The sequence below is a fragment of the Faunimonas sp. B44 genome (assembly GCF_052655945.1).
Genome location: NZ_JBQYEX010000001.1, coordinates 447,750 through 502,164, shown reverse-complemented (window position 1 = coordinate 502,164; position 54,415 = coordinate 447,750). Strand labels below are relative to the sequence as shown.

General features: G+C 68.7%; 56 protein-coding genes and 1 tRNA gene (2 of these 57 only partly in view). 23 read left to right on the top strand and 34 right to left on the bottom strand.

The features are described 5' to 3' along the window. The 7 genes from ACUN0C_RS02385 to ACUN0C_RS02355 all read right to left on the bottom strand — a co-directional run. Positions 1–352, bottom strand: partial view of an imelysin family protein gene (locus ACUN0C_RS02385; RefSeq protein ID WP_445464706.1) — the 5' end (the start) only. The gene continues 935 nt to the left of window position 1, outside the view; 352 of the gene's 1,287 nt are visible here — the first part of the coding sequence; it begins with the start codon at positions 350–352; the stop codon falls past the left edge of the window. 311 nt (positions 353–663) lie between these two features. After that, on the bottom strand, positions 664–2,787 hold the full coding sequence (locus ACUN0C_RS02380; RefSeq protein ID WP_445464705.1) for a molybdopterin cofactor-binding domain-containing protein: 2,124 nt from the start codon (positions 2,785–2,787) through the stop codon (positions 664–666). Then, positions 2,784–3,266, bottom strand: coding sequence for a (2Fe-2S)-binding protein (locus ACUN0C_RS02375; RefSeq protein WP_445464704.1), 483 nt, complete (start codon positions 3,264–3,266; stop codon positions 2,784–2,786). The genes ACUN0C_RS02380 and ACUN0C_RS02375 overlap by 4 nt, the downstream gene beginning before the upstream one ends. A 325-nt stretch (positions 3,267–3,591) precedes the next feature. Beyond that, positions 3,592–4,473: a non-homologous end-joining DNA ligase gene (gene ligD, locus ACUN0C_RS02370; RefSeq protein WP_445464703.1), complete on the bottom strand. Its 882-nt coding sequence runs from the start codon at positions 4,471–4,473 to the stop codon at positions 3,592–3,594. After that, positions 4,460–5,365 carry an alpha/beta fold hydrolase gene (locus ACUN0C_RS02365; RefSeq protein ID WP_445464702.1) on the bottom strand — a complete coding sequence of 302 codons (906 nt, stop codon included), beginning with the start codon at positions 5,363–5,365 and terminating at the stop codon, positions 4,460–4,462. Before ACUN0C_RS02365 ends, ligD begins: the two co-directional genes overlap by 14 nt. After that, positions 5,365–6,444: an ATP-dependent DNA ligase gene (locus tag ACUN0C_RS02360; RefSeq protein WP_445464701.1), complete on the bottom strand. Its 1,080-nt coding sequence runs from the start codon at positions 6,442–6,444 to the stop codon at positions 5,365–5,367. The genes ACUN0C_RS02365 and ACUN0C_RS02360 overlap by 1 nt, the downstream gene beginning before the upstream one ends. Positions 6,445–6,544: 100 nt before the next feature. Then, positions 6,545–7,045 (bottom strand): MarR family winged helix-turn-helix transcriptional regulator, encoded by a 501-nt coding sequence (locus tag ACUN0C_RS02355; protein WP_445464700.1) that lies wholly within the window; start codon positions 7,043–7,045, stop codon positions 6,545–6,547. A gap of 163 nt (positions 7,046–7,208) precedes the next feature. Between ACUN0C_RS02355 and ACUN0C_RS02350 the strand changes: the two genes are divergently transcribed. Continuing rightward, on the top strand, positions 7,209–8,798 hold the full coding sequence (locus ACUN0C_RS02350) for a gamma-glutamyltransferase family protein (protein ID WP_445464699.1): 1,590 nt from the start codon (positions 7,209–7,211) through the stop codon (positions 8,796–8,798). A gap of 59 nt (positions 8,799–8,857) precedes the next feature. On the opposite strand, the gene ACUN0C_RS02345 is transcribed toward ACUN0C_RS02350, so the two are convergent. From ACUN0C_RS02345 to ACUN0C_RS02330, 4 genes are all read right to left on the bottom strand, one after another. Further along, positions 8,858–10,447, bottom strand: a complete 1,590-nt coding sequence (locus ACUN0C_RS02345; protein ID WP_445464698.1) for an ABC transporter substrate-binding protein — start codon at positions 10,445–10,447, stop codon at positions 8,858–8,860. Next, positions 10,444–12,813 (bottom strand): sensor histidine kinase, encoded by a 2,370-nt coding sequence (locus ACUN0C_RS02340; protein WP_445464697.1) that lies wholly within the window; start codon positions 12,811–12,813, stop codon positions 10,444–10,446. Before ACUN0C_RS02340 ends, ACUN0C_RS02345 begins: the two co-directional genes overlap by 4 nt. Positions 12,814–12,959: 146 nt before the next feature. Further along, a complete protein-coding gene (locus ACUN0C_RS02335) occupies positions 12,960–13,535 on the bottom strand; it encodes a hypothetical protein (protein WP_445464696.1) in 576 nt (191 codons plus the stop codon). A gap of 59 nt (positions 13,536–13,594) precedes the next feature. Then, the gene (locus tag ACUN0C_RS02330) at positions 13,595–13,954 is read right to left on the bottom strand and encodes a hypothetical protein (protein ID WP_445464695.1); all 360 of its coding nucleotides are present in this window, start codon (positions 13,952–13,954) and stop codon (positions 13,595–13,597) included. Between the two features lie 249 nt (positions 13,955–14,203). Here ACUN0C_RS02330 and dmeF point away from each other — a divergent pair, with 249 nt between their 5' ends. From dmeF to ACUN0C_RS02300, 6 genes are all read left to right on the top strand, one after another. Continuing rightward, positions 14,204–15,226: a CDF family Co(II)/Ni(II) efflux transporter DmeF gene (gene dmeF / locus ACUN0C_RS02325; RefSeq protein ID WP_445464694.1), complete on the top strand. Its 1,023-nt coding sequence runs from the start codon at positions 14,204–14,206 to the stop codon at positions 15,224–15,226. Positions 15,227–15,317: 91 nt separating this feature from the next. Next, entirely contained in the window at positions 15,318–15,689 is a 372-nt protein-coding gene (locus ACUN0C_RS02320; protein ID WP_445464693.1) for a winged helix-turn-helix domain-containing protein, read from the top strand. 41 nt (positions 15,690–15,730) lie between these two features. Next, entirely contained in the window at positions 15,731–16,555 is an 825-nt protein-coding gene (gene modA / locus ACUN0C_RS02315; RefSeq protein ID WP_445464692.1) for a molybdate ABC transporter substrate-binding protein, read from the top strand. Positions 16,556–16,571: 16 nt separating this feature from the next. After that, a complete protein-coding gene (gene modB / locus ACUN0C_RS02310) occupies positions 16,572–17,237 on the top strand; it encodes a molybdate ABC transporter permease subunit (RefSeq protein ID WP_445464691.1) in 666 nt (221 codons plus the stop codon). Further along, the gene (locus ACUN0C_RS02305) at positions 17,237–18,400 is read left to right on the top strand and encodes an ABC transporter ATP-binding protein (protein WP_445464690.1); all 1,164 of its coding nucleotides are present in this window, start codon (positions 17,237–17,239) and stop codon (positions 18,398–18,400) included. Before modB ends, ACUN0C_RS02305 begins: the two co-directional genes overlap by 1 nt. Before the next feature lie 51 nt (positions 18,401–18,451). Then, positions 18,452–18,703: a hypothetical protein gene (locus ACUN0C_RS02300; RefSeq protein WP_445464689.1), complete on the top strand. Its 252-nt coding sequence runs from the start codon at positions 18,452–18,454 to the stop codon at positions 18,701–18,703. Between the two features lie 26 nt (positions 18,704–18,729). Here the strand turns inward: ACUN0C_RS02300 and ACUN0C_RS02295 are convergent, their stop codons facing one another. After that, positions 18,730–18,921 carry a hypothetical protein gene (locus ACUN0C_RS02295; RefSeq protein ID WP_445464688.1) on the bottom strand — a complete coding sequence of 64 codons (192 nt, stop codon included), beginning with the start codon at positions 18,919–18,921 and terminating at the stop codon, positions 18,730–18,732. Positions 18,922–19,061: 140 nt separating this feature from the next. Between ACUN0C_RS02295 and ACUN0C_RS02290 the strand changes: the two genes are divergently transcribed. From ACUN0C_RS02290 to ACUN0C_RS02265, 6 genes are all read left to right on the top strand, one after another. After that, on the top strand, positions 19,062–19,454 hold the full coding sequence (locus tag ACUN0C_RS02290) for an excalibur calcium-binding domain-containing protein (protein WP_445464687.1): 393 nt from the start codon (positions 19,062–19,064) through the stop codon (positions 19,452–19,454). A 114-nt stretch (positions 19,455–19,568) separates the two neighbouring features. Beyond that, positions 19,569–20,534, top strand: a complete 966-nt coding sequence (gene phnD, locus ACUN0C_RS02285; protein ID WP_445464686.1) for a phosphate/phosphite/phosphonate ABC transporter substrate-binding protein — start codon at positions 19,569–19,571, stop codon at positions 20,532–20,534. 62 nt (positions 20,535–20,596) lie between these two features. Further along, on the top strand, positions 20,597–21,448 hold the full coding sequence (gene phnC / locus ACUN0C_RS02280) for a phosphonate ABC transporter ATP-binding protein (protein ID WP_445464685.1): 852 nt from the start codon (positions 20,597–20,599) through the stop codon (positions 21,446–21,448). After that, positions 21,445–22,260: a phosphonate ABC transporter, permease protein PhnE gene (gene phnE, locus ACUN0C_RS02275; protein WP_445464684.1), complete on the top strand. Its 816-nt coding sequence runs from the start codon at positions 21,445–21,447 to the stop codon at positions 22,258–22,260. Before phnC ends, phnE (ACUN0C_RS02275) begins: the two co-directional genes overlap by 4 nt. Next, positions 22,260–23,075, top strand: coding sequence for a phosphonate ABC transporter, permease protein PhnE (phnE, locus tag ACUN0C_RS02270; RefSeq protein WP_445464864.1), 816 nt, complete (start codon positions 22,260–22,262; stop codon positions 23,073–23,075). Before phnE (ACUN0C_RS02275) ends, phnE (ACUN0C_RS02270) begins: the two co-directional genes overlap by 1 nt. 195 nt (positions 23,076–23,270) lie before the next feature. After that, a tRNA-Arg gene (locus ACUN0C_RS02265) sits at positions 23,271–23,347 on the top strand. Positions 23,348–23,441: 94 nt separating this feature from the next. Here the strand turns inward: ACUN0C_RS02265 and ACUN0C_RS02260 are convergent. From ACUN0C_RS02260 to ACUN0C_RS02245, 4 genes are all read right to left on the bottom strand, one after another. Continuing rightward, positions 23,442–23,795: a type II toxin-antitoxin system PemK/MazF family toxin gene (locus ACUN0C_RS02260; protein ID WP_445464683.1), complete on the bottom strand. Its 354-nt coding sequence runs from the start codon at positions 23,793–23,795 to the stop codon at positions 23,442–23,444. Further along, the gene (locus ACUN0C_RS02255; RefSeq protein ID WP_445464682.1) at positions 23,792–24,028 is read right to left on the bottom strand and encodes an antitoxin MazE family protein; all 237 of its coding nucleotides are present in this window, start codon (positions 24,026–24,028) and stop codon (positions 23,792–23,794) included. The genes ACUN0C_RS02260 and ACUN0C_RS02255 overlap by 4 nt, the downstream gene beginning before the upstream one ends. 693 nt (positions 24,029–24,721) lie before the next feature. Then, positions 24,722–25,516 (bottom strand): hydroxypyruvate isomerase family protein, encoded by a 795-nt coding sequence (locus ACUN0C_RS02250; protein ID WP_445464681.1) that lies wholly within the window; start codon positions 25,514–25,516, stop codon positions 24,722–24,724. Positions 25,517–25,611: 95 nt separating this feature from the next. After that, positions 25,612–26,523, bottom strand: a complete 912-nt coding sequence (locus ACUN0C_RS02245; RefSeq protein ID WP_445464680.1) for a LysR family transcriptional regulator — start codon at positions 26,521–26,523, stop codon at positions 25,612–25,614. A gap of 129 nt (positions 26,524–26,652) precedes the next feature. Between ACUN0C_RS02245 and ACUN0C_RS02240 the strand changes: the two genes are divergently transcribed. From ACUN0C_RS02240 to ACUN0C_RS02230, 3 genes are read left to right on the top strand one after another with little or no spacing between them, the layout of a single operon-like run. Continuing rightward, complete coding sequence (locus ACUN0C_RS02240; RefSeq protein WP_445464679.1) at positions 26,653–27,333, top strand: RraA family protein; 681 nt, start codon at positions 26,653–26,655, stop codon at positions 27,331–27,333. Between the two features lie 14 nt (positions 27,334–27,347). Further along, positions 27,348–28,031: a molybdate ABC transporter substrate-binding protein gene (locus ACUN0C_RS02235; protein WP_445464678.1), complete on the top strand. Its 684-nt coding sequence runs from the start codon at positions 27,348–27,350 to the stop codon at positions 28,029–28,031. Positions 28,032–28,089: 58 nt separating this feature from the next. Beyond that, the gene (locus tag ACUN0C_RS02230) at positions 28,090–28,752 is read left to right on the top strand and encodes an aspartate/glutamate racemase family protein (protein WP_445464677.1); all 663 of its coding nucleotides are present in this window, start codon (positions 28,090–28,092) and stop codon (positions 28,750–28,752) included. 362 nt (positions 28,753–29,114) lie between these two features. On the opposite strand, the gene ACUN0C_RS02225 is transcribed toward ACUN0C_RS02230, so the two are convergent. The 8 genes from ACUN0C_RS02225 to ACUN0C_RS02190 all read right to left on the bottom strand — a co-directional run bounded on the left by ACUN0C_RS02225 (position 29,115) and on the right by ACUN0C_RS02190 (position 38,248). After that, entirely contained in the window at positions 29,115–29,972 is an 858-nt protein-coding gene (locus ACUN0C_RS02225; RefSeq protein ID WP_445464676.1) for an ABC transporter permease, read from the bottom strand. 18 nt (positions 29,973–29,990) lie between these two features. Beyond that, positions 29,991–30,914 (bottom strand): ABC transporter permease, encoded by a 924-nt coding sequence (locus ACUN0C_RS02220; protein ID WP_445464675.1) that lies wholly within the window; start codon positions 30,912–30,914, stop codon positions 29,991–29,993. 4 nt (positions 30,915–30,918) lie between these two features. Next, a complete protein-coding gene (locus tag ACUN0C_RS02215; protein WP_445464674.1) occupies positions 30,919–32,583 on the bottom strand; it encodes an ABC transporter ATP-binding protein in 1,665 nt (554 codons plus the stop codon). Positions 32,584–32,618: 35 nt separating this feature from the next. Then, positions 32,619–34,148 (bottom strand): ABC transporter substrate-binding protein, encoded by a 1,530-nt coding sequence (locus ACUN0C_RS02210; protein ID WP_445464673.1) that lies wholly within the window; start codon positions 34,146–34,148, stop codon positions 32,619–32,621. Positions 34,149–34,497: 349 nt separating this feature from the next. After that, complete coding sequence (locus ACUN0C_RS02205) at positions 34,498–34,941, bottom strand: hypothetical protein (protein WP_445464672.1); 444 nt, start codon at positions 34,939–34,941, stop codon at positions 34,498–34,500. A gap of 16 nt (positions 34,942–34,957) precedes the next feature. Further along, positions 34,958–35,683: an SDR family NAD(P)-dependent oxidoreductase gene (locus ACUN0C_RS02200; protein WP_445464671.1), complete on the bottom strand. Its 726-nt coding sequence runs from the start codon at positions 35,681–35,683 to the stop codon at positions 34,958–34,960. Beyond that, complete coding sequence (locus ACUN0C_RS02195; protein WP_445464863.1) at positions 35,680–36,912, bottom strand: NAD(P)/FAD-dependent oxidoreductase; 1,233 nt, start codon at positions 36,910–36,912, stop codon at positions 35,680–35,682. The genes ACUN0C_RS02200 and ACUN0C_RS02195 overlap by 4 nt, the downstream gene beginning before the upstream one ends. Positions 36,913–36,964: 52 nt before the next feature. After that, a complete protein-coding gene (locus tag ACUN0C_RS02190) occupies positions 36,965–38,248 on the bottom strand; it encodes a Rieske 2Fe-2S domain-containing protein (RefSeq protein ID WP_445464670.1) in 1,284 nt (427 codons plus the stop codon). Positions 38,249–38,382: 134 nt separating this feature from the next. Between ACUN0C_RS02190 and ACUN0C_RS02185 the strand changes: the two genes are divergently transcribed. Further along, positions 38,383–39,282: a LysR substrate-binding domain-containing protein gene (locus ACUN0C_RS02185; RefSeq protein WP_445464669.1), complete on the top strand. Its 900-nt coding sequence runs from the start codon at positions 38,383–38,385 to the stop codon at positions 39,280–39,282. 39 nt (positions 39,283–39,321) lie between these two features. Here ACUN0C_RS02185 and ACUN0C_RS02180 read toward each other — a convergent pair whose 3' ends face one another. Continuing rightward, a complete protein-coding gene (locus ACUN0C_RS02180) occupies positions 39,322–39,681 on the bottom strand; it encodes a non-heme iron oxygenase ferredoxin subunit (RefSeq protein WP_445464668.1) in 360 nt (119 codons plus the stop codon). A 67-nt stretch (positions 39,682–39,748) separates the two neighbouring features. Next, positions 39,749–41,227: an MmgE/PrpD family protein gene (locus tag ACUN0C_RS02175; RefSeq protein ID WP_445464667.1), complete on the bottom strand. Its 1,479-nt coding sequence runs from the start codon at positions 41,225–41,227 to the stop codon at positions 39,749–39,751. 260 nt (positions 41,228–41,487) lie between these two features. Between ACUN0C_RS02175 and ACUN0C_RS02170 the strand changes: the two genes are divergently transcribed. From ACUN0C_RS02170 to ACUN0C_RS02155, 4 genes are read left to right on the top strand one after another with little or no spacing between them, the layout of a single operon-like run. After that, positions 41,488–42,459, top strand: a complete 972-nt coding sequence (locus ACUN0C_RS02170) for a 2-hydroxyacid dehydrogenase (RefSeq protein WP_445464862.1) — start codon at positions 41,488–41,490, stop codon at positions 42,457–42,459. Continuing rightward, positions 42,459–43,721 (top strand): 3-oxo-tetronate kinase, encoded by a 1,263-nt coding sequence (gene otnK, locus ACUN0C_RS02165; protein WP_445464666.1) that lies wholly within the window; start codon positions 42,459–42,461, stop codon positions 43,719–43,721. Before ACUN0C_RS02170 ends, otnK begins: the two co-directional genes overlap by 1 nt. Beyond that, a complete protein-coding gene (gene otnC / locus ACUN0C_RS02160; RefSeq protein WP_445464665.1) occupies positions 43,718–44,368 on the top strand; it encodes a 3-oxo-tetronate 4-phosphate decarboxylase in 651 nt (216 codons plus the stop codon). The genes otnK and otnC overlap by 4 nt, the downstream gene beginning before the upstream one ends. After that, complete coding sequence (locus tag ACUN0C_RS02155) at positions 44,365–45,648, top strand: MFS transporter (protein WP_445464664.1); 1,284 nt, start codon at positions 44,365–44,367, stop codon at positions 45,646–45,648. Before otnC ends, ACUN0C_RS02155 begins: the two co-directional genes overlap by 4 nt. Before the next feature lie 118 nt (positions 45,649–45,766). On the opposite strand, the gene ACUN0C_RS02150 is transcribed toward ACUN0C_RS02155, so the two are convergent. From ACUN0C_RS02150 to ACUN0C_RS02130, 5 genes are all read right to left on the bottom strand, one after another. Then, positions 45,767–46,042 (bottom strand): universal stress protein, encoded by a 276-nt coding sequence (locus ACUN0C_RS02150; protein WP_445464861.1) that lies wholly within the window; start codon positions 46,040–46,042, stop codon positions 45,767–45,769. Beyond that, positions 45,978–46,292, bottom strand: coding sequence for a universal stress protein (locus tag ACUN0C_RS02145; protein WP_445464663.1), 315 nt, complete (start codon positions 46,290–46,292; stop codon positions 45,978–45,980). Before ACUN0C_RS02145 ends, ACUN0C_RS02150 begins: the two co-directional genes overlap by 65 nt. Before the next feature lie 217 nt (positions 46,293–46,509). After that, a complete protein-coding gene (locus ACUN0C_RS02140) occupies positions 46,510–47,694 on the bottom strand; it encodes an Acg family FMN-binding oxidoreductase (protein WP_445464662.1) in 1,185 nt (394 codons plus the stop codon). Between the two features lie 174 nt (positions 47,695–47,868). Then, positions 47,869–49,398, bottom strand: coding sequence for a phytoene desaturase family protein (locus ACUN0C_RS02135; protein WP_445464661.1), 1,530 nt, complete (start codon positions 49,396–49,398; stop codon positions 47,869–47,871). Between the two features lie 379 nt (positions 49,399–49,777). After that, entirely contained in the window at positions 49,778–50,743 is a 966-nt protein-coding gene (locus ACUN0C_RS02130) for a homocysteine S-methyltransferase family protein (protein WP_445464660.1), read from the bottom strand. 204 nt (positions 50,744–50,947) lie between these two features. Here ACUN0C_RS02130 and ACUN0C_RS02125 point away from each other — a divergent pair, with 204 nt between their 5' ends. Next, on the top strand, positions 50,948–51,631 hold the full coding sequence (locus tag ACUN0C_RS02125; RefSeq protein ID WP_445464659.1) for a TetR/AcrR family transcriptional regulator: 684 nt from the start codon (positions 50,948–50,950) through the stop codon (positions 51,629–51,631). A gap of 8 nt (positions 51,632–51,639) precedes the next feature. Here ACUN0C_RS02125 and ACUN0C_RS02120 read toward each other — a convergent pair whose 3' ends face one another. Beyond that, the gene (locus ACUN0C_RS02120) at positions 51,640–51,870 is read right to left on the bottom strand and encodes a hypothetical protein (protein ID WP_445464658.1); all 231 of its coding nucleotides are present in this window, start codon (positions 51,868–51,870) and stop codon (positions 51,640–51,642) included. A 138-nt stretch (positions 51,871–52,008) separates the two neighbouring features. Here ACUN0C_RS02120 and ACUN0C_RS02115 point away from each other — a divergent pair, with 138 nt between their 5' ends. Beyond that, positions 52,009–52,512 (top strand): MmcB family DNA repair protein, encoded by a 504-nt coding sequence (locus tag ACUN0C_RS02115; RefSeq protein WP_445464657.1) that lies wholly within the window; start codon positions 52,009–52,011, stop codon positions 52,510–52,512. Positions 52,513–52,519: 7 nt separating this feature from the next. Here ACUN0C_RS02115 and ACUN0C_RS02110 read toward each other — a convergent pair whose 3' ends face one another. Together ACUN0C_RS02110 and ACUN0C_RS02105 are read right to left on the bottom strand one after the other, a co-directional pair. Further along, complete coding sequence (locus tag ACUN0C_RS02110) at positions 52,520–53,080, bottom strand: ActR/PrrA/RegA family redox response regulator transcription factor (RefSeq protein ID WP_445464656.1); 561 nt, start codon at positions 53,078–53,080, stop codon at positions 52,520–52,522. A 43-nt stretch (positions 53,081–53,123) separates the two neighbouring features. Next, positions 53,124–54,415, bottom strand: partial view of an ActS/PrrB/RegB family redox-sensitive histidine kinase gene (locus tag ACUN0C_RS02105; protein WP_445464655.1) — the 3' portion only. The gene runs 58 nt beyond the window's last position; only the last 1,292 of its 1,350 coding nucleotides appear in the window; its start codon lies off the right edge, out of view; its stop codon occupies positions 53,124–53,126.

Genomic DNA, 54,415 nt, shown 5'->3' with positions numbered 1-54,415 from the left:
CGATCAGGCCCTCGTCGAGCGGCCAGGCGTTCACGCGCCCCTCCCAGTCGTCGACGACGGCGTTCCCGAAGCGGTAGCCCTCGGTCTGCTGGTAGGCCGGGCGGGCATCGATCCAGGCCCGGCGGGCGGCCAGCAGATTGTCCTCGGTGGGCTCGTCGAGCAGCCTGTCGACCGCGCCCTGCAAGGCCTTTGCGCCGGACAGCGCATCCTCGTACATGGCGAGCGCGATCTCGCCGTAGGTCTGGACGACGGCCGCCGGATCGGGCGCGTCGGCGCGCGCGAGCGAGACGACGCCGGCAAGGCTCAGGCCCAATGCCGTCGCATAGGGCAGCAGGCGTGCTGGATTGATCATGAGAGTCCTCTTGGCCACGGGCTTCGGTGGATGCGGAGTGGATGCGGCGGCGGCCGGAGCGCTTCGTCCGGAACGGCGCGCGGCGCGGCTTCCCGCATCGGTCTGCCCGGACGCGCCGTGCAGGCGCGGCCGACGTTCCGGTGCAACGGCCCGTTCGGCGGCACGGGCGCCGCCGCGATGAAGCTCGACATGACGCCATCCAATCGAAGGGGTTCAAGGCCCCGACATCAAAGGCTGCCTGGTCGCTGGACGAGGCGGCGCGATAATGCGCGCCGGCACTCTATTGTCAACTTTGATAATCTGGAATGATTCTAGGCGAGGAGCGCCGCCATGATCCTCTCGCGCGTCATGGGCAGGTCGCGGATGCGCGCGCCGAGGGCATGGGCGACGGCATTGGCGAGCGCGGCGGCGGTCGGCCCGGCGGCGACCTCGCCGAGCCCGAGCGGCGGCTCGTGCGCCTCGCCGACGAAGCGGATGTCGATCTCCGGCACCTCCGAGAAGCGCAGGATGGGATAGTCGTCCCACTCGCGCGTCGCCGGCATGCCGTTCGCGAAGCGGACCTCTTCCTTCAGCGCCCAGCTCGCGGCCTGCACGATGCCGCCCTCGACCTGGTTCGATGCGCCGTCGACGTTCACCACGAGGCCGGCATCGACGGCGGCCCAGGCGCGGCGGAACCGGACCGCCTCCCCCACCTCCACCTCCGCCACAACCGCCATGTAGCCGGCTGTGTTCTTGTAGCGGGAGAAGGCGATGCCGCGGCCCGTGCCCTCGCCGCCGGGGGCGCCGGGGTCCCACTTGGCCATCGCGGCCGCCGTCTCGATGACGCGGCGCGCGCGCCGATCCGACATCATGCCGAGACGATAGGCGACCGGATCCGCACCGGCCTCCGCCGCGAGCTCGTCCACGAAGGACTCGATGGCGAAGACGTTCAGGAACGCGCCGAGGCCGCGCAGCGACGAGGTGCGGACCGGGTTCGGGTCGAGCAGGTGATGCACCAACGTCTGGTGCGGCAGGTCGTAGAGCGCGAGCCAGTTCCGGCTCGCCCCGCCCCCCATCGCGTCGGGCGTATCGTTCAGCTGGTTGGGCGGCGGCTCCGGGTTCGGCAGCGCCTCCGCGCCGAGGAAGTTGGACACGCCGTTGGAACCCGGACGCTGGGAGTGGACGGGGCTCCAGACCTCGAAGGTCCAGTCCGCCGGCGGACGGTTGCCCTCGCGCATTGCCCGGATGCTGACCGACCCCGCCGTGCCGTAGGCCTCCGCGCCGAGTTCGTCCTGCCGGGGCCATTGCGCGCGCACAGGCCGCCCCGGCATTCGGGTCGCGACGAAGGCAGCATCGAAGGCGACGTCGTCGGCCGGGTTGTGGCCGTAGCAGCCTGCACCCTGGCGATGGTGCACGATTACCTGGTCGGCGCGCAGCCCGAGCGCGCGCGCGAGCCAGGTCCGAAGCCCGAACACGTTCTGCGAGTGGCTCCAGACCCTGAGCGTGCCGTCCCGGTATTCGGCCAGCGCCGTCGACGGGCCGATCGACGCATGCGCAATATAGGGCCGCGAGTAGGAGGCCTCCAGGACGTCTCCGTCCGTAGCGGCCGGAGCCGCCCCTTCCTCCACGACCCTGTCGCGGGACGGGAGCGCGCGCAGGAAGTCCGGCGCGCCGGCGTCGTCCGGGATCTCGGTTCCGCCGTCCCAGATCGCATGGTCCCAGGCCGCCTCGAGCGCACGACGGACCGCCGTCTCGTCCTCGCTCGTGAAGGCGACGAGATCGCCCTCGCGCAGGATACCGACCGGCGCACCGGCCCGGCGCCGGATCACCTCCTCGTCGAGCCCGACGAGCCGTGCGCCCCGGCGCGGCCGCCGCAGGATGCGGGCATGCACCAGCCCGTCCGGGGCAATGTCATGGATGAAGGCGGCGCCCACCACCTTCTCGGCAAGGTCGCGGCGGGGCAGGCTGGTACCCACGACCCTGAACTCGGCAGGCCGTTTCGTCGGCGCGCCGCCGGTCGCCTCCCGCCGGAGATCGACGGAGGCGGCGAGCGACCAATAGTCGTGCCCCGTCTCGGCCCCGTTCCTGAGAATGCGGCCGTCCTCCACCGCAAGCTCTTCCCGCCGGGCGCCGAGCGCATCGGCGGCTGCATCGAGGAACAGGGCGCGCACCTCGGCGCAGGCGAGCCTGAGGGCCGCACCGCCGCCGCTCACCGAGGTGCTGCCGGCCGTGGTCCCCTCCTGGGGGCTGCCGTCGGTCTCCCCCGCAACCAGGCGTATGCTATCGGGCGCGACGTCGAGCTCTTCGGCGGCGATCTGAGCGAGCGCGGTGAGGATGCCCTGGCCGAACTCGACCTTTCCGGTGGCGACCCGGACGACGCCGCCCGCCTCGAACCCGATCCACTGCGCCAGCAGCGGGTTGTCGCTCAGCCCCTTCGGCAGCGTGTTGGGGATCACGCCGGCACCCCCTCCGTCATCATGCGGCCCGCCTTCTGAACGGCGCGGATGATGCGGTTGTGGGAGCCGCAGCGGCAGAGATGCCTGTCGAGCGCCTCCGCGACTTCCTGACGGGACGGCGCCTTGTTGGCAGCGAGCAGAGCAGCGGCCGAGATCATGATGCCGGAAAGGCAATAGCCGCACTGGCCGGCCTGCTCCTCGATCATGGCCTGCTGGAGGGGATGAAGCTCTCCGCCCTTCGAAAAGCTCTCGATGGTCTCGACCGTGTGGCCGACGACCGTCTCGACAGGCCGCGCGCAGGAGTAGGCGGGCTCGCCATCGATCAGGACCATGCAGGCGCCGCATTGCTCGAGCCCGCAGCCGAACCGGCTGCCGCGCAGCCCGAGCTCGTTCCTGAGCACGTCCAGCAGCGGCTTGGAACCATAGGTTTCGACCCGCACCGCTTCGCCGTTCACCGTCAGCTCATAGGCCTCGGCCATGCCTGTCCCCCATCCGTCCGCGGGCGGAAATTGCTGCATGCAGCCGTGTCCTGCAACCGGATTCCGCAGCGCAAGCCGGAAGCCGCGCGAGAGAGGCGCTGCGCCCGAACCTGCGTTGAGCGGAACGCCGGCTCGCGGTACTCTGTGTGGTCGCGCGCAGAAGAGGGCAGCAATGAACGAGCTGCTTCGCTTCATCGATCAGGTGCCCAACAATATGTGGATCGCGCTGGCCGTCGCGGTCGCAGCCATCTTCATCGTCATGAAATCGGTCTAGCGTCTGCCGGAGGTCCAAGCTTGCGCCGGACGCCTGCCGGCGCCGCCGGTCCTATTTCGGCAACCTTTGCCGGACGGCAGCGATGTCGCGCCAGGGATCGGCACCCAGCCGATCCATGCGCGCCGGCACGGTGCGGATCGTGAAGGCCGCGGGATCGAGGTCTTCATCGAGTTCGGCCCAGGCAAGCGGCGTGGCGACCGGCGCCCCGGCACGGGACCGGGTGGAATAGGGCGCGACGGCCGTCGACGTGGGATCGTTGCGCAGATAGTCGATGAAGATCCGCCCCTGCCGTTCGGCCTTGGAGATGCGCATCAGGTACTTGCCCGGAGCACCCTCGGCCAGGTCCGTCGCCACGCGCCTGGCGAACGCCTTGGCCTCGGGCCACGCATGCCGTCGCTCGATCGGCACGAGGACGTGGAGGCCCTTGCCTCCGGTGGTCTTCACGAAGCTTTCCAGGCCAAGGCCTGCGAGGTGCGCCCGCACCTCCCGCGCCGCCGCAACGACATCGCGGAAGGCGAGCCCCTCGCCGGGATCGAGATCGAAGATCAGCCGGTCCGGCCGGTCCGTCCGGTCGATGCGCGCGCCCCAGGGATGAATCTCCAGCACGCCCATCTGCACGAGCGCGATCAGGCCGCGGCGGTCGGTGAGGTAGAGGTAGGCGCCCGAGTCCTCGAAACCCGGCACGGCGACCTGCTTCAGCTCCCGCGGCACGCCGGAGCCGGCATGGCGCTGGTAGAAGCACTTCTTCTGCCGACCGGTCGGGCAGCGCACCAGGGTGATCGGCCGGCGCGCCACATGGGGCAGGATGAAATCGGCGACAGCAAGATAATACTCGGCAAGGTCGCGCTTGGTGATGCCCTGCTCGGGATAGAGCACCTTCTCCGGGCTCGTCAGCCGGACTCCCGCGATCTCGATCGCCTCATCCGCCGCCATGGGCCGCCTCCCCAGAGCTTCGCCGGCCGCCGTCCAGGAATTGCAGGATGGCCGCGTTCACCGGCCCGGGGCGCTCGTGCTGAACCCAATGGCCGGCATCGTCGTAGCGCAACACGGTCGCGCGGTCGCAGAGCGCCGCACTGGCCTCCGCAAGGCCCGCTTCCAGAAAGGGATCCCTGGCGCCCCAGAGAATCAGGGCCGGCGACCTGATCCTTGCCCGAGCGTCCTTCGCGCGAAAGCCGCGAATGGAGCGGTACCAATTGACCATCCCCGTGAGGGCGCCCGGGCTGCTCCAGGCGGCACGGTAGGCGGCGAGCTCTGCCGGGCCGAACAGGTCGGGCGGAGCGGAGGCCGTGAGCGCGCGCTGCAGCAGCCGATACCCTCCCCGCGCGAGTAGCCATTCCGGGACGGCGGGAAGCTGAAAGAAAGCGACGTACCAGCTCCGCCTGAGTTGCGTCCGGTGCTTGCGGGCATAGCGGATGGCGGCGACCGGGTGGGGCGCGTTGACGACGACCAGCCGCCGGACGCGAAGCGGGTGACGCGCGGCGACCCACCACGCGACGACCCCGCCCCAGTCGTGGCCGACCAGGTCGATCGTCTCGGCACCGAAACGATCGGCGATCGCCACGACGTCGGCGGCAAGCCTGTCGAGGCGATACGCTTCAACCCCGGCCGGCTTGTCGCTGAGGCCGTAGCCACGCTGGTCGGGCACGATCACCCGGAACCCGGCCTGCGCAAGCGGGCCGATCTGCTTGCGCCACCCGTACCAGAACTCCGGAAACCCATGGAGAAGGACGACGACGGGACCGCCGGGCGGTCCCGCGACCACCGCATGGAGGGCGACGCCCGGCTCGACCGGCACCCGGATCGTCTCGTGCGGGTCCGGCGGCATCAGGCGCCCGCGATCGCCCGGACGAGTTCGGACGGCCGGGCCTCGCGCTCCAGCTGCTCGAAGGTGCATTGCCGCGGCGCCTTGTCGGGCCGGCGCCGGACGAGCCTGGTGCCGTGACGGAAACGGTCGCCGGTGACGTGGTCGTAGCGGACCTCCACCACAAGCTCCGGCCGGAGCGGCTCCCAAGCGCCCGAGCGTTCCGTGCTCCAGCGGCTCGGACCGCCGGGAGCGCGGCCGGTGAAGCCCGGCCCTTCCCGCAGGCTCTCCAGCTCCTTCGTGAGCGCGGCGCGGTCGAGCTCGGCGAAGCCGGACGTGAAGCCGACGTGATGGAGCAGCCCGTCCGCGTCGTAGAGCCCGAGCAGCAGCGATCCCACGTCGCGGCCGCGGCTCGCATAGCGGAAGCCGCCCACGACGCAGTCGGCCGTGCGCAGGCGCTTCACCTTCACCATCGCCCGCTCGCCCGGCTCGTATGCGCCGTCGGCGCGCTTGCCGACCACACCGTCGAGCGCGCCGCCGGCGCGCTTCAGCCATTCCTCGGCAACCGCACGGTCAAGCGTTGCGGGAGAGATTCGGAGGCTCGGGTGCGGGTTGTCCTCGACGAAGCGTTCCAGCGCCGCACGCCGTCGGGACAGCGGCTCCGCGATCAGGCTTCCGCCGCCCGGCGCCATCAGGCAGTCGAACAGGATGAAGCGCGCGGGCGTCTCCCGCGCCAGCCTCCGGATCCGGCTTTCCGCCGGGTGAAGGCGCATCTGGAGCGCGTCGAAGGACAGGCTTTCGCCGACGGGGATCGCGAGTTCGCCGTCCACGACGAACCGGTCGGCTTCCAGGCCGAGCAGGACCTCCGCAATCTCGGGGAAGTATCGTGCGAGCGGCTTGCCGGACTTCGCCTGGAGCGCAACCTCTCCGCCGGAGCGGAAGGCGAGGCAGCGGAACCCGTCCCATTTGGGTTCGAACTGCCATCCGGGCCCCGAAGGCAGCGCCTCGACCAGCTTCGCCTCCATCGGCGGCAGATCGACCCCGAGAGGCGGCGGCTGCGCGCCGCGACCCGATCCGTCGTCCTTTCCGGCCGGCCGCCTCATCCCGTCGATCCTTTCCGCCCATCGAAACGCCGGGAGGTCGGGATTCCGTTCCAATCCGGCCGCCCGCCTCGACGCCACCCGGGCGGCCGCGCGTCCGGGCTCAGCCGAACCTGTCGACGATGGCGCGCAAGTGGGCGAGAAAGGCGGCCTTGTTCTCGATGCCGATGAGCGCGTCGAGCTCGGCATCGTGGCTGGCGGCGTGCCGGGAGAGCTCGTCGAGCAGTTCGTCGCCGGCCGGCGTCAGGGCGAGAACATGGCTGCGGCGATCGGAGCGGACCGGCCGGCGCTCGATCAGCCCTTCGCTTTCCAGGTCGCGCAGGAGCGGCGTGATGGTGGATTTGTCGCGTCCGGAGCCGCGGCTCAGAGCCATCGGCGTGATGCCGGGGTTGAGCTTGATCAGCATCAGCGCCGCGAAGCGGCCGGGCCGGAGATCGTGCTGCCCCACCTTGCGCCCGAAAGCGCGCAAGGAAGCGTCATGGGCCAGACGGAGATGGAAGGCGATGTAATCCGCCAGCGGCCCGAAATTCAGCTGGTCATGCCGCCCAAGCGGTTCCGCCTCCGGTTCGGGTACGGGTGCGAGAAGCTGCGCGTCGAGATTCATCGTCTCGCCCCTCCCCCGGCCATGTCATGGCCACGGCGCGACATTGCTCGTTGCCAGACAACCTATAGTCCGGGTTGAAATCTGCCAAGCGCCTTGCCGGCCTCGCCAAGGCCAGCGGCCGCGGCTAGGCTCGCCAGCCCGTCTTCCTGGTCGAGAATCCGTCATGCTGAACACTCCTTCCGCCTTCGGGGGCATGGTCACCGCACCGCATCACCTCGCGGCGCAGACCGGTGCGGCGATCCTGCGCGAGGGCGGCAATGCCGTCGAGGCGATGATCGGCATGGCGGCGACCGTGGCCGTGGTCTACCCGCACATGAACGCGCTCGGCGGCGACGGCTTCTGGCTGATCGCGGCCCCGGGGCGGGCGCCGATCGGAATCCAGGCCTGCGGACCGGCCGCCGAGGCCGCCACCTGCGACCACTATGCGGAACGCGGCCACGCTCACTTGCCGACACGCGGCGGCGCCGCGGCGCTCACGGTGGCGGGCACCGTCGCCGGCTGGGGCCAGGCGGAGCAGCTGGCCGCGGAACTCGGCGGCCGAACGCCGCGCCGCGATCTCCTTTCCGACGCCATCCGGCTCGCGGAGGACGGTGTCGCCGTGACGGAAGGACAGGCGCGGCTCACGGCCGAGAAGCTCGACGAACTGAGGGATGTTCCCGGCTTCGCCGGGCTCTTCCTCCCGGAGGAGCGGCCGCCCGCGCCCGGCCACCGCATGCGGCAGCCGGCGCTCGCCGGCACGCTTCGCCGCCTCGCCGAGGCCGGGCTGCAGGATTTCTACCGCGGCGACATCGCGCGGACGCTCGCGCACGACCTCGACAAGGCCGGGAGCCCTGTCCGGCTCCGCGATCTCGAAGCCTTTGGCGCGGCACGCGTGGAGCCGCTCTCCGTCGCCCTTCCCGGGTGCCGCCTCTTCAACATGCCGCCGCCGACGCAAGGCGTGTCCTCGCTCGCGATCCTCGCCATCTTCGAGCGGCTCGGGCTCGACGCCCGTGACGATTTCGGGCTCGTGCATGGCCTCGTGGAGGCGACGAAGCAGGCATTCCTCGTGCGCAATGCCCGCGTCTTCGACCCGGCCTACATGGACTGCGACCCGCGCGACCTCCTCGCCCCGGATATCCTCGACCGCATGGCGGCTGCGGTGGATGCGCAGCGCGCCGCGCCCTGGCCGCACGACGCGGCGGAAGGCGACACCGTCTGGATGGGGGCGATCGACCGCGACGGGGTCGCAATCTCGTTCATCCAGAGCATCTATTGGGAGTTCGGCTCCGGCGTGGTCAGCCCGGCCACCGGCGTGCTGTGGCAGAACCGGGGCATGAGCTTCTCGCTCGAGCCGGGGCATGCAAACCGGCTCGCGCCCGGGCGGCTGCCGTTCCACACGCTCAATCCGGCCCTTGCCCTCTTCGACGACGGACGCCGCCTCGTCTACGGCACGATGGGCGGCGAGGGGCAGCCACAGACGCAGGCGGCGGTGTTCGCACGCTACCGCTCCGCCGGCATGGCGCTGCAGGCGGCGGTGAGCGCGCCGCGCTGGCTGCTCGGCCGCACCTGGGGCTCCGAGAGCACCAACCTGAAGCTCGAGGGGCGCTTCCCGCCCGATCTGGCGGAGCGGCTCCGCAGTGCCGGGCACGACGTCGAAACGGTCGCGCCGTTCACCGACATGATGGGCCATGCCGGCGCAGTCCTGCGCCACGACAACGGGCGCCTCGAGGGCGCCAGCGACCCACGCAGCGACGGAGCCGTCGCGGCGCTCTGATCGGGTCCGGGCTTTGCGGTCCGAAGCGACGGGTTGGCCGCGGGGGCGGGCAGTCGGCGTCATTCGAGGTCGACGCCCTCGAAGATGTGGCGCCCGAGCGGGTCCATCACGAAGCCGCGGACGTTTGCGCGCGTCGCCATCATGACGATGGAGTGGGCGAGAGGGACCCAGGGCGCCGCCTCGTGGAACACCGACTGCGCTTCGCTGTAGAGGCTGGCGCGCGCAGCCTGGTCGGCGATCTCCTTCGCGCGCGTCACCAGCGAATCGTACGCGGGATCGCACCATTTCGCGATGTTGTTGCCGCCGGCGCGCGCCGCCGTGCAGCCGAGCAGGACGTGTAGGAAGTTGTCCGGATCGCCGTTGTCGCCGGTCCAGCCGTAGAGGGCCAGCATCGGCTCGCCCGCCTGCATCTTGAGGCGGTACTCGCCCCATTCGGCGGTATTCAGCTCGGTCCGGACACCGATCTTGCCGAGGTCGACCTGGATCAGCTCGGCGATCCGCTTGGCGCTCGGCATGTAGGGCCTGCTCACCGGCATGTACCAGAGATCGGCGGCGAGCCCCTCCGGATGGCCCGCCTCGACGAGCAGCCTTCGTGCGCCGGCAGGATCGTAGGAATAGGGGCGGATCTGGTCGTTGTAGCTCCAGATCGTGGGGGGCACGGGGTTCTTTGCCGCGATGCCGGCACCCTGATAGACGGCCTCCACGATGGCGTCCTTGTCGATCGCCATGTTGATCGCCCGCCGCACCCGCGCATCGTCGAAGGGCGGCTTCGTCGTGTTCAGCGCCAGATAGCCGATGTTGAAGCCCTCCTGACGCAGCAGGCGGAGCGACGGATCGCTCTCGATCTGGCCGGCGTCGGCCGGATTGGGAAACGCCATGACGTGGCACTCGCCGGCCTTCAGCTTGGTCAGCCGGACGGCGGGATTGGGCGTGATCGAGAAGACCAGCGTGTCGATCGGCTGACGGCCGCGCCAGTAGGCGTCGAAAGCCCGGTAGCGAACCGCAACGTTCTCCTGGTAGCCCGCGAAGACGAACGGCCCGGTGCCGATCGGGTCGCGATCGAGCCGATCGGGGGTGCCGGCGGCAAGAAGCTCCTCGGCGTATTCCGCCGAAAGGATCGCGTTGAACGGCATGGCAAGATTGGCGAGAAACGGCGCCTCCGGGCGCGCCAGCCGGATCCGGACCGTTCTGTCGTCGAGCCTCTCGATGGACTCGAGCAGGTCCGGCATGCCCATGTCCTTGAAGTAGTCGTAGCTCGCGCCGGACACATGATGGTAGGGATGATCCTCCTTCCACTGCCGCACCAGCGAGAACACGACGTCGTCGGCATTGAGCGGCCGCGTCGGCGCGAAGCTCGCATTGCCGTGGAAGGGCACGTCGGAGCGCAGATGGAACGTGTATTCCCGCCCGTCGTCCGAGATGGTCCATGTCTCGGCGAGCGCCGGCTCCAGATCCGTGCTCCCGGGGGCGAACTCGACGAGGTTGTTGAACATCGGGCGGGCCGCGTTCATGCCGGTCGAGGTGGTCACCAGTTGCGGGTTGAGGCTCTCGGGCGAGCCTTCGGAGCAGAAGACGAGGGTCTTGGCGGAAGCGGTCGTGGTGGCGAGCGCGGCCGCCATTGCGAGGATCGGCAGCAGGTGCTTCTTCATTCGGCTGCTCCCGCAAGCGTTGCGCGCGCCGTGTCGAGCGCGCGTTCCGGGACCACGGTCGGCAGTTCGAGCATGAAGCGCGTCCCCCGGCCGACCCGGCTGTCGAGATCGATCCGGCCATGCAGCCGGCTGGTCACGAGGTTGTAGACGATGTGAAGGCCGAGCCCGGTGCTGCCGGAACTGCGGCCGGTGGTGAAGAAGGGGTCGAAGACGCGCTTCAGGTTCTCCGGCGGGATGCCTTTGCCGTCATCCTTGAAGACGATGCGCATCAGGCCGGGCCGCGGGCGGCGCACCTCGATCGAGATCGTCCCCGTGACGCCCTCCGGATAGGCATGGGCGAAGGCGTTCATGAGAAGGTTGGTGAGGACCTGCGCCAGTGCCCCCGGATAGGAATCGACGCTGAGATCGCCGGGACAGTCGATCCTGACCGTGTGGCCGGACTTCCGGATCGCCGGGCCGAGGCTGGTCAGGAGCTCGTCGAGCCATTCGCGCATGTCGAACGTGCGCGCCTCCCCGCTCGCCTGGTCGGCCGCCACCTGCTTGAAGCTGTGCACGAGGTTCGCGGCGCGCGTGAGGTTCGCGAAGAGAAGCTGGGAGCCTTCGGCCATCCGCTGGAGGAAGCGGTCGAAGGCGGAGCGGGAGAGCTGGCCGCCGGAAGCCGACTCGGCGAGCCGCCGGACCTCGTCCCCGATCAGCGTGGATGTCGTGACGGCGATGCCGAGCGGCGTGTTGATCTCGTGCGCTACGCCGGCGACCAGCTGTCCGAGCGAGGCGAGCTTCTCGGCCTGGATCAGCTCCGCCTGGGTCTTCTGCAGCTCCGACAGAGCAGCGTCGGCCTGGTCTTTGGCGCGCGTCAGCGCCTGTTCCCGGTGCAGGATCTCGGTCACGAGCGAGTTGGTGGCGCGCGCCATGTCGCCGAGCTCGTCCCGCCGCGCTGCCTCGGGCACCGGTCCCGCCTCACGGTCGGCGGCGAGCTCCAGCATGCCCTGCTGGAGGCGGCGGAGCGGCTTGGTGATCGAGCCCGCGACGATCAGCGCCGTCGCGCCGCCGACGAACAGGCCGATCGCCGCGCCGGCGACCAGCATGTTCCGGATCACGTCGGCTATTGTCGCGGCATTGCCGGTGAGGAGGTCGTTCAGCGAGCGTGCCGCCTCCATCATGGTGAGCGCCGCCCGGTCCATGTCGGCGAGCATTTCGTTCTGCCGCTTCAGCCCCTCGCTCGTCGTGGCAAGGCCGTCGCTCCATCGCTCGATGGCATCGATCATCTCGGTCTGGATCAGGGGAGAGATCGGCAGCGAAGCGACCGTCTCGCCGAGCCGCTTGCTGTCCTCCAGAAGCGCTGCGGCCGTTTCTGCGTGCCGGTTCGCGAACGCGTCGGCGGTCTGGCTGCTGAGCTTCAACGTCGCGATCGCGATGTTCTGCGTCGCCTGTTCCGTCTCGTGCGCCTGTACCGAATAGGTGAGTAGCTCCGCCAATTCCTCGTGCAGGGCCCGCTGTTGCGACGCATTCACCTTGAGGAGGCGGTCGGCCCATTCATTGAGCGCCACCTCGGGCAACTGCAGCCTCGCCCGCCCGGTGCCCGGCCGCTCGGGCTCCTCCCGGGCCCACGGGCTTGTCCCCGCCTCGTTCGCGGCGACGAGCGCATCGAGCCGCGCCGCCAGCCCTTCATCCCCACCCTGGCGCAGGACGGAGCCGAGCCCGGCGGCCGCGTTCCTGAGACGCGCAAGGGCAAAGGTCAACGCCTGGCCGTATTCGGAACGCAAGGCATTGTCGGCCCGGGTCAGGAGCGCCCTCTGAACGCGCACGTCGCCGAGCGCCACCAGCAGCTCGTGCGTGCGGTCGACGATGTCCCGGGCGGCGCGGAGCTGCGCGTCGCGTTCGGCGAGCGAGGCCACGATGTCGGCGTTGGACGCATGCTGGCGGTCGCGGGCCTGGTCCGTGAGCCCGATCAGGCCGGTCGCGCGGGCTGCCATCTCGGCGACCAGCGCATCGTTGCGCGCGGTCAGCTCGATGAGTTGCCCCATCCGGTCCTGGTAGAGGGTCAGCGCCTCCTGCGCGGCTGCGACGCCGTTCCGGTGGTCCGGGTCGCGCACAATGGCCGCGAGCGCGACAAGGTCCTTGCCCGCGCTTGCGGTGAGGGAGGAAAAGGCGGCGGCATGCTCGGCCCGCTCGGAAGGGAGCGCGCCGATGTAGTCGTCGCGGGCATTCGCACCGGCGATCAACGTACGGTAGACGGTGCCTGCCAGAACGGCGCCGCTGCGCGCCCGGTCGGCTTCGTTAAGGAGCAGAATCGCGGCGAGCGCGATCGCGGCGGCGAGCGCAATCGGAATGCCGCCCACGAGCAGGATCTTGTACCTGATGCGCATGCCGGCGACGCCGGTTCCCCTTCTCCCTGACGGAAGCATAGCAGATTGCGCCGGATCTGCAGTCCCCGCGAGGGCTGCGCCCCGCTCCGCCCGTTCCGGAGACGCCGAAGCGTCGCCGCCCACGGTCCGCACGAGCCGCACGACGCTCACGCGGCCGCCGGAATGGTTGCGGGAATCCGCTTGTGCATCTGGAGGAGCGAGAGCGAACGTCCGGACACCTTGTCCCAGCGAACAACCCGCTCGACGCAGAAGCCGATCTCCGAATGAATGTCCGCCATCAGCGGGTGGACGACGGCCACGACCCGGTTGAAGCCGGCGCGGCCGGCATCGACTTCGAGCCAGGTCATGAGGCGGCGCGCCACCGCCGTCGCGCCCTGGTCCGGAACGACAAAGAAGCCGAGCACGACCGCAGATCGCACGACGTCCGGGCCGAACGCTCGGCTGCCACGCTGCGCGATGAGGGGATCCGTCCCCGGACCCGCATTCGGCCGCCATCCGAGCCCGCCGATCAGCGCGCCATTCTCCTCGGCAACGAAGAAGCCGCCGCCAAGCGGGACGATGTCTGCGGGCAGTGCCGACGCTCGGCCGAAACCGGCCATGCCGTCCGCCGCTTCACGGGCCAGCAGGCAAAGAAGCGAGGCACGATAGAGGTGATCGACGAGCGGGAGCTCGCTTTCGCGGCCGCGGCGGATGATCGGTCTCGTCGGGCTCGTGAACGGCATGCGCTTCCCTCTGCGTCTTCGGCCGGTTGTCCCGGCTCTTCCCGGTCTGCTTGGTCGCCTCAGTCCCGCATGGCCGGCAGCCGCACCAGCACCGAGGTTGCCGGCTTCGTGCGGTACTCGACGGTGACGGTGCGCGCGGGTTCGGCAGCCGCCCCGAGGCAACCCGCCGAGAGATTGGGCCAGGTCTCCCCGGGGCAGCCGTCCAGCCGGTCGCCCTTGCGTGCGGGGTCGGCGGTCGCGACGGCGGGACCGACCGCGAAGGCGGTCGCGCTCTTGAAGGACGGGTGGCGCGCCTCGTGCTTGGGGATCATCATCGCCCCGGCCTGCGCTGCGCCGCTCGGCCCGCTCCACGTCCACGCGACGACGCTGGCCGCAAGCACCGTGCCGGCGGCGGCGAGCTGAATGCTGAGACCGTTCATGTGCGCCTCCCCGAAGCTTTCCGCCTCGTTCGGATCCGGTTTTTAGAGACGGAGCGTTGCAGGCGTTTTTCGCCGGCCGAGGGATTGCATGCCGAATCTTGGCGATTTGTTTCGCCGGCGCCGCAACGAAGCAATAGAGGGGCCGCGCTCGCTTCGGCTGCACAGCCGGACAGCGGTTGCCGCTTCACCATTGACGAGTGCCGCCCAATCCCGATCTTGGGGTGGCGTTCGCATGAGGCGGAGGTCGAATTGCATACCCGTTCCATTTCGCCGTGGCAGCACGAGCACGTGTTTCTCGGCGCGGATCATGCCCGCAACGAGCGTCGCACCTGGCTGGTCATAGCCCTGACGGCCGGCATGATGGTGGGGGAGATTGCGGCCGGATGGGCGTTCGGCTCGATGGCGCTCCTTGCGGACGGCTTTCACATGGCGACCCATGCCGGGGCGCTCGCCATCGCCGCATTCGCATACCGCTACGCGAGGCGGCACGCCCGCGACGAGCGCTTCGCGTTCGGTACCGGCAAGCTCGGGGAACTGGCCGGGTATTCGAGCGCCATGATCCTCGCCGTGGTCGCCGTGCTCATCGCCTTTGAATCCTTCATCAGGCTCGGCGCACCCGTCGCGATCCGGTTCGAGGAAGCCATTTTCGTCGCGAGCCTTGGCCTCGGCGTCAACCTGGTGAGCGCATGGCTTCTCCACGGAGGTTCTCACGGCCACGGCCATGACCATGCCGATCACGATCACGGTGCCAGCGCCCGCAATCACCGTCATGACCATCACGGCGACGGCCATGGCCATTCTCACGCAGCCCACCATCACCATGCGCACCACGAAGACCACAACCTGCGGTCCGCCTATTTCCACGTCCTCACCGACGCACTGACTTCGCTGCTCGCCATCGTCGCCCTCCTTGCCGGTCGCTTCTACGGCTGGCTCTGGATGGATCCCGCCATGGGCATCGTCGGGGGCATCGTGATCGCCCGCTGGTCCTGGACCCTCCTGAAGGGCGCCGGATCGGTCCTTCTCGATACCGTCCCCGATCCGCACATCCCCGAGGAGGTCAGGCGACGCCTGGAGACCGGCGGAGATCGCGTATCGGACCTGCATGTCTGGCGCGTCGGCCCGGGCCATATCGCGGTCATTGCCGCAATCGTGTCCGATCGCCCGCAGGCGCCGGACCAGTACAAGGCGAAGCTCGCCGGGCTGCCGCAACTCTCCCACGTCACCGTCGAGGTGCAGCCTTGCACGAGCCGGCTGAGTTCGGCTGCGTGAGGCGAAACCCTCGTGCCGCAGACCGGACGGATTTCGCAACCGGCTTGAGGAGCATCTTGCGACAGACGCGGGCGCGGCCGATGCTTGCGCGATGAAGGCAGGCAACAAGACCGCCGGGGCGCGGCTGCGCATCGTGCTCGAGCCCGACATCGCCCTCGGCCCGGGCAAGGCCGACATCCTGGAGGCGATCGGCGAAACCGGCTCGATCGCTGCCGCCGGACGGCGCATGGGCATGAGCTACAAGCGCGCCTGGCTCCTCGTCCAGACGATGAATTCATGCTTCCGCGAGCCGCTCGTGCAATCGGCGCGCGGCGGCAAGGAACGTGGCGGCGCCGTCCTGACGGAAACCGGGGCGGCCGTGCTGTCGTCCTACCGGCGCATGGAAGCCCTCACCGAAGGCGCGATCAGGAGCGAAATGGACGCCCTGCGTCGCATGCTGCGGGAGCCGCCCGGCGCGCCGTGACGGTTGCCGCCGAGGGTCGGAGCCGATATGTTCGGCCGTTCATGTCGCCCCCCCCCCCCACCGAGCCGCTCATGCCGACCCGTCGAGAAACCCTCGCCTCCCTCGCCGCCACCGTTGCGGTCACGCTTGCAGGCGGACCTGCCGCATTCGCGGGCGAGGAGCCGCCGGTCGTCGCGGCCGCGGCCGACCTGCAGTTCGCGCTGGCCGAGATCGCGGACGCGTTCCGGTCGGAGACCGGGCTGGCGGTTCGCACGACGTTCGGTTCGTCCGGCAATTTCGCGCGCCAGATCCGCCAGGGCGCCCCCTTCGAGCTCTTCCTGTCAGCGGACGAGAGCTACGTGCTCGATCTCGCACGCGACGGACTGGCCCGCGACGACGGCGCCCTCTACGCCCTCGGCCGTATCGTCCTGATCGTCCCGCACGGCTCCCCGCTTCAGCCCGACGGCTCGCTCGACGACGTCGTGGCGGCCGTCGAGGACGGCCGCCTCGGTCGCTTCGCAATCGCCAATCCGGAACACGCGCCCTACGGCAGGCGGGCCGAGGAGGCGCTGAGGCACAGGGGCCTGTGGGAGGCCGTCGCGCCGAAGCTGGTGCTCGGCGAGAATGTCAGCCAGGCCGCGCAGTTCGCGACCTCCGGCAATGCCAGCGGGGGGATCATCGCCTATTCGCTTGCCCTTTCTCCTCAGGTTTCGGCCCGTGGCAGGTTCGCGCTCGTTCCGGCAGAATGGCACTCGCCGCTCCGCCAGCGCATGGCGCTCATCGGCAGGGCCGGCGAAACCGCGACGCGCTTCTACCGGTTCCTCCAGGAGGAACCGGCGCGCGCGATCTTCAGGACGTACGGCTTCAGCCTGCCCGGGGAGCCCTGAGCCAAGGGGTGCGCAAATGGACTGGGAGGCGCTCTTCCTCTCGCTGCGGCTGGCCGGCCTGACCGTCCTCCTCCTGGTCCCGATCGCGATCGCGCTCGGGCGCGCGCTCGCCTTCCGCGCCTTCGCCGGCAAGGGGCTCGCCGAGGCGCTGATTGCGCTCCCCCTCGTGCTTCCGCCAACCGTCTTCGGGTATTACCTGCTGGTGGCGTTCGGTGCCGCCTCGCCGCTCGGCCGGCTCTGGCAGTCGGCCTTCGGGACGCCGCTGGCCTTCACCTTCGAAGGGCTGCTGATCGCTTCCGTGATCTTCAACCTGCCCTTCGCGGTCCAGCCGATCCAGCGCGGCTTCGAGGCGATCCCGCTCGAGATCCGGGACGCCGCGGCGTGCTGCGGCCTGTCGCCGTGGCAGGCGCTGATGCGGATCGAGCTCCCGCTCGCCTGGCCGGGCATCCTGACGGCCGCCGTCCTGAGCTTCGCGCACACGCTCGGCGAGTTCGGCATCGTGCTGATGGTCGGCGGATCGATCCCCGGCGAGACCAGGACCATCGCCATCGCGATCTATGACCGGGTGCAGGCGTTCGACGATGCCGCGGCGGGCCGAATGTCGGCCCTGCTGCTCGCAATTTCGCTGATGACGATCGCGCTCACCTACAGCGTGTCCCGGCGGATCGGGCGCCGCTTCTGATGACGGGCGCGAGAAGCCTCGACGTCGCCCTCCGCCAGTCGGCGCCGATCCCGCTCGATGCGGCGTTCTCATGCGAACCGGGGGAGGTGCTCGCCCTCGTCGGCCCCTCAGGGAGCGGCAAGTCCACCATCCTGCGCGCCATCGCCGGCACCTATCGGCCCACGGAAGGCCTGGTGAAGGTGGGGCGTGCGACCTGGTTCGACGGCGCCGCCGGAACGCACGTCCCGGCCCACCGGCGCCGGGTCGGCATGGTGTTCCAGAGCTACGCGCTGTTCCCGCACATGACGGCGCTCGGCAACGTCACGGCCGGCATGGGCCATCTCCCGCCCGCCGAACGGGAAGCGCGCGCGCGCGCGCTGCTCGATCTCGTGCATCTCTCGGGTCTGGAGGCGCGCCGTCCGGGCGAGTTGTCGGGCGGCCAGCAGCAGCGCGTGGCGGTCGCCCGCGCGCTCGGTCGCGAGCCGGAGGTCCTGCTCCTCGACGAGCCGTTCTCGGCGGTCGACAAGGCGACCCGCCAGCGGCTCTACCGCGAGATCGCGGAGCTGCGGCGCGTGCTCGACATGCCGGTCGTGCTCGTCACCCACGACCTCGACGAGGCGACGATGCTCGCCAACCGCATGGTGGTGCTCCACCACGGCCGGACGCTCCAGGCCGGCACGCCCGAGGCGGTGACGCACCGCCCGGTGTCCGCCGAGGTCGCGCGGCTGGTGGACATGCGCAACGTCTTTGAGGGCACGGTCCTCGGGCACGACACCGACCGCGGCGTCACGACGATCGGCTGGGCCGAAACGACGCTGGAGGCGGGAGCACGGCCGGAGCTCGCAGTCGGCACCCGGCTCTCCTGGGTCGTGCCTGACGGCTTCGTCGTCCTGCACAGGCGCGACCGCCCATCGCGCGGCGAGCGCGAGAACCCGGTCGCGGGAACCGTGGACTCGCTGCTTCCGATCGGCCAGACGGCGCATGTGACGCTTCGGCCGGCGCACGCCCCCGGCCTCCCGCTCCACTTCTCGGTCCCGCTCCACGTCGCGCGGCGGAACGGTCTCGCGCCCGGCGTCCCGGCGACCGTGTCGCTCCTCGGCTCGGGCATTCACCTGATGCCGGCCGCCTCCGGCGCGGCTCCTGCTCCCGACGGATCAATTCCAGGTGTCGTTACGCCAGGTTAATGCGCGCCGGGCGCGACACGCCCACGGTGAACCACTGGTCAGGAGCGCCCAATGGTCGAAGCCGATCTCACGATGGTCGAGAAGATGGTGACGGAGGAGATCAGGCGGCTCGTCGCCGATGCGATCGAAGCCGAACGGTGCCTCGCCGTGGCGCGTTGCGCGGAGCGGATCGGGAAGACGTACCCGAACTGCGGCAGGACCATCGACGAACTGGCCGACGAGATCATCCGCGCGGCGATCAGCGCGCGGGTCGCCGTGGAGATGGGCCGGCCGCAGCCGGCCGGCACGAGTGCCGCGGTCTGAGCGCCGGACCGGGGTCGCCGCCCCGTTTACTGCATCTCCACCGCGCCGTGAGGATGCCGCAGGTCACCCCGGCGATTGCACCTGCGGACGTAGATGATGGCGGCCGAGGGATGGTCGAGCTTCACCTTGAGGGCGGCGACGAGCGCATCGTCGGCCCGGACGGTCGCCCGTCGGGTCCGCCCCTCCATTTTCAGGCCGACCGTGAATTGCGAGTTCATTGGCTGCTCCGCTCGAAGTCGTGGCGCCATGAAAAGGCTCTTGAGTGCGGCAAGCATGCACCTTCGGAACGCTTCGCGCCAGTCGTGGCGGTTCGGCAGGCGGTAACCCGCTCTTAGGCCGCGCCTGCCAAGCTCGCGCGATGAAACGGCTGCCGCGCGGCTGGCACGTTCATCGGGGCACGTCCGACCGGCACCCGGAACGGGAGCTCCTGGCGCTGCGCCGGCGCCTGTCCGCAGTCTCGCGCCGGTTCGAGCGCTCCCTCCAGCGCCGCCGGATGCTGACGCGGGCAAGCGCCGTCGGTTTCGTTGCGGCGCTTGGCGTGATCGCCGTCTCCGTACCCTACATCCTCGTCAAGGTGCTCAGCCCCTGGCCGGCCGGGACCACGATCCGGCACATCGCCGCGGCTCCGAACTGCACCGCGGCACGCCTCGTCGGGCTCGCGCCTGCTGCGAGGGGCCAGCCCGGCTACTGGCCGAAGCACGACGCCGACCGGGACGGTCTCGCCTGCGAGCCGGTCCCCCGCCGGCGCTGATCGCCCGACCGGGCCCAGCCTCGGCGTCACAAAACTGATAAGGATCCTTCATCATCCTGTGGCGCGCCCGTGGTCCGAACACGGCACTCGGATGAGGATCAACGGAGGATCGAGATGCACCAATCCATTCGCAACGGGCTGTTTTCGGCAGCACTCATCACGGCAGTGATCGCCGCCCCTGCGGCGCAGGCCGAGTTCAAGCTGGACCCGCGCTTCTCGGACGCCGACGGCGACCTCGTCGCCGACATCCCGACCGACGAGAGCCAGCTGGTCGATCCCGCGACCCTGATCTTCGCCTATACGCCGGTCGAGGATCCCGCGGTCTATGCCGACGTCTGGAAGGGCTTCCTGGACCACATGGAGGCGGTGACCGGCAAGCGCGTGCAGTTCTTCCCCGTGCAGTCGAACGCCGCCCAGCTGGAAGCGATGCGCGCCGGGCGCCTGCACGTCGCAGGCTTCAACACCGGCTCCAATCCGATCGCCGTCGCCTGCGCGGGCTTTCGGCCCTTCGCGATGATGGCCTCGGCGGACGGCAGCTTCGGCTACGAGATGGAGATCATCACCTATCCCGGCTCCGGCATCGAGAAGGTCGAGGACATCAAGGGCAAGCAGATGGCCTTCACGCAGGAGACCTCGAACTCCGGCTTCAAGGCGCCGTCCGCCCTGCTGAAGAGCGAGTTCGGCATGGTGGCCGGCACCGACTACCAGCCTGTCTTCTCCGGTTCGCACGACACCTCCATCATCGGCGTCGCGAACAAGGACTATCCCGCCGCCGCGATCGCCAATTCCGTGAAGGCGCGCATGCTGGAGCGGAACGTGGTGCGGGAAGACCAGCTGAAGGTCGTCTATACCTCCGGCACCTTCCCGACCACCGGCTACGGCGTCGTCTACAACCTGAAGCCGGAACTGCAGGAGAAGATCAAGGAAGCGTTCTTCTCCTTCCCCTGGGAAGGCTCCGCGCTCGCCGAGGAATTCTCCAAGTCGGGCGAGGCGAAGTTCGTCGAGATCACCTTCAAGGACGATTGGAGCGTGATCCGCCAGATCGACGAGGCCAGCAACGTCTCCTACGCTTGCCAGTGAGGAATCCGGGCGGGAGCCCTTCCCGCTCCCGCCCCCGACGCTCCTGAAGGACGAGGGCAACCGTGCTGCGGATCACAGGTCTCGAGAAACGGTATCGCACCGGCGACCTCGCCCTTCGGGGCGTCTCCTTCACGATTCCGGCGGGCCAAGTCGTCGGGCTGATCGGCCCGTCCGGCGCCGGAAAGTCGACGCTGATCCGGTGCGTGAACCGCCTGGTCGAGCCGACGGGCGGCCGCATCTTCCTGAACGAGGCGGAGATCACCGGCCTGTCGCGCACGCGGCTGCGGCGCGTGCGCCGCCGCATGGGGATGATCTTCCAGGAATACGCACTGGTGGAGCGGCTGACGGTGATGGAGAACGTCCTCTCCGGCCGGCTCGGCTACGTTCCGTTCTGGCGATCTTTCACGAGGCGCTTTCCCCAGGCGGACATCGAGAAGGCGTTCGCGCTGCTCGACCGGGTCGGCCTCGGCGAGCACGTCGACAAGCGCGCCGACGCACTGTCCGGAGGGCAGCGCCAGCGCGTCGGCATCGCCCGGGCGCTCGAGCAGGATCCCGATCTGCTGCTGGTCGACGAGCCGACGGCGAGCCTCGATCCCAAGACGTCGCGCCAGATCATGCGGCTCATCCGCGAAATCTGCGAGGAGCGGGCACTTCCCGCGATCATCAACATCCATGACGTCGTCCTCGCGCGGCAGTTCACGGAGCGGATCGTGGGCCTGCGCGCCGGCGAGGTCGTCTTCGACGGGCCGCCTTCGGACGTCGACGACCGGGTGCTGACGACGATCTACGGCGAAGAGGACTGGGCCGCGATGCAGCGCCGGGCCGAGGAGGACGAGAAGGAGGACGCGTTCGATCGCGCTCTCGCCGCCGGCCCCGCGGAGAACGCCGGCAAGCGCATGGCCGGGCACGCATGAACGCCGCCGCCATGCCGCTCGCCGCGCGGCGCTGGCGGCGCCCACCCCTCCTCATCCAGAGCCGCCACTGGCGCGTGATCGTCTATGGCGGCCTGCTCGTCTATCTGGTCCTCGCGGTCGGCTCCCTCGAGGTCAACTGGCAGCGCATCTACGAGGGCACGGAACGGGGCTGGCGCTTCATCCAGGGGTTTCTCGCGCCGGACTTCACGCGGCGCTGGCGCGACATCGTCCAGGGCTTCGAGGAAAGCCTGACGATGACGGTCACCTCCACCGTCGTCGGCGTGGCGATCTCGATCCCGATCGGGATCGGCGCCGCCCGCAACCTCGCGCCCCGACCCGTCTACTATGTGTGCCGGGCGATCATCGCTCTTTCGCGGGCCTTCCAGGAGATCATCATCGCCATCGTCTTCGTGGCGATGTTCGGCTTCGGCCCGTTCGCCGGCTTCCTCACGCTCTCCTTCGCGACCATCGGCTTCCTTTCGAAGCTCCTCGCGGAAGACATCGAGGACATCGACGAGGCGCAGGCCGAGGCGGTCCGGGCGACGGGGGCGAGCTGGGGCCAGCTGGTGAACTACGCCATCCAGCCCCAGGTGATGCCGCGCCTCATCGGCCTCGCGCTCTACCGGTTCGACATCAATTTCCGCGAGTCCGCCGTGATCGGCATCGTCGGCGCGGGCGGCATCGGCGCGACGCTCAACACCTCCATGGAACGCTATTCCTACGACACGGCGGCGGCGATCCTGATCCTCATCATCGTCGTCGTTATGCTCGCGGAATACGCCTCCAGCCACGTTCGCAGATGGGTGCAGTGATGCCGGTCGCAGCCTCCCGTTCCGGGCCGACATGGCAGCGGCGGACCACAGGCCGGCAGATCGCGCTCTGGGCCGGGTGGCTCGCGCTCGTGGCGTTCTTCGTCTTCTGCTGGCAGGTGATGACGAAGAACACGATCTGGGCCTTCATCTGGGACGCGCCGCGCCAGGCGGGCGACCTCTTCTCCAGGATGGTCAACCCGCGCTTCGGCTATCTTTCGGAACTCTGGTGGCCGCTCTGGGAAACCATCAACATCGCGACGCTCGGCACGCTGCTCGCCGTCGTCTTCGCCGTTCCCCTCGCCTTCCTCGCCGCACGCAACACGACGCCGAGCGCCACCTTCGTGCGGCCGCTGGCGCTGCTCGTCATCGTCTCCTCGCGCTCGATCAACTCGATCATCTGGGGCCTCCTGCTCGTCGCGATCATCGGCCCGGGCCAGGTCGCCGGCATCATCGCCATCATGCTGCGGTCGCTCGGCTTCATCGGCAAGCTCCTCTACGAGGCAATTGAGGAGATCGACACCGCCCAGGTCGAGGCGGTCGCGGCGACCGGCGCCTCCCGCGCCCAGGTGATCGACTACGCCATCGTGCCGCAGATCCTGCCCGCCTTCGCCGGCATCACCGTGTTCCGCTGGGACATCAACATCCGGGAATCGACCGTGCTCGGGCTGGTCGGCGCGGGCGGGCTCGGGCTGAAGCTGCAATCCTCGCTCAACATGCTCGCCTGGAACCAGGTGACGGTGATCTTCGCCGTCATCCTGGTCACGGTCCTCGTCTCCGAATGGGTGTCGGCAAAGGTGCGCCAGGCCATCATCTGACGGCACGGGCGGAGAACGGCCGGCCACTCGTCGGCGAGTCCACCGAGAGCCGCAAGAAGGCTTCCGGCCGGATAGCGCCGCGGCACGGCCCGCCCGCGCCTTGCCTCGGGCAGGCGCCCGCCCCATCTCCCCCGCGCCATCCGCTTGCACGTTGCGGCCCGACGCCCAATCGGCTAAGACGCGCGGACGGCTCAGGCACCCGTAGCTCAGCTGGATAGAGTGCTGCCCTCCGAAGGCAGAGGTCACAGGTTCGAATCCTGTCGGGTGCGCCATTCCATCAAAGACATACGCGGCAAGCCTTCGTTTCGTGACCGCGCGTCCACCATCCGAGAGGGCCCCCGACGAGCTTGCTGTGGGACGGGTTCGTCAACGTCCCCTTCCGGCTCGCGGAGAAACCGCCAGGCCAAGGAACACGGTCATCGCTCGATTGAGCCGCACCATGTCCTCGTCGTCGAGACGTCCGATCTGCGCACCCATCCTTGCCTTGGGAACGGTGGTGATCTTGTCCACCATCAGGCGGCAAATGGAGCGCAAGCCGTTCCGCTCGTTCGGCTCAACCGCAAGGCGGAACAGCGGAGCCTCCGTCGGGTCGGTGGTGAAGGCGCAGATCGTGATAGAGTCAGTGGCGTCGAAGCTGTCGTCCTGCACGATCACGACCGGGCGCGGCTTGCCCGCATAACCCCTGCCGCCGGAGACGGTCCAGACCTCGCCGCGCCTCATCCCTCATCGCCGTCAGGACCGAAGGCGGATATGGCGTCGATGAAGGCTTGATCCTCCCAGGCGTGAGCGCTGGTGGCGACCAACTGCGACTGTCGATGCGCTTCGTCTCGGAAAGAGGGCGCGCGCACGTCGGGCACCCAGATCTGGATGGGCCGCAGCCCTTGAGCGCGCAGTCGATCGCGATGTTCTCTGACCTTCACCCGCCCTGGCTTGGAATTCGATGCTGTCGCCATATGGACTTCCGCGGCAGACGTTACATGTAACCTATCACGACCGATCGCAATCGACCACTGCTTTTCATTGCAGCCCAAGGCGCACGCCGCGTCCGCGTCCGTCCCCGTCCACCTGCAGAGACCCCGCACTGGCGGAGGCCGCAGGCGTGCGCGGCGCGCACGCCTGCGGAATCGGAATGACCTTGAAGGTCTGACGGCAGCGATCCCGCGCATGGCCAAGAGCAGCAAGGCGCGTCGCCAGTGTCTCGCAAGCCCAAGCCCCGCTTGCGTCCGAAGCTCGACGCGATGCCGCCGGTCTCGCGCATGGCACCACTGATGTGCTTACCGATCTGCTTGTCCAGAACAGGCTGCGAGGGCATGAGCTGAGAGCCGAGACCGTCCGTTCTCAATGCGCGTGGCGTGCCCCTGGTCCACGAGGCTCTGGCGGCGCTCGTTCATGGCCTCGCTCATCTCGCGGCCGAACCTGCGGGGCCGCAAGCAGGCGGAGTACGAGAGGCAGGAGAAGCAGATCTTCGCGGCCTCGCAGCCCGGTGCCCAGACCCCGCCGGACATCTGCATCTTCGCCTTGTTGCGATGGTCGCGTTGCGGCCTGGTGCCGGCGAACTCTCGGCTCGGATCCGTCAGCGCGTGCGCCACCAGGTGCACGATCGGCGCCACGAAGAGGTGCAGGCCCGTGCCGTCCGACGCCGCCGGTCAGCCACCATGATGGTCACCGGAAGCCAGCGCCAGCCAGCCCAGACCCTCGCGCGCCGTCGTCCGCGGGACGTATTCGCAGCCGATCCATCCCGAATATCCGAGACGCTGCAGCTCGGAAAAGATGAAGGGGTGATTGATCTCCCCCGTGCCGGGCTCGTGCCGGCCGGGATTGTCTGCGATCTGAACGTGGTTAATCCGCTCGCGCAGGCGCTCGTAGGTGCGCACGAGGTCACCCTGGACGACCTGCATGTGGTAGAAATCGTACTGGAGATAGAGGTTTTCGTCGTCGACGAGCTTTAGCATCCGCTCGCATTGCGCGGTGGTCCAGATGAAGGCGCCGGGAGTGTCGACCGGATTGATCGCCTCCAGTTGAAGCCGCACGCCGATCTCCGCGAAACGGCGCGCCGCGAATTTCAGGTTTTCTGCCAGCACCGGTTCGAGGTCCTCGCGGCGGGCGCCCCGCGGCAGGACGCCGGCCGGACAGTTGATCTGGCTGCAGCCGAGCGCCTTGGCATAGTCGAGCGAGGTTTCGACGGAGGCTCGGAAATCGTCCACCCGGCCCGGCAGACAGGCGAGGCCGCGCTCGCCGGCCGCAAAATCGCCCATCGGCGTGTTGAACTGCACCATGGTGAGCCCCAGTTCGGCGAGCCGCTCCGCCACCCTCTCCTTGGGATCGGCGAAGGGCGCGCGGCACTCCACCGCGGTGAAGCCATCGTCCCGCGCGGCCTTCATGGCCTCCAGCACGGGCATGCCGGCGTACATGGTCGTCAGGTTCGCAGCGAAACGCAGCATCTTCGGTTCTTTGTCCGCACGAGCGTCTTATTTGCAAAGCAAATGTATTCCGCCCGTGAGGAGCGGGACTTTCAATAGATCACAGGCGCCGGCGCTTAGCCAGGCGCTGTCGCGCTCAATCCGAGTTCGAGCAGGGCAGACTTCAGGATGCGTGTCATGCGGGCCGCCAGCGCGGCGTCCAGCCCCGGGCGGCAATCGAGGAAGATCGGCCGATAGAGGTCCGGCGCGACGATCCTTCGCGCGACCGGCCCGTCGCCGGTTTCCATCCCGATCGAATGCGAGCCGAGGATCGTGCTGCCGATCCCGCTCGAAACCGCCTTGCGGCGGGAGTTCTGGCCGTCCACCTCCAGCACCAGGTTCATCGTCAGCCCGCGCGCCTCGAACGTGTGGTCGATCAGTTCGCGCAACGGATTGCCCGAAGCGGGAAGGACGAGGGGATAGGGCGCGATCTCCGCCAGCCTGATGTCGCCGCGCTCCGCCCCCTCTTGCGTCAGGAACCACAGCCGTTCATAGGCGATCGGCCGGTCTTCGGTCCGCCCCGATGGCCCGAGGCTGACCGCCATGTCGATCAGCCCCTTGTCCAGCTTCAGCTTGATGTCGCGCGTTCCGGCTTCGACGATGCTGAGCGTGACCCGGTCGGGCTCCGGTGCCACCCGGTCGACCAGCAGGGGCGTCAGCGCCGCCGCCAGCGAGGTGATCACGGCGATCCGCACCCGCGGCACCGCCGCAGTCCGGCGCGCCAGCCGCGCCAGCGCCTCCTCGGCCGCGTCCGCACGCGCGACGATCTCAGCGGCGTGCCGGCGCAGCAGCTTGCCGGCCTCCGTCAACAGCACGCCGTCGTTGCTGCGCGTGAGCAGGGCGAGGCCCGTCAGCCGCTCCAGTTCGTTGACGTGGTAGCTGAGCGCCGGCTGCGCGACGTTGAGCGCGCGCGCCGCGGCCGAGATCGAGCCGTGCTCGGCGATCGCGAGGAAATATCGAAGGCGATGAAGGGAAAGGAGCCCGGGCATCCGCCACACCATACAGGAACCTTATGGCAGCCGGGCGAAATCTGTATTTCCGGAAATCTGGCCGGCGCGGCAAGGGAAGAGGATCGTGGGCCGACCGTCGGCGCGCCGCAACCTCCGAGGGACAATACCATGTACAGCCTTCAAATTCGTCAGCCGAAGCGCCGCGTCGGGTCGGAGATGATCGAGAAGTACCGCGAGATCCCCGCCGCCGTCATCGGCGACTGCATGGCGCGCATCCAGGCCGGTGGCGCGATGCTGCGCCCAATGCACGCGGGCGGCACCGTCCTCGCCGGCCCCGCCTACACGGTGAAGACGCGCCCCGGCGACAACCTCTTCGTCCACAAGGCGATCGACCTCGCCCAACCCGGCGACATCATCGTGGTCGATGCCGGCGGCAAGCTCGACAACGCCATCGTCGGCGAGATGATGCTGACCCACGCCGAGACCCGCGGCCTGGCTGGCGTCGTCATCTTCGGCGCAATCCGCGACTTCGGCCACGTCCGCAACCACTGGTTCCCGGTCTATGCGTCTGGCGTCACGCTGAGCGGGCCCTTCCAGAGCGGCCCCGGCCACATCAACGTGCCGATCGCGATCGACGGCATGGTGATCGAGCCGGGCGATCTGATGATCGGCGACGATGACGGCCTGATCTGCATCCCCTTCGACGAGGTCGAGGATCTCTATCCGGAGGCCTACAAGCGGTTCGCGGGCGAGAACGCCCAGCGCGGGCGCGTCCGCGACGGCTCGGTCGACCGCAAGTGGATCGACGACCGGCTCGCCGCCGTGCCGTACCCGATCGAGATCGAATAGGACGGCGGTCCGCCATGCCCGCGACGCGATTGATGTGTGCGCTGGTCGTCATCGACGCGGTGAAGCAGGATCTGCTTCCGACCTTCGGCCGAACCGCTCCGGACATCGTGTGGGATCCGACGGCGGCGCTCCTCAAGCGCGTGGAGGCCGGCGAGACCGCCGACGGCATCTTCGCGATCGACTATGCGATCGACGAGCTGACGGCCGCCGGGCGGCTCGATCCGGCCTCGCGCCGGCCGATCGTCCAGGCGGAGTTCGGCCTGGCGGCCCAGCCGGGAGCGCAATTTCCCAGGCCGCAAGACGCCGCCGAGCTGATCGCCTTGCTGCTCGAGGTTCCCTCCATCGCCTATTCCAGGGCCGGCGCCAGCGGCATCTATTTCGAGAAGCTGATCGACCGGCTCGGAATCGGCGACCGGGTTCGCGCCAAGAGCCTGGTCATCCCGGCCGGCCTCACGGGCGAGCGGGTCCGCAGTGGCGATGCGGTTCTCGCCGTCCAGCAGATGAGCGAGTTGCGCGCGGTCGAGGGCATCGAGATGGTCGGCCCGCTGCCGGACGACTGTCAGCAGACCACCGATTTCAGCGCCGCGGTCTTCGCCGACGCCGCCGACCCGCAGGGCGCCGCCGCCTTCATCGGACTCCTGACGTCGCCGGCCGCCGGCCGCTCCTTTGCCGGCCGCGGCCTGAAACTGCGGTTCTGAGCCGCGCGGCGAGCCGATCGATCGGCGCGCCGAATACCAAGCAGAGAGAGGAGACCCGATGACGGCCGCGCCCCGCATCGTCCTGTTGCACGCGACGCCGGTCGCGATCGATCCCGTCAAGGCGGCGTTCGACGCGATCTGGCCGGAAGCCGAGCTCGTCAACCTGCTCGACGACAGCTTGAGTCCCGACCGCGCCAAGAGCGCGGATCTGACCGAGGCGATGATCGAGCGCTTCGTCGCGCTCGGCCGCTACGGCCATTCCACCGGGGCCGACGCGATCCTCGTCACCTGTTCCGCCTTCGGCCCGGCCATCGAGCGGATGGGCCGCGAGCTGCCGATTCCCGTCCTGAAGCCCAACGAGGCGATGTTTCGCGCCGCCGTTCAGCAGGGGCGCGCGATCGCGATGGTCGCGACGTTCGGGCCCGCATTGACCACGATGCGCCAGGAATTCGACGACTACGTCGCCGAGGCCGGCGTCGACGCGCAGCTGACCACCGTCCTCGTCGAAGCGGCGATGACCGCGCTGCGCGCCGGCGACGCGGAGACGCACAATCGGCTGATCGCCGAGAAGGCGCCGGACCTGCAGGGCTTCGACACCGTCATGCTGGCGCATTTCTCGACCGCCCGCGCCCTGGCGGCGCTGTCGAGCAAGCTCGACGTGCCGGTTCTCTCCGCCCCCGGCGCCGCGGTCGAGCGGCTGCGCGACCTCGTCGAAGGCTGACCGGCGGACAGACCGACAGGCCCGCGGCTTCGCCTTGCGGGCCGTCGATCAGCCGCGCCCAGGTGCCGGGACGAGCGCATGTCGCGCGTCCTGCCCCCTCACCCGCCCGCCGGCCTTCTCGTTCCATCGGCAAGAAGAAGACCGCACGGCCTCGTCCGTTTGTAGCAGACGGGTGAAGGTTGCTCGCCATAGGCGATGGCGATGGCCCTGGTCCGAACCCCGGGGCGTCGTTCATTTCTGGGTGGACCGGCGGGCGGTCGAACGCCGCGGAAGAAGCCGAAGCGGCCGCCGGCAGCGGGCGGAATCGGCGTGCCCGGCCGCGGTGACCCGGCGCCCTCTCCGCCCGTTCTGCCGCCGTCCTCTCAGCGCCGCCCGATCACCGAGCGGGCCCAGTCGCCAAGCACACTGATCGACAGCGCGCAGAAGAAGATGGTCATTCCCGGCGCCACCGCGATCCACCAGCCGGTGAGCAGATAGCTGCGGCCGAACCCCAGCATGTTGCCGAGGCTCGTCATCGGCGGCTGGATGCCGAGGCCGAGAAAGCTCAGCGACGTCTCGAGCAGAATGACCTCGGGAAAGCTGATCGTCGCCGTGACCAGCAGGGTGGACGCGATGTTCGGCAGCACGTGGCGCAGATAGATGCGCGGCTGGGAAAAGCCGAGCGTGTTCATCGCCAGGACGTAGCCGCGGCCGCGCGCTGCCATGGTCATCGCGCGGGCGAGGCGCGTGTAGCGCTCCCAGCCGAACAGGCCGAGCACGACGATGAAAAGGAACAGGCTGTTGCCGAAGATCGCCGTGAGGGTCAGCGAGATGATGATGAAGGGCACCGAGACCTGCGTGTCGACGGCGGCGACCACAAGCTGATCGAGCCAGCCGCCGAGATGCGCGGCGGTGATGCCGATGACCGTGCCGATCGTCGCGGAGATGATCACGGCGCCCAGCGCGATCGCCAGGCTGGTACGCAGCGAGGCGACAAGCCGGGCGAGCACGTCGCGGCCGAGCTCGTCCGTGCCGAGCGGATGCGCCCAGGTGCCTCCGAAGGTGACGGGCGGCGCCAGCCGCGCCGACAGGTCGATCGTCGTGACGCTGAGATTGGAGAGCAGCGGAAAGACCACGATCAGGACGAGACACGCGAGGAGCCAGAGGAGGGCGAGCAGGACCCCCACCCGCGGGAGCTCAACGCGTTGGCGGGGGATTCTGGCGGAGACGGTTCCGTGCATGGTTCACTCCATTCCGGGTCAGTGGGCGCCGGACGCCGAGGTGCGGGGATCGAGGCGGGAATAGGTCAAGTCGACGAGCAGGTTGGTCGTGATCATCACGACCGCGATCATCATCACGATCATCTGCAGCACTGCCAGATCGCGCTGCGCGACCGATTCGACGATGAGGCGCCCGATGCCCGGCCAGCCGAAGACGGATTCGACGACCGCGCTCGCCGCGACCATAGCGCCGACCAGCAGCGGCGTGATCGTCACCAACGGCAGCAGCGCGTTGGGGATCACGTGCGCCCAGAAGACGTTCCATTCGCTGACGCCCCTCGCCCGCGCCGACGTCACGCATTGCAGCTTGAGCGCATCGAGGATCGCCGACCGCACGAAGCGGGTGAAGATCGCCGCTTGGGAAATGCCGATGGTCAGCACCGGCATGACGAGATGGTTGGGGGTGCCGACGCCGTTCGACGGCAGCCAGTGCAGCTTGACCGCGAAGAGCAGGATCAGGCCCAGCCCGAGCACGAAATTCGGCAGGGCGAAGCCGACCGTCGAGAACGTCATCACGAAGCGATCGATCCGGTTGCCGGAATTGATCGCGGCGACGGCGCCAACCGGGATGCCGATCGCCATCATCAGCAGGGCGCTGCAGGCGACGAGTTCCAACGTCGCCGGCAGCCGTTCCATGACCACGGAATAGGCGTCGCGGTTGGCCATGGAGGAGAATCCGAACTCGCCGTGCAGCAGGTTGGAGACGTAGACGAGATACTGGTCGAAGATCGTGCCGGTGTAACCCCAGTGCCGGCGATAGGCCTCGAGGGCCGCGCGGGGCGTGTTGTCCGGATCGAAGATCGCCGTGATCGGATCGCCGGTGGCGCGCAACGCGATGAACACCAGCGTCACGATCAGCCAGAGCGAAATGCAGGCGCGCAGGAGGCGGAAACCCAGGTGCATGCGGTCAGACCCCCATCATCATGGCGCCGCCCGCCTGCTGGGCGAGGCCGGGCCCGTCGTCCGCGACGCCATGGCCGGCTTTGCCCGGCACCGCGTCGATGAGCTTCTGGGTGTATTCGTCGCGGGCACCGTCCGAAAACATCGCGACCGGCACGTCCTCGACCACACGGCCGTAGCGCAGCACCACCACCTGGTCCGCGATCTCGAACACCACGCGCAGGTCGTGCGTGATCAGCAGGATGGCGATCCCGAGCCGCTCGCGCAGGCGCTGCAGGCATCCCAGGATCTGCTTCTGGATCCGCACGTCGACGGCGGAGAGCGGCTCGTCGGCGATCAGCATGTCGGGCTCGAGCAGCAGGGCCCGCGCGATCACCACGCGCTGGGCCTCGCCGCCGCTCAGAAAGGTCGGCCGCCGGCCGAGCACCTCGACGCCGAGCCCGACGTCCCCGATCGTCTTGAGGATGTGCGCGTGCCGCTTGGCCTTGTCCTTCCAGCCGTGCACCTTCAACACCTCGTGGAGCTGATCCTCCACGCGCATCAGCGGATCGAGGGAATCGCGCGGGTGCTGAAACACCATCTGCACGCTGAGCGGCGTCTTGAAGTCGCGCGGCGAGGGATGAAGGATGATGTCGCCGGAATCCGGCGTCTCGAGTTTCATCGCCATCTTGGCGGCCGTCGTCTTGCCCGAACCGCTCTCGCCAATCAGCGCGACGATCTCGCCGCGGCGCACGGTGAACGACATGTTCTTGGCGGCGGGAATGCCGACCCCGCTGGTGCGGTCCTTCTTCGAAGCGAAGAACGTCTTGTTCACCATGTTGAAGGTCAGGCAGAGCGGCTCGCGGCTGCGCCTGGTCTCGCCGCGGCCCGGCCAGTCGACCGAGGAGGCGGCGAACAGCTCCTTCGAATAGGAGGCCTTCGGCCGGTTCGCCACGTCCGCGGCCAGTCCCTGCTCGACCATCTTGCCGTTCTGCAGCACCGCGATGTGGGTCGCCCGGTCGCGCACGATGCCGAGGTCGTGGGTGACCAGCAGAACCGTCAGGTCGTTCTTGCGCCGCAGCTCGTCGATCAGGTTGAGCACTTCCGCCTGCACGCTCATGTCGAGCGCCGTGGTCGGCTCGTCGGCGATCAGCAGCTTCGGATTGCCGATGAGCGCCAGGGCGATCATGACGCGCTGGTTGAGCCCGCCCGAAAGCTGGTGGGGATAGACGCCGAGCCGGGAGCCCGGCTCGGGGATGTGCACGTCGCGCAACGCCTGCACGGTTCTGTTCCTGAGCTCGTCGGCATCGGCCGCCGGATAGTGGATCTGCAGCGCCTCCAGCATCTGCGAGCCGATCGTGCGAACCGGGTTCAGCGCGGCGAGCGGATCCTGGAACACCATGCCGACCGACTTGCGGCGGAAGGCGAGGAGCTTGCGGCGGTTCAGCGACCAGACGTCCTGTCCGTCGATCAAGATGCGGCCGTCGATCTTCGGCTTGAACGGAAGCAGCCGCATCATCGCGTGGCAGGTAATGCTCTTGCCGCTGCCGCTTTCGCCGACAAGGGCGAAATAGTCGCCCTTCCGGATCTCGAAGGAGATGCCGTCCACGAGCGCGACAGGAACGTCACCGTCGATTGCAACTCCGAGGTCTTCGATCCTGCAAATACAGTCGTCGCTCGCGTGTATGGACATCTGCGAACTGCCGTTATTGTATGCGATGCGAAAACCTATGCAATCTCCGTGCCACGGAAATCCATATAGACGGAGGGGATCGGCTTCCAGTGCACCGCCTTCTTCTTGCCGTAGAAGACGCCCATCGTTTGCAGGATGATCGCCGGCGGATCCTCGTCGAAGATGTCCATCATGTGGTGGAACGCCTCCTTGCGCTTGGCCGGGTGGAGGCTCGATTCGAGGATGTGGCCCCACTTGTAGAATTCTTCGTTCTCCCAGACCTCGCGCTCGGACTCGTTGTATGAGCGCCAGAGACCGAACAGCGGGTCCGACACGAGCACGGGGTCGACGCCGTTGCGCATGCCGGTGCCCGGATATTCCATCAGCTGGCCGAAGTTCTCCTTGATCTGCATGTCGATCTTGACGCCGACCGCTTCCCACATCGAAACCAGCACCTGCGCCGTCGCCAGTTCCGGCCCGTAGGCCGCGACACGGATGCGGTAGGGAATCGGCGTGCCGTCGTAGCCGGCCTCGTCGAGCAGGCGCTTGGCCGCTTCGGGATCGTATTTGTAGGCCGGATGATCGGGATCGTAGAGCTCGCCGAAGGCCGGGAGCTGATGACCGCTCGGGATGCTGACCAGGCCGGCCCAAAGGGCGTCGACGATGGCTGTCCGGTCGACGGCGAGGCCGAGCGCCTTGCGCACGCGCGGGTCCTTCAGCGTCTTGTTGCGCGTGTCGAACTTGACGACGCGGATGCTGGCCACGGTGCCGCCGACGATCTCCAGATCGGGATTGCTCTGGATCGGGCCGAACTGGTCCGGCGGAACGTCGGCGATGATGCCGAAATCGCCGCTGACGAGGCCGGCGATCCGCGAGGAGAGTTCCGGCGCGAGGCGGTAGTTCAGATGGTCGATGCTCGGCGCGCCGCCCCAATAGTCGGGAAAGGCGGCGAGTTCGATGGTATCGGCGGACAGCGACTTGACCGAGAAGGGCCCGGTGCCGACCGGCGCCTGGGCGAAGCCCTCGAAGCCGCCGGCGGCCTGGAACGCCGCCTTGTTGACGATCTGCGAGCCCCAGGCGGTCAGGCGCAGCTCGATCACCGGGTCGTCCACCGAGGAGGTCACGCGGACGGTCTTGTCGTCGACCGCCTCGACGGACTCGATGGTCTTGAGGAACTGCTGGGCCGTGCCGAAACCGGGCGAACTGGGGTCGGTGCGGCGTTCGGGGCCGAAGCTGAAGACCACGTCGTCCACCGTGAGCGGCGACCCGTCGTGAAACGTCACGCCCTGGCGGAGCGTCAACTCGACCGTGCGCCCATCGACGCGCTTCCAGCTTTCGGCCAGCGCCGGCAAGAGCTTGCCGTCGCCGCCGTAGTCGACGGTGAGCAGCGTGTCGTAGATGTTCTGCATCACCCGGTAACCCGGATTGGTCTGGTAAAGCAGCGGGTCGAGCTGGCGCGGCAGTTCGTCGAGCGCCACGATGAGCTGCTTGGAGCCCTGCGCGAACGCGATGCGGGGCGCGGCGAGGAAGACGATGCCGGCGGTAGCGCCGAAGAACTTGATCGCGTCTCGTCTGTGCATGGGCATGTCGCTTCTCCAGTGCGCGAAATCGTTGACGCCCGCAGGGCGGCGGCCAGTCCGACCGCATCTGCCGCATCGCGAAAGACATCCGGCCGTTCCGACCGTGGAAACCGGCGGCAAGCGGCCTTCGGCAACACCCGCAGCGTTCGTCAGCCGCCTACGGTTTGTCATGTTACGGAGGTCGGAAAGTCTGCGTCCAATTCTTAATCACCCGGGTTTCATTGCCTCAATGTATAACTGAGCGCATAGAAGCACCGCGATCAAAATGATAAAGGCGCCGGACGACAAGAATCCCGGCCGCGACGGCGACCGGGGAGCATCGGTTTCGGAGCTGTCGGAAGCGGTCGGGCTTCAGCTAGCTGGCGAGGTTGTCCACCAGCTCGCGCACGAAGCCGCGGTCCGACGTGGTCACGAAGAGATCGGCGATCGCGCGGATGCTCCGCACTTTCTCGTTTTCCGCGTTCTCGTTGAAGACGCGGCCGTTCTCCAGAACGATGAACGACAGCATCGAGGCCGTCCTCTCGATCAGGAACGGGAACTGGTCCTGTTCGCCCTGCTCATGGACGACGATGACGGCGTGCGGCTTCTTGCCGTCGACGGGCTCGTCCATCGGCAGGCTCCGGCCAGGATCGATGCGGCCGCTCATCAGGACATTGTCCCGTTCGGCCTTATTCACCTCGGCGATGACGCTTTCGGCGTTCGGCCCGAGCGCGAGCACCTTGATGAAGCGCGGAGAGGAATTGCGGTACCCGTCGATGCGCCTGCCGGCATGCCGGCTGATGAGAGACTGGACGATCATTGGTGGCTCCCTGGGGTCAATCCATGAAACGGCCACCGGACAGGTTGAGGCATTCGCCGGTGACGAAGCCGGCAAGCGGCGAGGCGAGATAGAGCACCGCCTGCGCCGCTTCCTCGCTTCTGCCGAACCGTCCGACCGGGATCTGGTCGCGCAGGCGATCCTGCTTGTCTTGCGGCATGGTCGCAGTCTGCGGCTCGAACAGGGCCGTGGCAATGCCGTTGACGGTGACGCCGTCCGCCGCCGTCTCGGCGGCAAGGACGCGCATGAAGGTGAGAAGGCCGCCCTTCGCCGCCGCGTAGGGCGCCACCATGTGGTGGACGCCCGCCTTGCCGGACATCGACAGGAAGGCAATGATCCGGCCGTACCCGTTGGCGCTCATGAATTTCGCCGCCGCCTGCATCTGGAGGGCGGCGACGGTGAGCTCACTCTCGACCACCGACCGGAGTTCCTCCGGCGTCATCTCGAGCACCGGCTTGTTCTTCACGGGCGGCGGGCAGAGGACCAGGATCTCGAGGCCGCCGGCCGCCGCGATAGCCGCCTCGACCGTCGCGACGGGGTCGAGTTCGACGACGCCGATCGCATCCGCCGAGCCGGCGCCGTCGACGGCGAGCCTGGCGCCGGCCTGCGCCAGGGCGGCGACGACCGCCGGGCCGACGCCATGGTCGGCGCCGATGATAAGGGCGCGGTGTCCCTGCAGACCGGCGGTCGCCGTCCCTGCGTCCGGCGTGGAGATCGAGTTCATGGAGCAGCCCACGTTTTCTGCAGCTTGATGAGCGAGACGCCGATGTCGGCGAGAAGGTCGGCGTCGATCGGGGTCCGCTCCTGAACCATCTGTCTGAGCGGGCGGATGTCGCGCGCATTGTTCATGGTGTTGCCGCCGACGACTCGGCCGTCGGCGAGATAGATCGCGGTGAACTTGTCGTCGCCCGGCGCCCCGCGCCAGACGATGCGATCCCAGCACTCGGGCAGGCCGACCATCTGGAAGTTGAACTCGTACTGGTCGGTCCAGAACCAGGGCACCTCGTCATAAGGCTCGGGCGCCCCGGCGATGTGTCGGCCCACGGCGATCGCCTGGTTCTGCGCGTTCTGCCAGCTCTCCAGCCGGATGCGCCGTCCGAGCGCCAGGCTCATCTGGGCGGTGACGTCGCCGGCGGCATAGATGGCCGGATCGCTGGTCCGCCCAGCCTCGTCGACGACGATGCCGTCGGCGTAGTCGAGGCCGGCCGCGCGCGCCAGGCCGTCGTTCGCCACGCCGCCGATGCCGCAGAGCACCATGTCCGCCCGCACCGTGCGGCCGTCGGCGAGTTCGACGACCGGGGCGCCGCCGTCGTCGCCGATCGCGGCGACCGCCGCGCCGAACAGAAAGGTAACGCCGCGGCTGCGATGCCGCAGCACGATCGCCTCGGCGACCTCGGCCGCCATGACGCGGTTGAGCGCGTGCGGCGCGGCCTCGACCACCGTGACGCGGCAGCCGGAGGCGATCGCGGCGGCGGCGACTTCGAGCCCGACGAACCCGGCGCCGATGGCGACGACGTGGCGGCCGGGCGCGAGATCGTCGCGAATCGCGGCGAGATCGGCGAGAGTCCTGAGATAGCGGAGCTTCGGATGGCCGGCGCCTGGCACCGGCAGCGTGCGCGGCCGCAGGCCGGTGGTGATCGCCAGGGTGTCGTAGGCGATTGTCGTGCCGTCGGAGAGTTCGACCCGCTTGCCGGCCCGGTCGATGCGCAGCGCCTCGACCCCGAGGATCAGCCCGATGCGGTTGTCGTCGTAGAACGAGTGCGGCTTGATGTAGGCGCTCGCCGCATCGGCCTTGCCGAGCAGGATGCCCTTCGACAGTGGCGGCCGCTCGTAGGGCGGGTGGTCTTCGGCGCCGACCAGCGTCACCGGCCGGTCCGGCTGAAGCTGACGGATCGTCGCGGCGAGCCATCCGCCGGCTTGGCCGGCGCCCACGATGACCACCCGATCGTTCACGTCTGACAACACGGGTTCCTTTCCGTCCTGGTCAAGACGGGCGAGGCCGCCGTCAGACGGCCACGAAGGGCTGTCCGATCTTCATCTCGGTCGCCTCCAAAGCCGTCTGCTTGAAGGCGCCGTCCTCTGGAAGGATGAACGATGCGGAGCGGACCTGGTGCGTCTCGGGCGCGATGCCGGGAGGCTCCGTCCCCTTCTCCAGCGCGCGCGCCGCCTTGCGGAGCCGCATGCGCGCCATGATGATCGCGTTGTCGGTGGAGACGAGGTTCTCCTTTGAGCGATCGGCGATCGGGCCCATGCTCTCCTGCAGCGAGGCGTCCTGAATGGCGATGCCCTTGATGCCGGAATAGTAGATCTTCTGGCGCTGCGCCTCGCGGTCCATCAGGTAATTATTGTCCATGTTGGCGACAGGACGGAAGCGGCCGTCCGGGATCAGCAAGGCGTGCACGCCGTGCCCGGCGTCCATCGCCTCGGCCTCCTCGTCGGTCAGCGGACGCGTCGGGTGGAACGTCATCGTCCAGGCCATGCAGTTCTCGTCGTCCATCGGGACCCAGGCATGGCCGTTCAGCGCGTTGCCCTTGTAGGGCGGGATCAGCGTGTACCAGGGCATCATCCATTGGGTGACGCGCCAGTAGTGGAAGCCCGGCTCGGCCTTCCGGCGCGCGCCGATCATCAGCCCGCCCGACGATTCGTGGATGTCGAAGGTGGTGTTGGTGGAACGGGCGTATTTCGCGCCGTCCGTGCCCTTGTGCAGCGGATCGCGGTCGATGTCGCCGGAATGCAGGAACGATACGTGGCTCGAATCGATGCCGCCTTCCATCGCCTGCAGGTAGTTGCTCTGCTGCCAGCGCTTCGACAGGTAGCGCTGGTTGTCGGGGACTTGCGTCCATTCGTATTCCGGCAGCGGCGGCATGTGCTCCTTCGGGCCCATGTAGGTCCAGATGACGCCGCCGAGCTCGATGCAGGGATAGGACTTCAGCCGAATCTTTTCGCAGAAGCCGCTCGACTTGGGCTCGGAGGGCACCTCGATGCACTGGCCCGACGTGTCGTACTTCCAGCCGTGATACGGACAGCGCAGGCCGCCTTCCTCGTTGCGGCCGAACCACAGCGAAACCCCGCGGTGGGCGCAGAACTCGTCCATCAGCCCGATCTTGCCGGCGCTGTCGCGGAACGCGATGAGACGTTCGGAAAGCAGCGAGACGCGCACCGGGTCGCAGTCCGGCCCGGGCAGCTCGGACACCATCAGGGCCGGGATCCAGTAGCGCCGAAAGGTCTCCCCCATCGGCGTGCCGGGCCCGGTGCGGGTCAGGAGTTCGTTGTCCTTTTCCGAGATCATGTCTGCCACCTTCGTTCGAGATTCGCCGTGAACGACCAGGCCTCTGGCGCTTGGGATGGCGTCAAAGTTGACTCAGCGTTCATTTGCTGTCCAATATCAACTATGCATACTGTTATTTAAAAGATCGGATTATTGTGGATCTGCGCCAGTTCCGATACTTCGTCGCCGTCGCCGAGGAGCTGCATTTCACCCGTGCCGCCGAACGGCTGAACATCGGCCAGCCGCCGCTCAGCCTGCAGATCCAGGCGATCGAGCGCGAGCTCGGCGTCATCCTGCTGAAACGGACGCGCCGGAACGTCGAACTGACGCCGGTCGGCGAGCTATTTCTCAAGGAGGCGCGACTGGCGCTGCTGCAGGCGGAGCGGGCCGTTCAGACCGTGACACGCGCGGCGAAAGGCGAAATGGGAACCCTGCGGCTGAGCTTCATCACCTCGGTGCCGCTGGTCAAGATCTTCACCAGCGCCGTCCGCGCCTTCCGATCCGCCCTGCCGGACGTGCACCTGGAGCTGAAGTGCCGCTCCTCGGTGAAGATCATCGACGACGTGCTGCTGGGCAAGGTGGACGTCGGCTTCACGCGGCCCTCGACGGCGACGCTGCTGCCGACGAGCATCACGGCGATTCCGGTCTACAGCGACCGCCTCATGGCGGTGCTGCCGGTCGACCATCCGCTCAACGCCAAGTCCGGACCGCTGCGGATGGAGGAGCTGCGGGAGGAGAACTTCGTGCTCAGGCCCCGCGGCAGCGGCACCGGCTTCTACGAGCAGGTGTTCGACCTCTGCGCCGAGGCGGGCTACTCGCCGCGGGTCGTCCAGATCGCCATCGAGGCGACGACGACGCTCGGCCTCGTCGCGGCGGGCGTGGGCGTGACCGTGGCGCCGGAAGCGCTCCAGGCGATCAATGTCCACGACGTGGTGTGGCGGGAGCTCGACGCCGACAACCTGGAGAGCCGGATCTATCTCATCTACAACAAGAACAACGGCAACCCGATCCTCGAGCGCTTCACCTGCGGGTTCACGCCGATCGAGGCCGGATAGGCGGGACGCGCGGCGGACGAACGCACTCGGCCGCGGCGCTCAGGCGCCGTTCGGCCTTGCGACGTCGATGAAGATCGCTCCGTCCTCGATCACCGCGGTCCAGGTGCGGATCGGTATCTCGCAGGGCGGCTGCGTCGGCAGGCCGGTGCGGAGGTCGAACCGGCCCTGATGGAACGGGCATTCCACCTGGCAGTCCACGACATAGCCCTCCGACAGCGAGCCGGGACCGTGCGAGCACAGATCGTCGGTGACGTAGATGGCTTCGCCGACCTTGAAGACGGCAAAAGCCGCACCGCCGATTTCGGCACGGTACGGCTCGTCCTCGTCCACAGCGTCCAGGCTGCAAAGTCGCGTCAGGGCATCCATGTTCATTGCCAGGCTCGATCGCGCCATGGTCATCGTCTGTGAACTCCTAACTCTCGATCGACCGGCCGGGCCGTCCGCGGCGGGGGCGGCCCGGCCGAACTCAGGCCGCGGCCTCCACCTGCTTCGAAGCCCAGTCGAAGGCAAGCAGCCGGGTGAAGTCCCGGACGTGCTTGCAGGTCTCGAAGGAGACGAGCGCCGAGATGATCCGGTCGGTCGTCTCCTTGCCGGCGAACGGCAGCGCGTTCTGCGTGATCTTCTGCGCGATGTCGGCGTCGGAGAAGGGCGCCTTCGGGTGCCCCGGGAACGGCTTGGCATCGCCCCGCACAACCGTGCCGTCGTCCAGCTCGATCTCGACGCGCGACAGATAGCCGGCTTCGGCGCGCGCCAGCTTGCCGCCGGCGAGCGTGCCGAGTTCCGGCGCGGGCCTCACCTTCACCTTGTGGGCGACGAAGGCCCGCCGGGCCGGCTCCATGACCGTCTCCAGATCGAAGCTGTCAATGCCGATATAGCCGTCGAGCACCGCGGCACCGACGATGTAGGGCATCGAGTGATCGGCCGTCTCGCGGCTGATCGGATGGTAGGGATCCTGGCGCATCTCGATGAAGTGCTGGTAGGCGCCCTCCTCGGAGAACACGCGGACCTCCTTGATCTTCGACAGATCGGAGACCTGGCTGCGCGCCTCGAGCGCGGCGCGGATGGCGCTCTGCGCCATCGAGCCCACCGGCCAGAGCTTCATGTAGGTCTCGCCGACGCGGGACAGCCTGATGGTCTTGTCCAGCCGCTTCTTGAGGACAGGAAGCGGGTCGTGCTCGTTCTTCAGCTTGGCGATCAGGCCGTTGGCACCGGTGAACGGCCGGACCACCGCCTCGACGCCGGCCTGGGCCAGGAAGCAGGCCTGCAGGGCGTTCCGCACCGCGTCCGACCCGTTGAAGCGCTTCCAGAGCGTGAGGTCGCCGCGCTTGTTGAGCTCGCAGCTCTCCACCTCGTCGGAGGCGAAGTGGGGAATCACGGTGATCCCGAAGGCCTCCTTGGCCTGGACCACGTCGAGCTTCAGGAGCCGCGCGAAGGCGGCGCAGGCGCCGATCGCCGTCAGGTTGGTGTAGTCCCAGCCGCCAGGCGCGGTGGAGAACGCGTCGAAGACGGCACCGACCACCTCGTAGCCGACGGCGAGGGCAACCAGCAGGTCCTCTCCGCTCGCATCGATCCACTCGGCGGCGGCGATCAGGCCCGCAGCCATGTCGCTGGGATGCCCGGAATTGCGCTCGCCGACATAGAAGTCGTTGTAGTCGTAGCAGCGCAGCAGCGAGCCGTTGACGAACGTCGCCAAGTCCGGGTTGGCCCGCATCGAGGTGCCCCAGATCGTCGCGCCGTTCGGCGTGGTGAACTGCGCGGCGAAGCTACGCGCGATGTGCGACGCGTGGTGGTCGAGCGCGCCGAGCGCCACGGCGACGGAATCGCTGAGCGCGCGCTTGGCGGCATGGCGGGTTTCCGCGTCGAGTTCACCCGAAACGTTGACGGTAAAATCCGCGAGAAGCTCGGCCACCTCGTCACGATAACTGGGAATGTCAGCCGCCGGCATCCTGAAGACCTCATGTTTTCGAAGTTGTGGGCGATGGATCGCTGGACGCGTCACCGCCCGAACGTCTCTTGAAAGCGGTTTCCCGCTCCCGTTGTCGGTGAGGTATCGGAGGATACTGCGAGTGTCCAATATGAAAGGCTCCGCCTTTTATTTGGTCATTCAAATGAGCGACTCGATCGGTCGCCGCCACCGCCTTATCCTGATGCGCAAATAAGACGGGACCTCATTGATATTGGACGCCTACAGGACGCGACTTTAGCCTGGCGAACCGTCCCGCATCTCCGAACGCCCGGGAGGCCTCCATTCGTCCCGCAATCCTGATTACCAAGCCGCTCGATGCCGATTGCGTATCGGCGCTCGAGGCGCGTTTCGAGGTCCACAGCCTTGTCGGCGACGCCGAGCCGGAAGCGGTCCTGGCCGCCCATGGCGGCGAAGTCCGCGGGATCGCCGGCGGCAAGGTAGCGGGCGCGCTGATGCGGCGGCTGCCCAGGCTGGAGATCATCGCGAACTCCGGCGTCGGCGTCGATACCAACGATCTGGAGACGGCCAAGGAGCTCGGGATCGTCATCACCAACACGCCGGACGTGCTGAACGACGCTGTGGCGGAATTGACGGTGGCGCTGATGCTCGGGCTCGCCCGGGCCCTGCCGCGCGCCGACCGCTTCGTGCGGGACGGCGCCTGGGAACGCGGCGACTTCCCCCTCGGCAGCGAGCTTCGCGGCAAGACCGTCGGCATCGTCGGCCTCGGCCGCATCGGCAAGGAGATCGCCGCACGGCTCGCCGCCATGAAGATGGACGTGCGATATTTCGGGCGGCACGAACAGACCGGCCAACCCTACCGCTATCACGGCAACCTTGTGGCGATGGCGGCGGACAGCGATTGGCTGGTGGTCATCGCGCCGGCGAACGCGTCGACGGACGGCCTCGTCGGGCGCGAGGCCATGCAGGCGCTCGGGCCCGAGGGCCGGCTGGTCAACGTGGCACGCGGCTCGCTGGTCGACCAGCCGGCGATGATCGAGCTGCTGCGCTCGGGCGAACTCGGCGGGGCGGCGCTCGACGTCGTCGACGGCGAACCGAGGGTGCCGGAGGTGCTGCTGTCCCTGCCGAACGTCGTCGTCTCGCCCCACATGGGCAGCCGCACGCTCGAAGCGCGCCGGGACATGGGACGGCTCGTCGTGGCAAACCTCGTCGCCCATTTCGACGGCCGACGCCCCCCCAACAGGGTGCACTGATGAGCGGACGGGCCGGGCCGTTCCTCGGTGCGATCGCCGACGACCTGACGGGGGCCACCGACCTGGCGCTGACGCTGTCGAACGGCGGCATGCGGGTGCGCCAGATCGTCGGGATCCCGCGCGATCCGGACAGCATGGCGGACGCCGAGGCCGTGGTGCTGTCGCTGAAGTCGCGCACGATCCCGGCCGGCGCAGCGGTGGCCCAATCCGTGCAGGCGCTCGACGCGCTGCTCGCGGCGGGGACACGGCAGATCTTCTTCAAGTACTGCTCGACCTTCGATTCGACCGACGACGGCAACATCGGGCCGGTGATCGAGGCGCTGCTCGATCGGCTCGGCGAGAGCCGCACATTCGCCTGCCCGGCGTTCCCGGCCAACGGCCGCACCGTCTACCAGGGGCACCTCTTCGTCGGCGACCGGCTGCTGTCCGATTCGAGCATGAAGGACCACCCGCTGACGCCGATGCGCGACGCCAACCTCGTGCGCGTCCTCGGCCGCCAGACGCGGCTTCCGGTCTCGCTCGTCGACCTCGCCACGGTGCGCTCCGGCCCCGACGCGCTGCGCGGCGCGCTTGAAACGGCCACGGGCGTCGCGATCGTCGACGCCATCGACGACGACGACCTGCGCGCCATCGGCGCGGCCGCCCGCGATTTCCGTCTCGTCACCGGCGGCTCCGGGGTCGCACTCGGCCTGCCCGGCAACTTTCATCTCCGCCACGCGAAGATCGTGTCGGGCGCCCTGCCGCGCGGCGGCCGGGCGATCGTGCTGGCCGGCTCTTGCTCGGCGGCGACCCGCCGGCAGATCGCGGTCGCCACCGCCGCCGGCACGTCCGGCTACAAGCTCGATCCGCGCGCCATCGCGCGCGGTGCCCAGACCCCCGCCGACGCGCTGGCCTTCGTTCTCGCCGCGCCACACGGCGATATCCCGATCGTCTATGCCAGCGCGGCCCCCGAAGAGGTCGCGGCGAGCCAGGCGGCCCTCGGGCGCGAGAGGGCCGGCGGCCTCGTCGAGAGCTTCATGGGCGAGCTCGCCGCGCGGGCCGCCGAGGCCGGCGTCCGCCGGCTTCTCGTCGCCGGCGGGGAAACCTCCGGCGCGGTGATCGAGAGCCTCGGCCTGGACACGCTCGATGTCGTCGCGGAAATCGACCCCGGCGTCCCCTGGATGGCAGCGCGATACCGCGGCGCCCCCCTGGCGATCGCCCTGAAGTCCGGCAATTTCGGCGCCGACGACATCTTCCTGAAGGCATGGGACAGGCTCGCATGACCGCTACGATCTCGGTGGAAACGCGCATTCGCGACACAATCGTCGCGACCGGCCGGTCGATCTTCGACCGCGGCCTCACCGGCGGCTCCACGGGCAACATCAGCGTTCGGCTCGACGACGGCCGGACGCTGATGACGCCGACCAACGCCAGCCTCGGCGCTCTCGATCCCGAACGGCTGTCGCTGGTCGACGCCGAGGGGACTCTCGTCTCCGGCGACACACCGACCAAGGAAGCGTTTCTGCACCACAGCATGTACCGCGCGCGGCCCGGCGACCGCGCGGTCGTGCACCTCCATTCCAGCCATTCCGTCGCGGTCAGCATCGTCGAAGGGCTCGATCCCGAGGACGTGCTGCCGCCGCTCACGGCCTACTACGTGATGCGGGTCGGCCACCTGCCGCTCATCCCCTATTTCGCGCCGGGCGACCGTGCGCTGGCCGCCGCCGTCGGCGAGCGGGCCACGCGCCACCATGCGCTCCTCCTCGCCAATCACGGCCCGGTGGTTTCGGGGACCAGCCTCGCCGACGCGCAATACGCGGTGGAGGAGCTGGAGGAGACCGCCAAGCTCTACCTGATGCTCGGCGACCGTCCGATCCGCCCGCTGACGCCGGCGCAATGCGAAGAGCTGCGGGAGAGACTCGGGCGATGACGATGGGGCCGCCCGCCCCGTCCGAAACGGCGCCGCGCACCCTGTCCTATGGCTGGGTGATCGTCGCCGTTAGCTTTCTCTCCATGGCCCTGGTGCTCGGTTCGCGGTTCTCCCTCGGCCTCTTCCTGCCCTACATGCCCGAAGCCCTCGGCACGACGGCCGCCGCGGTGTCCGGCGCGATCGCCGTTTCGATGCTCGCCGCCGCGGCCATGCAGCCCTTAGCGGGGATCTTGCTGGACCGGCTGGGCGGCAAGACCGTGCTGGCGATCGGGCTCGCATTCTCCGGCCTGGCGCTCTGCGGCACGGCCTTCGCGACCGAACTGTGGCAACTGACCCTGCTGATGGGACTCGTCAGCTCGGTCGGCTATGCGGCGGTGAGCCCGGTGTCGGTGGCCTCGATCGTCTCGCGCTGGTTCGACCGCAACCGCGGCGTGGCGCTCGGCGTCGCCACCTCCGGCACCAAGGTCTCGATGATCGTCCTGCCGCCGTCCATCGCGGCGCTGATCGTCGCGTTCGACTGGCGGATCGGCATGCTGACCGTGGGCGTGCTGGTCATGGCGCTCATTCCGGCCGTCCTGATCTTCGTTAGACCGGCGCCGAGCCCCGGGATCGGCGCGCAGCCGACCGTCGTCGAAGAAGCGGCCATCGCCGACGACGATCGCACCGGCTCGCCCGCCGTGCCGAGCGCCGACGTCACGCTCGCGGCGGCGCTGCGCGCCCCGGCCTTCTGGCTGATCGCGATCAGCCTCTTCGCCAACGGCCTGATCATGAACCTCGTCTTCGTCCATTTGCCGGGCTTCGTGTTGAGCGAAGGCTACGACGCCGCGCTGGCGGCGACGGGGCTGACGCTCGTCGGCGGCATCGGGATTCTCGGCAACGTCGTGACGGGGGCGATCTCGGACCGGCTCGGCCGCAACTCAGTGCTGCTCGTCATGTTCGGCGCGCGGGCGGCATCGATGCTCCTGGTGGTGCTCGTCCCGGGGCCGACGGTCTTTCTGCTGTTCATCACGGTGTTCGGGCTGCTTGGCTATGGCGCCATCGGCGTGGTCGGCGCGCTCGCCGCCGGGCTGTTCGGGCGGCGCGCGATCGGCGCGATTCTGGGCAGCGCCTATGTGTTCAACCAATTGGGGGCGGCGGCGGGGGTCTTCATCGGAGGCGTCTCGCTCGAATGGACCGGCAGCTTCCATCCCGCGCTGTGGGTCGCGATCGCGACCACCGCCGTGGCGGTCCTTTGCGTCGGCTTCATCCGCGACGGCGAGCCCGTCGCCGCGGCTCGCTGATCCCGGCCCGCAGCCGACGAAGGGCGCGCCGTTGTCCACGAAGTGATCTGCGATCAGTCATAGCAGCTTTGGCGGGCTCCAGATGCTCGCGACGGCGACCGCGTGGCATCGGGATCAGTTATTGTCGGCTGCTCGCGATCAGGAGATCGCACGCGGCTTCTCTCAGAACCCGCCGTGTGACGCTGCCGAGAAGCGCTTGGAGCACAACGCCGCGGCCATGTGGTCCGAAGGCCAGCAAATCGACCCCTGCGCCTTGCGAAAGACGGGCCAGGGCGGGACCGGCCTCGCCCTTGAGCAAACGCGTGGCGGCTTTGTCGCCGCCCCCTGCGTCACGCGCGAATGCGCAGAGCCTGTCGCGCGCTTTGGCAACTCTCGCCGCACGGTATTTTTCGATCTCGGCCTGTGGCGTCCCGGCGCGTAGCAGAGCCTGCTCGAACGGGAGCGGGAAGCGCCTGCTGTCTGAGTTGGTCCTGCAGATCGGTTTCGCTGCGACCCGATACATCGACACCATGGGAAAATGGCTCCGGATCGACGACGTGGAGCAGCACAAGGCAAGCCCCATGCGCTGAAGCCAACTGAACCGCTCGCGCGAGCACTGCATCGTTTCCTGCTTCCAGATCGAGAGCAGCTAGTATCGACTTCATCTTCTTTGCGCTCCCAATCGCCGATGCCGCTTCATCCGCCGAACGCTGATCGTCCGGGCGCGATAGCGCGTACCGGGCATTCCCCAAGGCGAACAAGATGGCTCGCAATCGGGCGTGCCGCCTGCAGCGTCGCCCGTGAAGGGCCGGACGAGGGGCGCCTGTAGACTGCCGTACAGGTGAGATTGTGGGCGCTGCCGCTGCCTGGCGGGAGGCCCGTCTAACCCGGCTCCTCTGGCGTCGAAGACAGGACGGCCTCTATCGGCCGACGCGGCGAGAACGGCAGGCTCGGTCCGTAGCCGAAGCGCATCACGATGTCAGGCCTGCGTCCGGGCATCCCGATGAGGCTCGCGAGCTGTGGCCGGACGGCAGCGACTTCGACAGGCTGATTGATGAAGGCGTGCTTGAGGCCGATCGCCGTCGCCTGCAGGGCGAAGCGCTGGCACGCGCGTCCGGCGCGCACCCAGTGATCCTTGTCGTCGCGCTCCGACACGAAGATCGCGACCCCTGCGGCCGACCGCAACTGCCGAGCGTATTTGTCGTTCTCTGAGCCGGCACGGAAGACCAGATCGAACATGGGGCCGCCGAGCCAGGTCGGTGCGGTCGGATTGCCGCTCGCCGCGCTGAAGAGGCCGTCGCCGGTCTCGAGCGCCTGGCGGGGATTGAAGCGCAGCCAGTGCTTCAGTTCGCGCAGGAAGTCGGGGTCGGCCATTTGCGCGCTGTTGCCGGCGACGACCAGGTCGAGCACGCGCTCGATCTGCCGTCGATCGGTCACCAGGATCAAGTCGACACCCGGGACGCGAGCGGCTGCGGCGAGGGCCTCCAGGTCGGCGGCGGAGACCGGCCGCCCGTCATATTCGGTGCGCGTCGACTGGCGCTTCGGGATCGCGTCGAAGAGGATCGAGCGTTCCGGCAGCGCGCCGCCGAACTCGAAAACGACCGAGCCCGCCTTGTCGGGATCGAACCGCTGTTCGCCCCTGCGGCCGCGCGCGGCGGCGGCGAGTGCGAGGTTCTCGACGGCGCAACCGAGGCTGGCGAAGAGATGGTGATCATCGGGATCCACGACGGGCGTGCGCCGTGAAAGATCCGGAAGGATGGCAATGCGGGTATCGACAAGACGAAAGCGCCACGGCTGGGTGTTGTGGCCGTTCGCAGCCAATGTGGCGTAGCGAACGAGGTCCACGAGTTCCGGACGTTCGGAGAGCGTCGCCCGCATCGCCGCGACCGCAGCGGCGTAGTCGGCCATTGAGCCCGCGCGCGAGAAACTGAACGCCGCGGCACCAGCGGCGCCAGCGGCCAATACACCTGCACCCATCAGCACATGCCGCCTATTCATCGATCGACACCATAAGAAACGGGTTGCGTTCGACGCGTCGCCACGCCTTGCCTCACGCCACGACTTCATACCGACACAATACGTGATCCTCGCGACACATGGCCTGGATGGCGGCACGGGCGGTCATCAGACCGGTCGGCGGGCCGCTACCGGGATGCACCCCCGGCTCCGGGTGGGAAGCGGAAGGCGGCTCTCGGGAAACAGGCTGTCACAGCCAGCGTGCGCGACGTCCCGATCGGACGCTCAGCCCCTGAGCGCCTGCATTGCTGCCATCGCGCCCGAAGCCATCGCCCCCGTGACCCCGCCAAATCCGGCCCAGGCCGAAGCAAGCCACAGCCCCTCGACCGGGGTCTTGGTCCCAGTGCGGTTGCGCGGGCCGGGGCGTAGCAGCGCCGGCACCTCGGGCGCGAAGCCATAGACCGCGCCGCCGGGTGTGCCCAGGTAGTCGGCCATTGTCCTTGCCGTCGCCATGTCGCGCACCTGCACCGCGGCGGCAAGGCCGGGCCATTCGGCATCCAGCCGTGCGATGATCGCGTCCAGCCACGCCGCCTTGCGCCCGGCATAGGCGGCGCCATCCAGGTCGTCCCAATTGTCCAGCCGGTCCACCCCGGTCACGCTGACCGGCGCGGGGCCGTCCCCCAGCCCGCTGTCGATCCGCCCGTAATCCACCACGATCAGCGGCGGCATCCTGTGGCCCGGGGCCGCGCCCAGCAGCGCCGCCGCCCCGCGATAATCGGCGAGCGCCTTCATCCAGTCGGGGAACAGCGCGGTGGAATAGGCCCCGACGCCCAGGTCGGCAGCCGGGCGATCCAACCCCAGCGACAGCTCGAACAGCGAAATCGACAGCGGTCGCCCCTCGTATGGGGCGACAAAGGCCGGGCGCAGCGCCTCGGGCAGCATGCCCGCCACCGCCTGCGGGGCGGCATTCGCAAAAACCAGCGGCACAGCCACTTCGGCAATGCTGCCCGCCGCGTCGACATAGACAAGGCCACGCACCGCGCCCCTTGCATCGGTCAGGATATCATGCACCCGGTGACCCGTCGCCACGGTGCCGCCGTGCTCCCCGATCACCGAGACCAGCGCCTGCACGAGCGCACCGGACCCGCCCTTGACGTAATAGCCGCCCTGCGACAGGAACCCGCCCTGCGCGATCGCGTAGCCCAGCCACCAGAAGCGGTCGGGATCGTCGGTGTAGTAGGGCAGGTTCGGCGCCAGCGCGAGCTTCAGCGCCTCGTTGTCGCGGAAATATCGCCCCAGAACCGTGCTCAGCGTCGATCCCATGTCACGCGTCAGCGCCCAGAGGTCGAGCGGCAGATCGGCGACATGCGCCCGCCACCACGCCCCGTCATGCGACGTCAGAAACACGCTGATCGCCTCCTGACTGCGCGCGACCTGGCGCAGGAAACGCGCGATGGCGTCCGCGTCGGCGGGAAACCGGGCGCCCAGCGCCTCTTGCAGCGGTGCAAGCCCATGGGGGAGACGCAGGGGCGCGTCCAGTAGCGGCGAGCGCACCTCGCAGAACTCGGGCACCGGCACAAGCTCGATCCTGTCGCCGAGGTCGAGCGCGTCGAAGATCCGCGCCTTGGGGTCGGCGCCGCGAAACGGGTGCGTGGTTTCGTGCAGCGAGATCTCGAACCGCCGTCCGTCGCGGTCGAAGGTGCCCGCCGCACCGCCGGGATGGGCGTTCTTCTCCAGCACCACGACCCGCCGCCCTGCGGTCGCCGCCATCGCCGCCGCAGTCAGCCCGCCCAGGCCGCCACCAATCACCGCCACGTCAAAGGCTCTATCGATGACCGACCTCCCCTTTCGCCGACACACCCAATTCCGTTCCGTTCAACGTCAGGATGCGCTGCGATTGTTACAGGCACAAGCGCGTAGGGTCTTCACGGCGTCCCTCGGTCGCCTGAGCGGTCGATCTGATGCAGTAGGCGAGCGGTGCCTCGAGGTTTCGCGGAGAATGCTGCGCTTCAAAGAGTACCAGTGGCGCAATGTGGACGGCGTTCCCGAGATTACATGTGGAAAGCACCCGCATACCGGTTCCCAATTTCATCCTCTCCGGCGCACCCTTCTCCCGAAGATCCGATCCGGCGAGACTGCGATCTCGTTTGCCCTGCCGCGCCCGGCGGCCGCCGGGCGCGGCCTCGCAATCTCCTCAGGCCGCCGCCTTCGCGCCGCGGCCGTGGTTGCAGGCAGCGGCGATGCGGGTGACGTGGCGATGATCGGTGCCGCAGCAGCCGCCGAGGATGGTGAGGTTCGGCAGGATGGCGCGGAGCGCGGCATAGTCGCGGCCGAGCTCCTCCGGATCGCCGTCGTCGAGGTCGGGCGCCTGGTCGAGCTCGGCATGGCTGCGCCGCGAGGCGTTGGCGCGAATGCCCCGCAGCCGCGCCGCCCAGCCTTCGCCGCCGGCGAGCACGTCGCGGAAATGCTCGGGATGGGCGCAGTTCAGCATGTAATAGGCCGGGGCCGCCCCGGTCTCGGCATCGACCGTCTCGATCGCGTCGGCGATCGTCGCACCCGTCGGGAGACGGCCGTCGGTCTCCACGGTGAAGGAGATCGCGACGGGCAGGCCGGCCGCCTTCGCCGCGCGCGCGATGCCGGCGCCCTCCGCGGGATAGGTCATGGTGATTGCCGTCACCATGTCGGCATCGGTCGCGGCGAAGGTCCGGACCTGGGCGGAATGGTAGTCCTCCGCCTCGTCTGCGGTCATCATGCGGCCCGGATCGTAGCCGTCGCCGCGCGGCCCGACGCAGCCGCTGATCACGATCGGCGCGGCATCCGTCTCGTGGACGCCGCGAAGCTCGGCCATGAGCGCGATGGAGCGCCGGTTCGCCGCCTCGAGCGCGGCGTCGTCGTAGCCGAGCCTCGCCGCCCAGTCCGGGCTCGCTCGCCAGGTCGGGCTCTCCAGGATGAAGCCCAGTCGATGGGCCTGCGCGATGCTCGCGTAACGCTCGTAATAGGCCCTGAGCGCCGCGACGCCCTCGCGGCTGTTCAGGAGGTCGAAGGCCGCGAAATGAGGCAGATCGAACCCATCGTGGAAGATCAGCGTCGTCTCGATGCCGCCGTCGGTGAGGAACAGATCGCCCGCAAGCTGCGGCAGCCGGTTTCGATATTTCGACATTCTACCCTCGCAAATCGTCACTTACGCCGGTTCGGCGCGCGGGGCGGAACATGAAGCCGATGGACGGCAGGCCGCTAGACCACTCGCGGTCCAGCCAGGGCAAGAAGATCGGAATAGCTTTTACTTCAACACCTTGCGCTCGAAGCCGCGGGAGCCGTCACTGCAGACGTTTTGCCGTCTACTGTACTCGTGGTACAGTCGGTCATGTCCGAGATCGGCCAGAGCGGGACGGGCCAGACGCGTGAGCGATTGCTGCAGGCCGCGGAACGGGCGGTGCTGGCGAAGGGATTCGCGGCGACCTCCATCGAGGAGCTGATCGCCGAGGTCGGCATCACGAAGAGCGGGTTCTTCTATCACTTCCGGGACAAGGGCGCGCTCGCCAAGGCGCTCCTGCTGCGCTACCTGGAACAGGACCGCGAGCTGCTCGAGGACATCTTCCGGCGCGGCGACGAGCTGAACGACGATCCGCTGCACGGATTTCTCGTCGGGCTGAAGCTCTTCGCCGAGATGCTGGCGGACATGAAGGAGGCCCATCCGGGCTGCCTCGCCGCCTCCTTCTGCTATCAGGACCAGCTGTTCAACCGCGAGATACGCGAGTTGAACGCACAGGGCGTGCTCGCCTGGCGCAGGCGCTTTCAGGAGCGCCTGGAGCTGATCGCGACCATCTACCCGCCGCGGCCGAACGCGGACCTCGAGGCGCTCGCCGACATGGCGGCCGTGCTGGTCGAAGGCGGACTGATCCTCGGCCGGATGCTCTCCGATCCGACCATCGTCCCGCGCCAGATCCAGCTCTACCGCGAGCTCGTGCGCTCGACGTTCCAGCCGGGCGAGATCGCGCTCGAGCTGGTCGCGATGCGGCAGATGCCGGCCGCATCGCCGGCCGTCTGAACGAATTGCTACTGCGCGAGCACCGCCCCGGTCGCAGCGCCGGCCGCGCCGCCGATGACGGCGCCGCCGACCACGCTTCCGCCCGAAGCTGCGCCGACCACGGCGCCGCCGGCCGCGCCGATCGCGCCGCCGGTCGTGGCATAGCGCGCGGTCTTGGAGGAGCAGCCGCCCACGGAGACGAGGCTGACGCTCGTCAGAAGCGCGATGGCGACGGTGCCGCCGGTCATGGCTCGTTTCATCCCGGTCTCCTCCATAAGCCGCGCCGGTCCGCGCCGGCATGATCCATGCCGGCTAGAACGGCGATCCGGCGATGCCGTTCCGATGTTGCCCGACGGCCGATGGTTGAGCACAATGGCGGCCTCAGGACCGCAGCCGCCATGCCAGCCACCAGCCTCCCGCTCTCCGAGCGGCCCGCCCTCCGCAGCCTCGTCCAGGACGGCCGCCAGTCCGAACGCGCGCTGGCGATCCGGCGCGGCGTCTGCCGGCGGCTGCGGGCGGAGCGCTACGCCCTCATCCCGGAGCTGACCCTGTCCTCCGGGCGGCGCGCCGATCTCGTGGCGATCTGCCCCGCCGGGTCGATCCTCATCATCGAGATCAAGTCGTCGGTCGAGGATTTCCGGGCCGACCAGAAATGGCCGGACTATCTGCGCCACGCCGACGCGCTCTATTTCGCGACCGCGCCCGACGTGCCCCCCAACATCTTCCCCGAATCGGCCGGATTGATCGTGGCCGATCCCTACGGCGCGGAGATCCTCCGGGAATGCGGCAGGCAGAAGCTGCCGCCGGCGACCCGGCGGGAGATGCTCATCCGGATCGCGCGCGCCGGCGCCATGCGCCTGCACGACCTCGAGGATCCGGAAGCGGTGTTCGGCGGCTCGTGAACCGGCTCTAGCGCGGGGCGCGCTTGGCGAGGATTCGCTGCAGCGTCCGGCGGTGCATGTTGAGGCGGCGGGCCGTTTCCGAGACGTTCCGGTCGCACAGCTCGTAGATGCGCTGGATGTGCTCCCAGCGCACGCGATCGGCCGACATCGGGTTCTCCGGCGGCTCGGCGCGATCCTGCGCGCTCTGCGTCAGGGCGGCATAGATGTCGTCCGCGTCGGCCGGCTTGGAGAGGTAGTCGGTTGCGCCGAGCTTCACCGCCGTCACGGCGGTGGCGATGTTGCCGTAGCCCGTGAGAATCACGGCGCGCGCTTCCGGCTTCCGGCTCCTGATGCGCTCGATCACGTCCAGGCCGTTGCCGTCCTCCAGACGCATGTCGACCACCGCGAAGGCCGGCGGCGCCGCCTCGACCTTGGCGATCGCCTCCGCCACGCTCGCCGCCGTGTCGGTGACGAAGCCGCGCTTCTCCATGGCGCGCGCGAGGCGCTGCAGGAAGGCGCGGTCGTCGTCCACGATCAGAAGGCTGGGGTCGTCGCCGGGCGGCGGCGGGAATTGCGTCTCCTCGGACATGCTCCGGTTTTCCGGTTGCTTCGGCGTCGAACGAAGTTAAGCACTATGCCGGTTGAATCAAGCCGGAACGGCGCGTAGCGGCCGCACTCTCCGCCGCCTCGAAGTCCCGGCGCGGCCATGTGACGGTGACGATGGCGCCGCTTTCCGGCCCACGCCGGTTGGCGAGTGCCAGTCGTGCCCCGGAGCGCTCGATCAAGGTCTTGGCGATGAAGAAGCCGAGGCCGAGCCCGCCGTGCTCGCCGGAGGGCGCATGCGCCTCGCTTCGCCGCGTGGTCACGTAGGGCTCGCCGATGCGGTCGATGATCTCCGGCGCAAAGCCGGGACCGTCGTCCATGATGACGATCGACACCGTGCTCTCCGTCCAGGACGCTTCCAGGTGGACGGCGCTCTCCGCGAAATCGACGGCGTTCTCGACCAGATTTCCGAGGCCGTAGAGGAGCCCGGGATTGCGGCCGGATACGGGCTCCGGGCCCACGCCCTTCTTCTCCACCACGATCGCCACCCCGAAGTCCCGGTGCGGCGCCGTCACCTCCTCCAGGATATGGGAGAGCGGCATCCGCCCGAGATGCTCCTCCGGCTCGGAGGAGAGCGAGGTGAGCTTGCCGAGAATTTCGCGGCAGCGCTGGGACTGGCTGAGGATCAGCCGCACGTCCTCGCCGTGCGGATCGCCCGGCGGCAGCTCGCGGTCGAGCTCCCTTGCGACGAGTGCGATGGTCGCAAGCGGGGTGCCGAGCTCGTGGGCGGCCGCGGCGGCAAGGCCGTCGAGCGCCGACAGGTGCTGCTCGCGCTGCAGCACGAGTGCCGTGGCGGCGAGCGCGTCGGAGAGCTGGCGCGCTTCCTCCGCGACGCGGAAGGCATAGAAGGCGATGAAGACCAGCGACGAGACGAGCGCGACCCACACGCCGCCGAGATAATGGAGCGGCGCCTTGAAGCTCTCGCCCGGAAACCAGGGCAGCGGCTCGTGGACGAAGATCAGGCCGGTCGCCGCAGCCAGCACGAGGCATCCGAGGAGGAAGGTCTTGTCGGGCGCCAGCGTAGTCGCCGAAACGGTGACCGGGCTCAGCAGCAGGATCGCGAACGGGTTCTGCAGGCCGCCGGTCAGGTAGAGCAGTCCGGCGAGCTGCAGGATGTCGTAGCCGAGGAGCACCGTCGCCCAATTCGGATCCACCCTGAGCGTCGAGGGAAAGCGGATCCGGAGCCCGATGTTGAGCCAGGCGGACATCGCGATCAGCAGGAAGCACCAGCCGGCGCGAAGGGGAAACTCGAACCAATAGGCCACGATCACGACGGCGATCGCCTGCCCGGTGACGGCCAGCCAGCGCAGGTTCACCAGCG

What these genes read in the sequence shown, in the direction of transcription:
- otnC (WP_445464665.1), top strand. Translation starts at nt 43,718, where the DNA reads ATGACCGCTACGATCTCGGTGGAAACGCGCATTCGCGACACAATCGTC.
- ACUN0C_RS02200 (WP_445464671.1), bottom strand. Translation starts at nt 35,683, where the DNA reads ATGAACTCGATCTCCACGCCGGACGCAGGGACGGCGACCGCCGGTCTG.
- ACUN0C_RS02255 (WP_445464682.1), bottom strand. Translation starts at nt 24,028, where the DNA reads ATGGCGACAGCATCGAATTCCAAGCCAGGGCGGGTGAAGGTCAGAGAA.
- ACUN0C_RS02365 (WP_445464702.1), bottom strand. Translation starts at nt 5,365, where the DNA reads ATGCCGCCGGACCCGCACGAGACGATCCGGGTGCCGGTCGAGCCGGGC.
- ACUN0C_RS02375 (WP_445464704.1), bottom strand. Translation starts at nt 3,266, where the DNA reads ATGGCCGAGGCCTATGAGCTGACGGTGAACGGCGAAGCGGTGCGGGTC.
- ACUN0C_RS02345 (WP_445464698.1), bottom strand. Translation starts at nt 10,447, where the DNA reads ATGAAGAAGCACCTGCTGCCGATCCTCGCAATGGCGGCCGCGCTCGCC.
- ACUN0C_RS02175 (WP_445464667.1), bottom strand. Translation starts at nt 41,227, where the DNA reads ATGCCGGCGGCTGACATTCCCAGTTATCGTGACGAGGTGGCCGAGCTT.
- ACUN0C_RS02220 (WP_445464675.1), bottom strand. Translation starts at nt 30,914, where the DNA reads ATGCACCTGGGTTTCCGCCTCCTGCGCGCCTGCATTTCGCTCTGGCTG.
- modB (WP_445464691.1), top strand. Translation starts at nt 16,572, where the DNA reads ATGGACTGGGAGGCGCTCTTCCTCTCGCTGCGGCTGGCCGGCCTGACC.
- ACUN0C_RS02235 (WP_445464678.1), top strand. Translation starts at nt 27,348, where the DNA reads ATGCCCGCGACGCGATTGATGTGTGCGCTGGTCGTCATCGACGCGGTG.
- ACUN0C_RS02190 (WP_445464670.1), bottom strand. Translation starts at nt 38,248, where the DNA reads ATGATCTCGGAAAAGGACAACGAACTCCTGACCCGCACCGGGCCCGGC.
- ACUN0C_RS02295 (WP_445464688.1), bottom strand. Translation starts at nt 18,921, where the DNA reads ATGAACTCGCAATTCACGGTCGGCCTGAAAATGGAGGGGCGGACCCGA.
- ligD (WP_445464703.1), bottom strand. Translation starts at nt 4,473, where the DNA reads ATGGCGGCGGATGAGGCGATCGAGATCGCGGGAGTCCGGCTGACGAGC.
- ACUN0C_RS02125 (WP_445464659.1), top strand. Translation starts at nt 50,948, where the DNA reads ATGTCCGAGATCGGCCAGAGCGGGACGGGCCAGACGCGTGAGCGATTG.
- ACUN0C_RS02225 (WP_445464676.1), bottom strand. Translation starts at nt 29,972, where the DNA reads ATGCACGGAACCGTCTCCGCCAGAATCCCCCGCCAACGCGTTGAGCTC.
- ACUN0C_RS02260 (WP_445464683.1), bottom strand. Translation starts at nt 23,795, where the DNA reads ATGAGGCGCGGCGAGGTCTGGACCGTCTCCGGCGGCAGGGGTTATGCG.
- ACUN0C_RS02355 (WP_445464700.1), bottom strand. Translation starts at nt 7,045, where the DNA reads ATGAATCTCGACGCGCAGCTTCTCGCACCCGTACCCGAACCGGAGGCG.
- ACUN0C_RS02210 (WP_445464673.1), bottom strand. Translation starts at nt 34,148, where the DNA reads ATGCCCATGCACAGACGAGACGCGATCAAGTTCTTCGGCGCTACCGCC.
- ACUN0C_RS02335 (WP_445464696.1), bottom strand. Translation starts at nt 13,535, where the DNA reads ATGCCGTTCACGAGCCCGACGAGACCGATCATCCGCCGCGGCCGCGAA.
- ACUN0C_RS02155 (WP_445464664.1), top strand. Translation starts at nt 44,365, where the DNA reads ATGACGATGGGGCCGCCCGCCCCGTCCGAAACGGCGCCGCGCACCCTG.
- ACUN0C_RS02330 (WP_445464695.1), bottom strand. Translation starts at nt 13,954, where the DNA reads ATGAACGGTCTCAGCATTCAGCTCGCCGCCGCCGGCACGGTGCTTGCG.
- modA (WP_445464692.1), top strand. Translation starts at nt 15,731, where the DNA reads ATGTCGCCCCCCCCCCCCACCGAGCCGCTCATGCCGACCCGTCGAGAA.
- phnE (WP_445464684.1), top strand. Translation starts at nt 21,445, where the DNA reads ATGAACGCCGCCGCCATGCCGCTCGCCGCGCGGCGCTGGCGGCGCCCA.
- ACUN0C_RS02240 (WP_445464679.1), top strand. Translation starts at nt 26,653, where the DNA reads ATGTACAGCCTTCAAATTCGTCAGCCGAAGCGCCGCGTCGGGTCGGAG.
- ACUN0C_RS02340 (WP_445464697.1), bottom strand. Translation starts at nt 12,813, where the DNA reads ATGCGCATCAGGTACAAGATCCTGCTCGTGGGCGGCATTCCGATTGCG.
- ACUN0C_RS02300 (WP_445464689.1), top strand. Translation starts at nt 18,452, where the DNA reads ATGGTCGAAGCCGATCTCACGATGGTCGAGAAGATGGTGACGGAGGAG.
- ACUN0C_RS02120 (WP_445464658.1), bottom strand. Translation starts at nt 51,870, where the DNA reads ATGAAACGAGCCATGACCGGCGGCACCGTCGCCATCGCGCTTCTGACG.
- ACUN0C_RS02180 (WP_445464668.1), bottom strand. Translation starts at nt 39,681, where the DNA reads ATGACCATGGCGCGATCGAGCCTGGCAATGAACATGGATGCCCTGACG.
- ACUN0C_RS02115 (WP_445464657.1), top strand. Translation starts at nt 52,009, where the DNA reads ATGCCAGCCACCAGCCTCCCGCTCTCCGAGCGGCCCGCCCTCCGCAGC.
- otnK (WP_445464666.1), top strand. Translation starts at nt 42,459, where the DNA reads ATGAGCGGACGGGCCGGGCCGTTCCTCGGTGCGATCGCCGACGACCTG.
- ACUN0C_RS02305 (WP_445464690.1), top strand. Translation starts at nt 17,237, where the DNA reads ATGACGGGCGCGAGAAGCCTCGACGTCGCCCTCCGCCAGTCGGCGCCG.
- ACUN0C_RS02350 (WP_445464699.1), top strand. Translation starts at nt 7,209, where the DNA reads ATGCTGAACACTCCTTCCGCCTTCGGGGGCATGGTCACCGCACCGCAT.
- ACUN0C_RS02145 (WP_445464663.1), bottom strand. Translation starts at nt 46,292, where the DNA reads ATGAAGTCGATACTAGCTGCTCTCGATCTGGAAGCAGGAAACGATGCA.
- ACUN0C_RS02140 (WP_445464662.1), bottom strand. Translation starts at nt 47,694, where the DNA reads ATGAAGTCGTGGCGTGAGGCAAGGCGTGGCGACGCGTCGAACGCAACC.
- ACUN0C_RS02250 (WP_445464681.1), bottom strand. Translation starts at nt 25,516, where the DNA reads ATGCTGCGTTTCGCTGCGAACCTGACGACCATGTACGCCGGCATGCCC.
- ACUN0C_RS02245 (WP_445464680.1), bottom strand. Translation starts at nt 26,523, where the DNA reads ATGCCCGGGCTCCTTTCCCTTCATCGCCTTCGATATTTCCTCGCGATC.
- ACUN0C_RS02360 (WP_445464701.1), bottom strand. Translation starts at nt 6,444, where the DNA reads ATGAGGCGGCCGGCCGGAAAGGACGACGGATCGGGTCGCGGCGCGCAG.
- ACUN0C_RS02110 (WP_445464656.1), bottom strand. Translation starts at nt 53,080, where the DNA reads ATGTCCGAGGAGACGCAATTCCCGCCGCCGCCCGGCGACGACCCCAGC.
- ACUN0C_RS02130 (WP_445464660.1), bottom strand. Translation starts at nt 50,743, where the DNA reads ATGTCGAAATATCGAAACCGGCTGCCGCAGCTTGCGGGCGATCTGTTC.
- ACUN0C_RS02290 (WP_445464687.1), top strand. Translation starts at nt 19,062, where the DNA reads ATGAAACGGCTGCCGCGCGGCTGGCACGTTCATCGGGGCACGTCCGAC.
- ACUN0C_RS02215 (WP_445464674.1), bottom strand. Translation starts at nt 32,583, where the DNA reads ATGTCCATACACGCGAGCGACGACTGTATTTGCAGGATCGAAGACCTC.
- ACUN0C_RS02205 (WP_445464672.1), bottom strand. Translation starts at nt 34,941, where the DNA reads ATGATCGTCCAGTCTCTCATCAGCCGGCATGCCGGCAGGCGCATCGAC.
- phnE (WP_445464864.1), top strand. Translation starts at nt 22,260, where the DNA reads ATGCCGGTCGCAGCCTCCCGTTCCGGGCCGACATGGCAGCGGCGGACC.
- ACUN0C_RS02230 (WP_445464677.1), top strand. Translation starts at nt 28,090, where the DNA reads ATGACGGCCGCGCCCCGCATCGTCCTGTTGCACGCGACGCCGGTCGCG.
- phnD (WP_445464686.1), top strand. Translation starts at nt 19,569, where the DNA reads ATGCACCAATCCATTCGCAACGGGCTGTTTTCGGCAGCACTCATCACG.
- ACUN0C_RS02320 (WP_445464693.1), top strand. Translation starts at nt 15,318, where the DNA reads ATGAAGGCAGGCAACAAGACCGCCGGGGCGCGGCTGCGCATCGTGCTC.